The organism is Kribbella sp. NPDC056951 (assembly GCF_042674205.1).
GTDB classification, from domain to species: Bacteria; Actinomycetota; Actinomycetes; order Propionibacteriales; family Kribbellaceae; genus Kribbella; species Kribbella yunnanensis.
Window position 1 is genome coordinate 402,801 of the sequence record NZ_JBHUQZ010000005.1, and the last position, 57,189, is coordinate 459,989.

A 57,189-nucleotide genomic window follows, 5' to 3' on the forward strand; every position below is an offset into this window, starting at 1 on the left:
CGGCACAACGCGTCATGGGGTCAGCACCGGCCCTTGTTGGCCTTGCACCACGCTTGGAGCTTGGCCACGTTGGCCTGGTGCTCGGTCGAGGTGGTCGCGAAGGCGGTCTCACCGGTGTCCAGGTTGACCAGCGTGAAGTACATCCACGGGCCCTTGGCCGGGTTGATCGCGGCCCGCATCGTGTCCTTGGTCGGCGAACCGATCGGGCCCGGCGGCAGGTCCGCGTGCTTGTAGGTGTTGTACGGCGAGTCGATATCGCGCTGCTCGTCGGTCGTGAACACACCACCGGTACGGCCGACCGCGTAGTGCACGGTCGAGTCCATCTGCAGCTTCATCCCGGCCTGCAGCCGGTTGTAGATCACCCGGGCGACCTTCGCGTAGTCCTGCTTCCGGTTCGTCTCGCCCTGCACGATGCTTGCCACGATCAGCGCGCGGTACGGGTCCAGGTCCTTGGCCTGCGCGGTCTTCACGAAGTTCAGCGCGGCCGCGTTCTTCGCGTACTCCGCGGTCATCTGCTTGATCATCGAGGTCGCGGTCGCGCCCTTCGGCACGTCGTACGTGCCCGGGAACAGGAAGCCTTCGGCATTGCCATGCGCGTACGCCGGCAGTCCGAGCGTGGCCGGTTTGCCCATCGCGGCTGCCGCGGCGCCGGCCGGAAGCTTCAGCTTCGGGGCCTGCAGGATGCCGATCACCTCGGTCTTGGTCTTGCCGGCCGAGACGCTGAACCGCAGCACCTTGATCGACTCGTCCGTGTTCAGCATCAGCTCGAGCGCGGCCTTCGCGGACATGTGCTTGCGCAGCGTGTACGTCGCGGCCTGGATCTGCAGCGAGCGGCTGTCGTTGCGGGCCACCCGCTCGAACGCCTTGGCGCTCTTGACGACTTCCTTCTTCTCCAGGGTGTCCGCGATCGAGGAGTTGCTCTGGCCCTTGGTGATCTCGACCGTGACCACGCCGGTGCCTTCACCCTCGTAGTCGGGGGCGGCGAAGACCTTCTCCAGCGCGTCCTTGCCCTTGCCGAAGCCGACCACCGCGCCGCCGACCAGCGAGCCGACGACCAGCAGCGAGATGAGCACCGCGAAGCAGCCGAAACCTCTCCGGGCGCGCTGCTTGCGGCGGTTCTGGCGACGCTCGAGCCGGCTCTCCGGGCGCAGCCCCAGGTCCAGGTCGTCGTCGTCCACCGTCGGTCTCGTCACAAGGCCCTCCCCGGTGGGTTCCCGGTCTCCCGCTCGAGATCGAGCGCATGCTGCAGAATCACGACGGCCGCGGCCTGGTCGACCACGGCCCGGCGCTTGGCGCCCTTCTTCCCGCGTTCGCGCAGCACGCGTTCGGCGGTGACCGTGGTGAACCGCTCGTCCACCAGGCGCACCGCGAGCCCTGCGTTCCCCACCTGCACCAAGTCCTGCACCTGCTTCGCCGTCTCCCGGATCTTCACCGCGGCCGGTCCCTCGCCCCCGGACAGGGAGCGTGGCAGACCGATCACGATCTCGAACGCCTCCAGTTCGGCGGCGAGTGCCGCGATCCTACCCAGATCACCGGGCCCCCGGCGGATCGTCTCCACCGGGGTGGCCAGGATTCCGTGCGGATCGCTGCTGGCGACGCCGATCCGGGCGTCTCCGATATCCAGTGCGATCCGCACGCCCCGTCTCATTCGGGTGTCAGCCCGTGACCAGGTGGCCGACGGTGTGCTCGACAGCGGCCAGCGCGGCGTCGGCACCGGACGCGTCCGTGCCACCACCCTGGGCGACATCGGCCTTGCCGCCGCCCTTGCCGCCGAGCTTCTCGGCAGCGACACGAACCAGGTCACCGGCCGACAACCGCCACTCACGGGCGGTGTCGTTCAGCGCGATCACGATCCCGGGCTTGCCGTCGTTCACGCTCAGGACGGCCACGACGGCCGGCTTGTCCTCGCCCATCCGGCCACGAATGTCGAGGGCCAGCTTGCGCAGGTCCCCGCCGTTCACGCCGTCGGGAGCTCGGTGGCCGACGTACTGGACGCCGAAGACGTCCTTCGGGCTGCTCGCCAGCTCAGCCGCGGCCTGCAGGACCTGCGCAGCGCGGATCTGCTGGAGCTCCTTCTCCGCCGCCCGCAGCCGCTCGGCCAGATCGGCGACCTTCGCGGGCAGCTCCTCCGGACGGGCCTTCAGGTTCTCGCTGAGCAGCCGGACCAGTGCGCGCTCCTTGCCGAGGTAGCGCAGCGCCTCCATGCCGACGAAGGCCTCGACGCGACGCACACCGGCGCCGACCGAGGACTCGCTCGTGAGAGTCAGCGCGCCGACCTGCGACGAGTGCTTCACGTGCGTGCCACCGCAGAGCTCACGCGACCAGGGGCCGCCGATCTCCACGACCCGCACCTGCTCGTCGTACGTCTCGCCGAACAGTGCCAGCGCGCCCCACTCGCGGGCCTCCGGCAGGGTCATGTACTGCGCCGCGACCGGCAGGTCCTGTCGTACGGCGAGGTTCGCGACCTCTTCGATTTCGGAGCGAGTGGCCTGGTCCAGCGCGGACGACCACGCGAAGTCGAGTCGCAGGTAACCGGGCTTGTTGTACGAACCGCTCTGCAGCGCGTTCGGGCCGAGCACCTGGCGCAGCGCCGCGTGAACGACGTGCGTGCCGGAGTGCGCCTGGCAGGCCGAGACCCGCCACTCGTGGTCGACCTCGGCGTGCACATCGAGGCCCGGGCGCAGAACACCCTCGACAACCTCGACCTTGTGCACGATCAGGCCCTTGACCGGACGCTGGACGTCGAGCACCTTCAGCTTCACGCCGTCGGCCACAATCAGGCCCTCGTCGGCGATCTGGCCACCGGACTCGGCGTAGAACGGGGTCTTCTCCAGCACGACCTCGACGGTCTCGCCCTGCTCGGCCGCGTTAGCGACGACTCCGTCACGCAGCAGACCGCGGACCCGCGAGTCGGTGCTGAGCTCCTGGTAGCCGGTGAACTCGGTGACACCGGACTCGCGCAGCTCGCGGTACCCGGTGGTGTCCGCGTGGCCGGCCTTCTTGGCCCGTGCATCGGCCTTGGCCCGGTCGCGCTGTTCCTTCATCAGCGACCGGAAGCCCTCGGTGTCGACGTTCAGCCCCTGCTCGGCGGCCATCTCGACAGTCAGGTCGATCGGGAACCCGTAGGTGTCGTGCAGCTGGAACGCCTTCGCGCCCTCGAGCTGGTGCGCGCCACCGGCCTTGGTCTCCTTCACGGCCACGTCGAAGATCGTCGTACCGGCCGTGAGAGTGCGGCGGAACGCCTCCTCCTCGGCGTACGCGACCTGGCTGATCCGGCCGAAGTCGGCCTCCAGCTCCGGGTACGACTTCTTCATCTGCTGCAGGCTGACCGGCAGCAGCTCGACCAGGCTCGGGTCCTCGTAGCCCAGCAGGCGGACCGAGCGGATCGCGCGGCGCAGCAGCCGGCGCAGGACGTAACCACCCTGCTCGTTGCCCGGGGTGACGCCGTCGCCGATCAGCATCAGCGCGCTGCGGACGTGGTCGGCGATGACCCGGAACCGGACGTCGTCGACCTGGTCCACGCCGTACTTGCGGCCGGTCAGCTCCGAGGCCTGCTCGATGACCGGGAAGATCTCGTCGATCTCGTACATGTTGTCGACGCCCTGCAGCAGGTACGCGACGCGCTCCAGGCCGAGACCGGTGTCGATGTTCTTCTTCGGGAGCTCACCGAGGATCGGGTAGCCCTCCTTGCCGCCACCCTCACCGCGGATGTTCTGCATGAAGACCAGGTTCCAGAACTCCAGGTAGCGGTCGCCCGCCTCCCAGTCCCGGTCCGCGCCGAACTCCGGGCCGCGGTCGATCAGGATCTCCGAGCACGGGCCGCACGGGCCGGGGATGCCCATCGACCAGAAGTTGTCCTTCATCCCGAGCCGCACGATCCGGTCGTCGGGCAGGCCGGCGACCCGCTTCCAGATGTCGATCGCCTCGTCGTCCTCGTAGTACACCGAGGCGTACAGCTTGGACTCGTCGAAGCCGTAACCGCCGTCGGCCTGCGACTTGGTGACCAGCTCCCAGGCGTACTGGACCGCTTGCTCCTTGAAGTAGTCGCCGAAGGAGAAGTTGCCGTTCATCTGGAAGAACGTGCCGTGCCGGGTGGTCTTCCCGACCTCTTCGATGTCGAGCGTCCGGACGCACTTCTGGACACTGGTCGCGCGCGCGTACGGCGGCGTCTGCTGGCCGACGAAGTACGGCACGAACTGGGCCATGCCGGCCACGTTGAACAGCAGGTTCGGGTCCGGCGACGGCAACGGCGCACTCGGCACCACCGTGTGGCCGCGGTCCTCGAAGTAGCTCAGGAACCGCCGCCTGATCTCACTGGTTTCCATGGTGTTACCGGTAGTCCTCACGTTCGTCTTGTGCCGTCTCAATGCCGAGGGACTCGCGCAGCTCGGCCTCCCGCTCCGCCATGCCCTCACGGACCTGGTCACCGAAGTGCCGGACCGCGGCGGCGAGTTTGGCCGCCGACTCCTGCACAGCCTCGGGAGCGAGCACCTGCGCCCGCTTCTTCAACCGGGTCACCGCGTAGACACCCACGGCGATCCCGACGATCAGCCAGAAGATTCGCTTCACCGCTTCCGCGCCTTCCGCTCGGCCTTCATCTCGTCCTTCACCCGGCGGCTCACGTCCTTGCGCTGCTGCTCGCCGAGCGCCCGGCGCACGCCGTACGTGAACGCCGCCGCCTTCACCAGCGGCCCGCCCGCAGTCGCCGAGAACAGCGACACCAGCGCCGCCGCGTTCGTGGTCACCGTGGTCGCGTTGTCGGTGATCGTGTCCACCTTGGCCAGCTGCGCGTTCGTGGTCGCCACCGTCGTGGTCACCTCGCCGAGCAGCGGCACGCTGGAGTCGGAGACGCCCTTGACCATGATCCGGGTCTCGTCCAGCACCTTGCCCAGCTTCAGGATCGGATAGGCCAGCAGGCCCACCAGGATGAGCAGTGCGCAGGCCGCTATCAGCCCTGCGACTTCACCGACGCTCATGGAAAACGATCCACCTTCCGTTGCGACCTCGTGGACCGCACGACCCTATCGCGCGCCCCTACCGCACAACCGTCCAGGACACCATCCCCCACATAACAGTCCCCCACCAAACCGGGTCACCGTGTGGGTGACGGAGTGGTTGGAGTCGAGGTCGGGACCGGAGTGGGAGTGGGACTCGGGGAGGGAATTGGCGTGGGCGTCGTCGGTGTGGGCGTAGGGGTCGGGCTCGGCGTCGTGGGGGTCGGTGAGCTCGTTGTGGGACTCGGGGTTGGCGTCGCGGCGGTCGTGGACAGCGGTCGCGGAACGCGCTCGGGCGCGGCGGCCGTCGTACGGCGAACTGTCGGCGCCCAGGGTGGTTCCGGCGTACTGCGCGGCACCCACGGCTGAATCGGCCGGCCCACCGGGAGCGACGGCCGCACGCCCTGTCGCGACGGCGCCGACGTGCGCGCGATCGACGGCTGCCGGGCCTCCTGCCCGCTCTCCGGCTCGTTGCCCACGAACGGGACCACCAGCCAGCCACCGGTCGCAGCGACCGCCCCCGCGGCGATCACCCCCACCACCACCAGCGGCGACCGCCGCCGGTTGTGTCGTGGACCGGACTTCCGGGCATGCCGACCGAGGTTGAACACACAAAACCCTTCACCCCCAGGCCGTTTGCAGCCTAGCCAGCCCCTTCAACCCTTACCGTGGCGAGGTGGCGATCGAGTACACCTTCCAGCTCTGTACGCCGACGCCGGCCGAGGTGATCAGCCAGTTGCTGGTGCCGGAGGTCTGGCATCTGACCACGCACAAGACCGCGACCGGCCTGCGGATCACCGTGCATCCCGACAGCCGGCCAAGCTTGGTGCTCTGTGAGCCCGAGATCGGAGTCGGGTTCCGGCTCGACAAGGTCACCGATCCCGAGCCCCAGTACGCCGAGATCGCCCGGCACGTGATCGCCGTACTGACCGCGGAACCAGGCGACGCCGTACTGCAGCAGGACTTCGAACGGATCCTGCTGCTGCGTCGGGGTACTCAGTTGGTGGTCAGCGACTTGTTCTGGACGCCCGAACTGCTGCCGTGGTCGTTCGAGCGCCGGGCGTCGATGCCCTACCCGGAGGACTAGTCGAAGACGACCGTGAGCTCTTGGACGGTGTCGTCGGGTGCCCAGGTCACGTGCATGGTCCCGGTGCCGCCACCGGCCCACTGGAACTGACCGGTGTCGTTCAGCAGGGTCATGGTCTCGGCCGGCGGATTGGCGTTGTAGGCGGCGGCGATTGCGGTCCGGCCTTCGAAGGGGCCGGCCGGTACGCCGACGAACGTCATGCGGGCGTTGTCGGCGAAGCGGTCCGCGAAGGTGTCCCAGTCGCCGGTGGTGACGGCCTGGTTGAAGGCGGTGACGTGGTCTTCGAGACGGGTCATTTGCGGTTCCGGAGGATCTTGCGGATGGCCTCGACGCGGTCCGCGTACGCCGCTTCGCCGCCACGGCGGGTGGGCGTGTAGTAGTCGGTGCCGTCGATGACATCCGGTGCGTACTGCTGAGCGGAGACACCGCGCGGGTCGTTGTGCGAGTACTGGTACGACGCACCGTGGCCGATCTTCTTGGCACCGGCGTAATGCGCGTCGCGCAGATGCGACGGAACCGGACCGATCTTGCCGGCCTTCACGTCCGCGATCGCCGCGTCGACCGCGGTGATGACCGCGTTGGACTTAGGAGCCAGCGCCAGCGCCACAACCGCCTGCGCCAGGTTGATCCGCGCCTCCGGCATACCGATCAGCTGTACGGCGTCCGCCGCAGCAACCGCGACACCGAGGGCCGTCGGATCGCCCATGCCGATGTCCTCACTGGCCGAGATCACCAGCCGACGGGCGATGAACCGCGGATCCTCACCGGCCACGATCATCCGCGCCAGGTAGTGCATCGCAGCATCCACGTCCGAGCCACGAATCGACTTGATCAACGCCGAAGCCACGTCGTAGTGCTGATCCCCCGCCCGGTCATACCGCACCGCAGCCTGATCAACCGCAGTTTCCAACGTCACAAGATCGATGGTGGATGGAATGGTGGGTGGAGAGTCGTCGCCAGCAGTCGCAGCGGCCTTGGCGCGGGCCCCACCAGCCGCTGCCTCGAGGTAGGTGAGGGCGCGGCGCGCGTCTCCGCCGGCCATCCGCAGGAGGTGGTCACGGGCGTCGGGCGCCAGCGTGAACTCTCCGGCCAGGCCGCGCTCGTCGGCGAGGGCTCGGTCCAGCAGCACGGAGATGTCGTCGTCCGTGAGCGACTCGAGGGTGAGGAGGAGAGAGCGGGACAACAGGGGTGAGATGACCGAGAAGAACGGGTTCTCGGTGGTGGCGGCTACCAGGGTGACCCAGCGGTTCTCGACGCCGGGGAGCAGCGCGTCCTGCTGGGCTTTCGTGAAGCGGTGGACCTCGTCGATGAACAGCACGGTCTCGACAGCACCGCCCGGCCGCGCGAGGTCCCGCCGCGCCCCGTCGATCACCTGGCGGACGTCCTTCACACCCGCAGTCACCGCCGACAGCTCGACGAACTTCCGGTTCGTCTGGTGCGAGACGACGGCTGCGATCGTGGTCTTCCCGGTCCCAGGCGGACCCCACAGCAGCAGCGACATCGGCTGGTCGCCCTCCACCAACCGTCGCAACGGCGACCCCGGTGCCAGCAGATGCTGCTGCCCCACCAACTCGTCCAGACTCCGCGGCCGCATCCGCACAGCCAGTGGCGCCGCCGTGTGATCCACGTCGGCCAAGCTCCCGCCACCCCGAGCAGGCGCAGGAGCTCCCGGCAGATCGAACAAACCCTCACTCACAAGGTGAGAGCCTACCTACCTCTACGGACAGTTATTTCTTGCTGTCCTTCACATCGTCCTCGTCGTCCGAGTCATCCGCCTCGCGGAGCTCCTCGGGCAGGTCGGCGTCGTCGACGTCACGCAGCTCCTCCGGGAGTTCGTCCTCGTCGAACTTCTCCGGGAGGATCTCCTCGGCCTCGGCACCCGACTGGGGGCGGATGGCGTTGCGGAGGCGGCCGAGGATTCGGTCGGCTTCGGTACCGAAGGGGTTGTCGTTGACGAGGTAGGTCCAGGTGGCGGTGGGGCGCGGTACGCCGGAGGCTGCTTCGTCGAGGCCGGCGTCGGTGATGGAGGCCTCGGCGAAGGTTTCGGCGGCGTCCTTCCAGGCGTCGGCGATCAGGGTGTCGAAGGACGCGATCGCGGACTTGTTGAACTCGTCGATCGGCTTCATGTGCACGATGCCGCCGGCCAGCGAGCGCAGGTGGATACCTTCGCGGAGGTCGGCCAGGTAGGCGAGGTGGTCGGTCCAGCGGCGGTCGAGGTGGTGCAGGGCGATCCGCCGGGCGGCGTCCTTCACCTTGTCCTCGCCGTGCTCCTCGACCAGTTCGTCGTACTTCTCCTTGACCCGCTCGGACAGCTCGGTCGCGGCCAGGTCCTCGGTGAGCACCTCTTCGCGGGTGGCGAGCAGGATCGAGCGCTGCTGACCGGTGAGCCGGTGGTACTGCCACGTCGTACGGTGCAGCTCGGCATTGGCACCATCCGCGACCCGCTGAGCGTGGTCCAGCATGCCGATCGACTTGCGGTCGGTCAGCCGCCCGGCCTTGTCCGGGTGCGGGCGCAGGCCGGACGAAACGGAGTACCGGACGACGAGCTCGTCGCCGAGGCTGGCGAAGAACAGCGAGCCACCGGGGTCACCCTGGCGGCCGGCGCGACCGCGCAGCTGGTCGTCGAGGCGGCGGGAGGCGTGCAGGCCGGTGCCGATCACGTACAGGCCGCCGAGCTCGATGGCCTTGTCCTTGTCGTGCGTCTCGTCCTTGCCGCCGAGGCGGATGTCGGTACCGCGGCCGGCCATCTGGGTGGAGACCGTCACCGTGCCGGGGACACCGGCCTCGGCGATGATGGCCGCTTCCTCGGCGTCGTTCTTCGCGTTCAGGACGACGTGCGGGATCTCGGCGGCCTCGAGCCGGTCGCTGAGCTGCTCGGACTCCTCGACGCTGTGGGTGCCGATCAGGATCGGGCGGCCGGTCTCGTGCACCTCGGCGATGTGCTCGACCAGGGCGACGTTCTTCTGCTCGACGGTCAGGTACAGCCGGTCGATGTCGTCCTTGCGGACGTTCGGCTTGTTCGGCGGTACGACGGCCACCTCGACGTCGTAGAACTCCTGAAGCGACTCGCCGACCACAACCGCCGTACCGGTCATGCCGCAGAGCGACTTGTAGCCCTTGATCAGGGCCTGCACGGTGATGCTGTCCAGGATCTCGCCGGAGTCGCTGACCGGGACGGCTTCCTTCGCCTCCACGGCGGCCTGCAGACCGTCGGGCCAGCGCTGCAGCTTGGCGATCCGGCCGCGGTTGTTGTTGATCAGGCTGACCTTGCCGTCGCGGACCAGGTAGTCGACGTCCTTGCGCAGCAGCACCTCGGCGTGCAGCGCGACGTTGATCTGGGTCAGCCGGTCGAGGTTCTCGTCGTCGTACAGGTTGACGCTCGGCGGCGCAGCCTCCACCTCGACCTTGTCCTCGGCGTCCTTGTCCTCAGCGTCCGCGTCGGTCTCGTCAACGTCATCGGAGGCGTCGGCCACGTCTTCGGTGGCGTCGGCCTCCGGTACGGCGATGCGCTCGCCGAAGGCTTTCTCGACCTTGTCGGTCCCGCGGTCGGTCAGTGCGACCGTCCGGCCGTCGCCGTCGATCTCGTAGTCGACCCCGGCGCGCAGCGTGCGGACGATCTGTACGACGTCGTCGTCCAGCTCCTCGGTCCGGGTCGCACCGGCGAGCACCAGCGGCACGCGGGCCTCGTCGATCAGCACCGAGTCGGCCTCGTCGACCAGCGCCACGTCGGGCTCGGTCGTGACCCGCTCGGACACGTCGTTGACGAGCCGGTCCCGCAGTACGTCGAAGCCGACCTCGCTGACCGGCACGTAGCAAACCTCAGCCTGGTACGCCGTCCGCCGCTCCTCCGGAGTGGAGGCCTGGCCGACGTGCGACACGGTCACCCCGAGCAGCTCGTAGACCGGCGCCATCCACTCCGCGTCACGGCGGGCCAGGTAGTCGTTGACCGCGAGCACATGCACCTTGCGGCCGCCGACCGCGTACCCGGCCGCGGCGAACGCACCGGCGAGCGTCTTGCCCTCACCGGTCGCCATCTCGACGACACGGCCCTGCAGCATCGCCAGCGCGCCGACGATCTGGCCGTCGAACGCCGACTCACCCAGCGTGCGCCGAGCCGCGTCCCGGGCCAGTGCCAGGAACTCGATCTGCTCGTCCTCGTGCAGCCCGCCGGTGGTCCGGAGCTCACTGACGGACTCGGTGAGCTCCTCGTCGGTCAGCGGCTCGACAGACTCCTCCGCCTCGAGAACCAGCTGCGAGAGCCGCTCGTAAGGGCCGAGGTCGATCGATCCGGGGCGCTGCAGCAGCCGGCGAAAGCGCGAGGTGATTTTCAGAGCCATAATGACGGCAACGTACAGCCTGACCGTGTCGTTCCGAGACTCAGGTCAGCGTGTCTCGTCCCGTGCCGTAGCGAGCAGGTGCTCGGCGGAGTGCCTCGGTGTGCTGGAGACGAGGTGGCGATGCGGAGCATCGTGGGCTTGGCTCCAGTGCGGCGAGGTGCCCGCCGAGTGCCGCGCAGTAGGCACGGGGCGAGACACGCTGGCCTAAGTCAGCGTGTCTCGGGGCTCCACTCGTACGGCGTGGTGGTGGTGACGCCGTACAGGCCCAGTTTCTGCAGGATCGGGCGGGAGTCGTCGGACGCGTCAACGCGGAGGAATTCGTACCCGCGTTCCTTGGCCAGCCGCGCCCGGTGCACCAGCAGCGAGCTGTAGAGGCCCTTGCGCCGCCACTCGGGTAGCGTGCCGCCACCCCACAGGCTGGCGAAGCCCGTGCCCGGGTGGAACCGGATCCAGGCCGCCGACGCGACCGGGCCGTCAGCACCGCGCAGTGCGTCCTCGACCAGGAACACCGACAACCGCTCCGGGAACATCCGCGCCTCGGCCGCCAGCCGCTCCTCGACGCCGGTCAGGCCGTTGTGCCACAACGAGTCCATCAGTACGGCGATCCGGTGGAAGTCCTCCGGCCCGTCGGCCTCCCGCAGTACCGCCTTCGACGGCAGGGCGGACGGCCGCTCGAGGATCCGGTCGACCTCGCCCAGGATCAACGTCTCGGGATCGTCCGGAGTGAACCCCGCACTGACCAGCCGCTCACCAAGGTCGGCCGGTTCGTCGTACGCGTAGGTCTTCCACTCGAACGACAGCCCGCGCTCGCGGAAGAACGCCAGCTCGCCGGCGATGACGGCGTCCGGATCGTCGCCCAGCCCGCGCGGGGTCTCGACAAAACCCGCGCCTTCCGGACCCTCGACGTACGAGCGATGCACGAGGCCGTCGTGCTCGACCTTCCAGCCGGGAATGGTGTCCGCGTCCGGCAGCCGGATGCGGCGGTGGAACACGTCGAGCAGTTCGTCAGGCGTCATATTCGCAGTCAACCAATCCCGCCCAGCTGGCGTCCAACGAGTATGTCCTGAGAGGGGGACCATCATGAACATCAACCGCATCCCCATCAAGACGATCGTCGCCGCGCTAGCGGTAGCCGCAATCCCTGCGGTCGCCCTGGCTGCTCCCGGCTCGTCCCCCGCCCCTCAGACCTCCGCCACGACCACCGCAACCTGCCCGTCCGGCTGGGGATCGCTGCCCGAAGCGAACGCCCGGATGGTCCAGTCACCGGCAACAGGCGTCCGCACCGGACGGCATGCCTGCTTCGACCGGCTGGTCGTCGATCTCCAAGGCCGAGCTCCTGGGTACGACGTTCGCTACGTCAGCAACGTCACCCAGGACGGCTCGGGCTTCGTCGTCCCGCTACGCGGCGGCGCGAAGCTGCAGATCATCGTCCGGGCGCCGTCGGGCAAACCGTTCAAGGCCCCGGACGTCCGCGGCTACGACACGTTCCGGCAGGTCGCGTACGCCGGAAGCTTCGAAGGCCAGACGACTGTCGGGCTCGGTGTCCGCGCCCGGCTGCCTTTCCGGGTCACGACGTTGACCGGACCGGGTTCGAGCAGCCGCCTGGTGGTGGACGTCGCCCACCACTGGTGAATGTCTAGTTCTCAAGTAGTGATATAGCACTTTGGGAACTCTTCGGAGCTGACAAGATACGGGATGTGACTACACTCCGTAAGGTTCTTGTCCTGGCGGCCGTTCCCGCCGTGACTCTCTCAACGGTGCTCGCCGGACCGGCGGCGGGCACAGTGCAGCAGCAACCGGTCGACGTCGCCCTGGAGTGGTACGACGTCACGGCGGACACGATCGCCGCGGCCGGTGCGCCGACGCAGGTGACCAACAACCGCACGTGGGCGATCGGCTGGCTCGCCGCCAGTCGCGCGCTGCTGCGGCCGGCCGCACCGTCGTACCGCGAAGCTGCACTGGCCAGCGCAGTCCACGAAACCCTGGTGACGCTGGTGCCTGCACGCAAGGCCGAGCTGGACCAGGCACTGGCCACCACACTGGCCCGGGTGCCGGATGGCGCCGACGAGACCAATGGTGTTGCGGCCGGACGCCAGCAGGCTAAGGCTGTGCTGGCCTCCCGCGTCAACGACGGTCTGGACCCAGCGTCGGTCAACGCACCGTTCACACCGCCGTCTACCGATGCCGGCGTCTGGCGGCCGACACCGTCGAAGTACGCACCGGGGACGCAGTACGGGAACCGGTTGGCCAAGCCGTTCCTGCTGAAGTCAGTCAGCCAGTTCCGTCCCGGACCGCCGCCGGCACTCGGTAGCCCGCGGTACAACCGGGACCTGGCTGAAGTGCGCGCTGACGGAGCTCTCAACAGCACGACCCGGACGCAGGCTCAGACCGACACAGCGCAGTTCTGGTACGGATCGTCGTACGTGCTCTACACCGCGCCTCTACGAGTCGCGGTGGCAGAGGCGGCGCGTCGGCCGCTGGCAGAGCGGGCCAAGCTGGTTGCACTGTTCCATGTCGCCTCGGTGGACACGCAGATCGCCACCTCGGACACCAAGTACAGCTACCAGCGCTGGCGCCCGGTCACCGCGTTGCGTGCGACAGTCGACGCAGACTGGACGCCCCTGCACGAGACACCGGCACACCCGGACTACCCGAGCGGTCACGCCACCTACTCCGGTGCGGCCGAGCAGGTGCTGACCACACTGGTCGGAGCACAGACAGCCAAGCCGTACACGATCGGCAGTCCGACTGCACCAGGCGTGACTCGCACCTACTCGGGCTGGCATCAGCTCACGGCGGAGAACGTCGACGCGCGCGTCTGGTCCGGCATCCACACGCGGACCGCTGACACTGTCGGCGCGACTCTGGGCCGACAGGTCGCAGCCAACGCTCTCCACAACGCCCACAAGCTGTTCCGCTAGTTAGGGCAGCACGCGGTTCATCAGGTCGAAGAACGCGTTGGCCAGCACCAGTTCGTACCTGTCATCGAGCAGGCCGGCCAGCTCGGCAATGTCGGACGGCGTCCAGTTCCAGGCGTTGATACCGCCGGAGATGAACAACGGCTTGGCGCCGTCCCACTTAGCCACCTGAGCGTCCAGGGCGGTCTTGTACTCGCCTGCCTTGCCCGGTGCACCCCACTGGCCGGCAATCGGCAGACCGCCCTGGCGGACCGCGAGCAGGTCGCCGTCCCAGGTCTGCATGATGCCCTTCAGCGGTGTGTACTTCGCGAACCCGGCGGCGATCTCCTCCGAGAGCACGACCCACTTGTCGTTCTCACGGTGGCTGTACGAGTACACCTGATCCATGCCGGTACGGCGCAGTTGTGAGCCGGTCAGCTTGAGGAACTGGGTGAACTCGCTCGGCACCCATGAACCGGGGTAGGTATAGCCCGCACCGGACGGTCCACAGACGAGCAGGTCGTTGGCCGTCGCAGTCCGCTGGAAGTGACTGAACAGTCCCGGGCCGGTCTCCAGCAGCATCGGACTGATCGTCCAGTTCGCCGGAGCCTCGCCACGCTTCGGGTCGTCCCACAGATCGCGCATGTGGCGCTGGCAGTACTGGATGTTGTCACCCTCGCCGAAGGTCAAGGTCAGATAGACCTTGTTCTTCTGCTTGGTGATCCGCCGGACCGGACGGACCTTCTCCGAGATCGGTGCGGTGAAGCCGGCATGCACAGTCCCGTTCATGTAGAAGTCCGCCGCGATCACCGGCGTACCGCCCTTGGACGCGAGGTCGACACCGTCCCACTCACCGGCGACGTCGTTCGCGAACCAGCCCATGTACGGCGCGAGTGTCGGCCACTTGGCGAAGTGTTCGATCAGCAGCTCGCCCGTCGCACCACTCGGCGGTAGCCAGCTCACCAGGGCCTTGGTGGCCACCACGTAGTCGCGGAAGTACGCGAACGGTTCGATCCGCGTGGGCGCGGTGTCGGTGATCGACACCAGGTACTGGTTCCACATCGTCACGGTCACCACGAGGGACGTCGTACCGGCTGGTGGGTCGAAGGCGTAGATGTAGTAGCCGCCACCGTCACTGAAGCGGTTGGCCTCGCCGCCGATGCTGGAGTTCGCGCCGTCGAAGAGGTACTGCTCCTCCTCCGGAGTGTTCGGCTTGAAGTGCGCGATCTCGACGCCGTTCGCCTTCACCCAAACCTCGGAGACCGACGGCCCCCAGCCGTCATCACCGAACGAGTCCTGGAACCGGACGTACACCTTGCCCTTGCCGAGCTTGGCCGACACGTCGAGGTCGTAGTTGCCGCGGTTGGACGAGTCCCGGATCTGGCGCGTCTCGCGAGCGATCTCCTGCCACTGCACATTCTCGACCGCGACCACCCGGGTCGGCGGCAATCCGGCGAGCAGCTTGTGCGTAACCCGCGGGAACAGTTTGTCGAGCTGCCACCGGTACGTCTTCACCCGGTCGTCGTCGAACTTCCCGCGCAGGTCCTTCACGATCTTCAGCCCGTGCGCCTTGGCCTGATCGGCGTTGGCGACAACGGAATCCTCGAGGCCGGCCAGCGTGGTCGCCACGTTGAGCGAGTCCGGTACGGCGGGGTCGTAGACGATCGCACCGCGAACCCGATGCCGGTACTTCGCCACCAGGTCGAGCGGGTTCTGGTACGCCGTCGTCGGCAGGCGCATGTCGGTCAGCCACTTGGTGTCCGGCGTGCTCTGGGTGCCGGTGTCGTAGAGGAAGTACAACTCGGGCCGGGCGCGGTTGACGATGCCTTGCAACGTTGTCAGCAAGGTCTGGTCCTGACCGCTGAGTTTGCTAGCGTCGCCGTAATGCAGGTGCTGTGGGCGGTTGAAGGCCGGCAGCAGCCGGGCGGGGCTGCCGGACGTCGATGAAGCAGCCTGTGCAGTCGTGGTGAGCCCCGGGACCAGCCCGATACCCCCTGCCGTCACCGCACCGCTGCCCGCCAGGAACGTTCGTCTCGAGACCATCGTGACCACTCCCCTGTCGCTGACATCGATGTCAAATCTGGCCGGACAGTAGCAACCCCGTGAGAGCGTGTACAGACCTCGTTACAACGTTGGCCGGATGTGGTTGGAATCGTTTCCGGGAGATCGGACCTCTACCAGGCCCGACGCAGAATCTCGGTAGCCTCAGCCAAACTGATCCCCGCCTCCTTCGCGGCGCGAACCAGGGCGGTCGCCGCGGCCGCCGTCCCCGCATCATTGGTATGACTCCGAGACGCCAGCACGAACGTCCCGTTCCGCCCCCGAGTCTCGATCATCCGATCAGCCTCAAGCTCCTTATAAGCCCGAGCCACCGTGTTCACCGCCAACCCCAACTCCCCCGCCAGTTGCCGAACCGTCGGCAACCGAGTCCCCCGCGCCAACTCCCCCCGCCGAATCAGCCCGTCAATCTGTTCCCTAACCTGCTCAAACGGCGGCTGCGCCCCCGCCGGATCCACCGAAATGATCATCCGAGCAAACTACCGCCCCGCCCGCTCCCGCAGTCGCTCCTACGTCGCGCCACCGGCTACCGCCGGGGACCTGCCGGCTTCCGCCGGCGTGGTTGTTGGCGGCCGCTCGCGTCCGAACACGGACCTACCGGCCATCACAAGTGCACCTGCGGCTGACTGCCCTGCGTAGGTGTGCCAGCGATCAACAGTTGTGATGGCGTTGCGGTCCGGACCTGCACCACCCACTAACCGCTTCGCTCGCGCGGTTGTCGCGAGTAGCTGAGCGCGGCAGGCCCGCAGGAGGCGGACGGCGATGAGCCGGACGCGAGCGGCAGCGCGCGTAGCTGGCGTGACGGAGGAGCGAATGCGTAGCACGCGGGGGACTAGCCGAAGTCGGTCGGGGAGTATGCGCGTTGTTCTACCAGGACCAGCCAGTTGCCGGAGCAGTCTCGGAGGACGGCCTCTACGCCGTACGGGCGGTCGGAGGGTTCTTGGATGTGGTCTACGCCTTTGGCTTTCAGGTCGGCGAAGGTTTTGTGGCAGTTGTCGGTGGCCAAACCTACGCCGTGCATCATGCCTTTGGCCATGATGCGGCGGATGGCGTCGGCGGACTCGGGGTCCATGGGTGGGCCGGGGAGCATCAGGGCGAGTTCTAGTTCGGGGTGGTCGGGTTGGTGCACGGTGACCCAGCGGAAGTCTTCGCTGAGGGTGATGTCGTTCTTGAGGGTGAAGCCGAGGGTGTCGGTGTAGAAGGCTTTGGCCTCGTCGATGTCGTGGACGTAGACGGTGACCAGGTGCACGTTGGTGATCACGGTGTCTCCTCGTGATTGGTGGTGTCCAGACGACGGTAGGTCGCGGACGGCCCGGGTTGCTTCTCCGGAATTGCGGAGTTCAGGCCGAGCATGAAGACGTAGCAGCCGGGGATCCGCGCGCCGGACTGCGTGCGCTGGTACGTCGTCGGTGGTACGCCGACAAGTTCGCGGAACCGGCGCGAGAACGTGCCGAGGCTGGTGTACCCGACCAACGAGCAGACCTCGGTCACCGTCAGGTTCGTGGCACGCAACAGATCGGCCGCCCGTTCGATCCGGCGCCGCGTGACGTACTGCATCGGCGTTTCGCCGTACTCGGCGGCGAAACAGCGCAGGAAGTGGTACTTCGACACCCCCGCAGCCGACGCAAGTGCGGCCAGATCCAGCGGCTCGGCATAGTTGCGGTCGGCAACATCCCGGGCGCGGCGCAGGTGCGCGAGCAGCTCGATCGGTACGCCGGAACCCATCTGCTGAGCGTAGTACTTTCGGCGTCGACCGAAAGAGTGGACGGTTTGGCGAGGGTTGAAAGACTTGAAGTATGAGAGTCGGACAAGGTGGCAGCGGGCCGGGCGCACACACTCCGGACGGCAGTGCGATCGAGATGTACGAGCAGGCGGAGGCCAATGGCGAGGACGAATTCATCGACAAAGCCATCGACCCCAAGAGCAGCATCCTCGAGCTGGGCTGCGGGACCGGACGCATCACCCGACCACTGCTGGCCCGGGGGCACCAGGTGACCGCGGTGGACGAGTCGGCCGAGATGATCGCCCGAATCCCCGAGACCGAGACGATCCAGGCGACCATCGGCGAACTGCGGCTCGAGCGGCAGTTCGACGTCGTACTGATGATGTCCTACCTGATCAACGTCGCCGACGACGCCGAGCGGCTGCGGTTGCTTCAGACATGCGCGCACCACGTCCGCCCGGGCGGCTCGGTGCTGATCCAGCAGCAGCTGCCGTCGCAGCTCGCGAAGCCCATCGTGCTGGAGCGGGAGCACAGCCGGATGGAGATCTCCGACGTCGAGCATCTGCCCGGCAACAAGGTTGCCGCGACGATCACGCACACCCGCAACGGCCGGACCTGGTCGCAGCAGTTGCTGACCCAGAACCTCACCGAGGAGCACCTGACCGGTCAGCTGACCGAGGCGGGGCTACAGCTGGCGGAGTACCTCACGCCCGACACCAGCTGGGTGCGCGCCCGCCCGATCTAACCAGTGGCAACCACACTCCCGGGTGTGGACCCTGATGGGTATGACGACGATTTCGCGGCCGGTCGATCGCCCTCCGCCGGATACTGGCGACGACGACCTGTGGGACGCCCTGCGCCGCCAGGAACCGGAGGCGCTGGGCGAACTGTTCAGCCGGTACGCCGCCGCAGTCCACGCCTACGCGGTCCGGCACACCGGCTCCTACGCGTACGCCGATGACGCCGTACAGGCGACGTTTATGACCGCCTGGAAGCAGTTCGGCCGCTCGGACGTCGGACCGCTGCAGCACGGTACGGCGAAACCCTGGTTGCTGGCGATCGCCCGCAACGAGCTCCGGAACAGCGTCCGCTCCCGACGGCGGCTGGCCCAGTTCCTGCTCCGCCAACCGGCGCCGCTGCACCACCCCGACCACTCCGAGGCGGTCGCCGCGCGCGTCGACTCCGAGAAACACATCCAGGCCGTTCGGGCAGCCCTGTCTGCCCTTCCGGCCCACGAGCGCGAGACCGTCGAGCTCGTCTATTGGGCAGAGCTGACGCTCGCCGAAGCCGCGGCGGTCCTGGGGGTCGCCGAAGGCACCGTGAAGGCCCGGCTGTTCAGGGCCCGCCGCCGCCTGCCCGCCCTGCTGGAGGAGCACCGATGAACCTCACCATCCCCCCGCCGGTCGAGCAACTCGACCCCGGGTACGCCACCGACCTGAAGTACAACCTCGTCCGCAAAGCCCGCAAACGCCGGCGGACCCCGTCCTGGACCCCGATCCTCGCCGCCGCCTGCGGAATCGCGATCATCACCACCGGCGTCGTTTACCTGAGCCACACCGGCGACAGTACGGCGGATCCGGCCGGATCCACCGGCATCGTCCAGGTGCCGGCCGACGAGTCGATGCAGATTCCGCTCAACTCCATCCCCGCGCCCACCAAGACCGAGATCCGGGCGGCCGCCCGCCAGTGCATGACACCGAAGCTCAACGCCATCGGCCACCCGAATCACCTCGAGAAACCGGCCGCCGCCGACACCGCGAACTTCCGCACCGCGACCTGGCTCAGCCTCCCGGACGCGACCGGTCGCCGGGACTCCAAACGGCTGCTGCAGACCTTCACCACCCGGGATTCGAACATGTGGTACCAGTGCCTGGACGGCGAGTTGCTGCACGAGGGAAACGTCGTGGACAACACGCTCTCGCCGCAGAACCTGGTCCCCGGCACCTGGGGCTGGTCAACGACCAAGGCCGGGAGCAAGTCGGTGGCCCACGCGTCGTACTCGTTCCGTGCTCACCCGAGCGTGGTTCTGGTGGAGCTGCGGATCCGCGGCGCCAAGGGCGCATCCGGATGGTTCACGGTGATGGTCGAGGACACCTCGGGGTACGTCGAGGGAGCGCTGGAGAACGCGGTCGCCGAGCACGGCGCGGTCGAGGTCGACATCCGGGCCCTCGACAAGTCCGGCAAGCAGATCTGGTTCAAGACCTTCGGGTGAGGGACAACGAACCGGCCGGGCCCTCGGGGGGGTCCGGCCGGGTCGCGGGGTGGTTCGGGTCAGCCGCGGTTGCTGGTGCCTTCGTTGACTGCGGCTTCGAACTGGGTGCGGGTCATCGTGGAGGTGTCACCCAGGGTCTTCGCGGTGCGGCTGCAGTTGACGGCGGGGGCCGGCTGGCCGCTGAGGTAGGCGATGGCGGTGCGGAAGGTTTCGCAGCGGCGGCCGTCCTCGGCGCCGGCCGGGTAGCCGATGGCGGCGTTGACTCGGCCCATCTTGAGCTGGTCGGCGTACGGGTTGATGTTGCGCGCGACCGTCCAGTACCAGCGGGCGATCTGCGCGCTGTAACGGATGTCGCGAGCCAGCTCAGGGTTGTTGATCAGGTCGATGCCGAGCCACTGACCGGCTGGGCGGTAGTTGAAGTCGCCGGTCAGCTGGATGTAGCCGCGGCCGCCGTACGGGCGGGTGTCGCCGATCTCGCGAATGTTGTACTCCAGCCGCGACTCGTGCACGAGCGTGGCCAGGAAAGCGGCCTTGCGGTAGACGGTGTTGATCTGCGCGTCCCGCATCGCCTGGTTCAGCGAGGGCAGGCCCTCCTGGACGATCGACGGGTTCGCGATCCGGCTGCCGAACATGGCCTGTACGTCGGCCAGCGTGATGTCGCCGGTCGGCGGTTCCGGGTCGCCGCCACATTCGATGACACCGGGGAGCTTGTCCTCGGGGATCGAGATGTACACGACCGTCACGTACCCACCGAGTGCGGGGACATGTGCCCACCACTCGCTGGTGCCTTCGGAGGTGGTGACGCGGTCACCCTTCTTCTGGCAGTCGACATCGATCGAGGTCGGGCCGGGCAGCGTCGTGACGACGGCGGCGGACAGGTAGGCGTCGGCGCGGACGTTGACGCCGCTGCCGTAGGTGGAGAAGACGGCTGCGTGCGCCGGGGTCGCGGTGACCAGGCCGGCCGCCACGATGCCGAGACCGGCGAGCAGAGTAGTGAGACGGCGAAGAACCATGTGGAGCTCCTGGGGCGGAGTGAAAGGGCGGAATCTGGTGAATTGTTTCCTGCTAACCACACGTCACGGTTACTTTTCACCAGATCCCGCCGGTTCTCAACCCCTTCGATCCTGATGCACAGTGATCCTGCTGATCAGCCGACGGTGCCGGGCGCTCCGGGGACCTTGGCCAGCGCGTCGAACTGGGCGCGGGTGAGCCTGGTGGTGTCGCCCGACATCTTCGCCGTCCGGCTGCAGTTCACCGCAGGTGCCGGCTGGCCGCTCAGGTAGGCGATGGCGGTGCGGAAGGTGTCGCAGCGGCGCTGGTCCTCGGCGCCGGCCGGGTAGCCGATGGCCGCGTTGACACGGCCCATCTTGAGCTGGTCGGCGTACGGGTTGATGTTGCGCGCCACAGTCCAGTACCAGCGGGCGATCTGCGCGCTGTAGCGGATGTCCCGAGCGAGTTCGGGGTTGTTGATCAGGTCGATGCCCAGCCACTGGCCGGCCGGGCGGTAGTTGAAGTCACCCGTCAACTGGATGTACCCACGACCGCCGTACAGCCGGGTGTCGCCGATCTCGCGAATGTTGTACTCCAGCCGCGACTCGTGCACCAACGTCGTCAGGAACGCGGCCTTGCGATACACCGTGTTGATGTTCGCGTCCCGCATCGCCTGGTTGAGCGACGGCAGCCCGGTCTGGACGAGCGACGGGTTCGCGATCCGGCTGCCGAACATGGCCTGTACGTCGGCCAGTGTCACGTCACCGGTTTGCGGCGGATCCTGCGGGCAATCCGGTACGCCGGGAAGCTTCGTGCCCGGGGTGTCGATGTACGCGACCGTGGCGTAGCCGCCATGAGCGGGCAGATGCGCCCACCAGGTCGTCGTACGGGATCCGACCGTGACCGAGTCACCGGACTTCTGGCAGTCGACCTCGACCGATGTCGGCCCGGCCAGCACCTTGACCACGGCCGCGGACAGATAGGCGTCGGACCGGATGTTCAGATTGGTCGCGGTGGTCTGGAAGGGGGCGGCGTATGCCGGGACAGTGATGGCGAAACTGCCGGCGGTGATAGCGATAACAGACGCGAGAACGCGTTTGAGCATGGCAACTCCTGGGCGGTAGGAGGGGCGGGGTGCGGCGGCCGGAGCCGCCACACCGTCACCCTCGCATCGGGAGTTGCCGGTTGCTCAAGTACGCAACAGCGTCAGGCCTTCGTCTCCGCGGAGGGCTTGAAGTCGACGCCGGCTTCCTTGCGCTGGGCCGGGGTGATCGGCGCCGGGGCCGCGGTCAGCGGGTCGAACCCGCCGCCGGACTTCGGGAACGCGATCACGTCGCGGATCGACTCCGTGCCGGCCAGCAGCGCGGTGATCCGGTCCCAGCCGAACGCGATCCCGCCGTGCGGCGGCGCGCCGAACTTGAACGCGTCGAGCAGGAAGCCGAACTTCTCGGTCGCCTCCTCGTCGGTCAGGCCCATCACCTTGAAGACGCGCTTCTGGATGTCCTCGCGGTGGATACGGATCGACCCGCCGCCGATCTCGTTGCCGTTGCAGACGATGTCGTAGGCGTAGGCGAGCGCGTTGCCCGGGTCGGTGTCGAAGGTCTCCAGCGAGTCCGGCTTCGGCGAGGTGAAGGCGTGGTGCACGGCTGTCCACGCACCCGAGCCCACCGCGACATCACCGGCAGCGGTCGCGTCATCGGCCGGCTCGAACAGCGGCGCGTCGACAACCCACAGGAACGACCAGGCCGACTCGTCGATCAGGCCGCCGCGGCGGCCGATCTCCAACCGGGCCGCACCCAGCAACGCACGCGACGTCTTGATCGGGCCGGCGGCGAAGAAGATGCAGTCGCCCGGCTTCGCGCCGACGTGGTCGGCGAGACCCGCACGCTCTTCTTCGGACAGGTTCTTCGCGACCGGACCGCCGAGCTCGCCGTCCTGGCCGACCAGCACGTACGCGAGACCGCGAGCACCACGCTGCTTCGCCCACTCCTGCCACGCGTCCAGCTGCTTCCGCGGCTGGTCCGCGCCACCCGGCATGACGACAGCACCGACGTACGGCGCCTGGAAGACGCGGAACGGGGTGTCCTTGAAGTACTCGGTGCACTCGACGAGCTCGAGGCCCATCCGCAGGTCGGGCTTGTCGCTACCGAACCGCGCCATCGCCTCGGCGTACGTCATCCGCGGGATCGGGGTCTGGACGTCGTACCCGATCAGCTTCCAGAGCGCGGCCAGCACCTCTTCGGCCAGCGCGATCACGTCGTCCTGGTCGACGAAGCTCATCTCGATGTCGAGCTGGGTGAACTCCGGCTGCCGGTCGGCGCGGAAGTCCTCGTCGCGGTAGCAACGCGCGATCTGGTAGTACCGCTCCATCCCGGCCACCATCAGCAGCTGCTTGAACAGCTGCGGCGACTGGGGCAACGCGTACCACGAGCCGGGCTGCAGACGCGCCGGGACCAGGAAGTCACGAGCGCCTTCCGGCGTCGACTTGGTCAGGGTCGGCGTCTCGATCTCGACGAAGTCGTGCTGAGCCAGTACGTCGCGCGCCGCCTTGTTCACCTGGCTGCGCAGCCGAAGTGCCGCACCCGGTCCCTGGCGACGCAGGTCGAGGTAGCGGTACTTGAGCCGGACCTCTTCGTTCACCGGGGTCGCGTGGTGCTCCTCGACCGGGAACGGCAGCGGGTCGGCCGAGTTCAGCACCTCGACCTCGGCCGCGATGACCTCGATCGCACCGGTCGGGAGGTTCGGGTTGGCGTTGCCCTCGGGACGCGGGCTCACCTCGCCGACGATCTTCAGGCAGAACTCGGAGCGCAGCGGCCCCGCGACCTCCTCGTCGCGGATGACGACCTGAACCGTGCCACTGGAGTCACGCAGGTCGATGAACGCCACGCCGCCGTGATCACGCCGCCGCGCCACCCACCCGGCCAGCGTGACGGTCTGCCCGGCGTGCTCGGCACGCAACGAGCCTGCGGAATGGGTACGGATCACGAGTTCTCCTGAATGGTCTCGATACTGGGTCGTACGTCGTCCGCCGGCGGCGCCCAGGTGGCCGGGTCGACCGCCACCTGCTCACCGCTGCGAATGTCCTTCATCTCGGGACCGTTCTCGGTGCTGAACAGCACGAACGGGATCCCTCGCCGGTCCGCGAACTTGATCTGCTTCCCGAACTTCGCCGCCGCCGGCGCCACCTCGACCGGAATCCCCCGGCCCCGCAGCACCGCCGCCGTACGCATCGCCTCGGCGCGCTCGTCCTCGGTGGTCAAGGCGATCAGGACCGCGGTCGGCGTACTGCGGGAGCCCTTGACCAGGCCCTGGCTGATCAACCGGGTGATCAGCCGGGACACGCCGATCGAGATCCCGACACCCGGGTACGTCGTCTTGCCGTCGCTGGCGAGCGAGTCGTAGCGACCGCCGGAGCAGATCGAACCGTACGACTCGTGGCCGATCAGCTGGGTCTCGTAGACGGTGCCGGTGTAGTAGTCCAGGCCGCGCGCGATCTTCAGATCGGCGACCAGCAGACCGGGGGCGTGCTCGTTGGCGGCGGTCATGATCGCTGCCAGCCGCTCCAGGCCCTCGTCGAGGCTCTCGTGCTGGACACCGAGCGCCCGCACCTGCTCGACGAACGACGCGTCGGCGCTGGAGATCTCGGCCAGCCGGAGCACCTGCTTGGCCGTCTCGGCGGACAGCGCCGGGCCGCCCTCGGCGGTGAGCAGCTGCGTGACCTTGTCCGCGCCGATCTTGTCGAGCTTGTCGACGATCCGCAGCACCGACGCCACGTCCTCGATCCCGAGGCCGCGGTAGAAGCCCTCCGGGATCTGCCGGTTGTTCACCTGGATCCGGAACGGCGGGATCGGCAGCTTGCTGAACGCGTCGGCGATGACGAGCGGCAACTCGACCTCGTAGTGGAACGGCAGCGTGCCGTCGCCGACGATGTCGATATCGGCCTGGGTGAACTCGCGGTACCGGCCCTCCTGCGGTCGCTCACCACGCCACACCTTCTGGATCTGGTAGCGGCGGAACGGGAACGCCAGCTTGCCGGAGTTCTCCAGCACGTACCGCGCGAACGGCACGGTCAGATCGAAGTGCAGACCGAGGTCCGACTTCTCGTCCGCGGCCGCGCCCAGCCGCCGTACGCCGTAGATCTCCTTGTCGGCGTCTTCGCCCTGGTTGGACAGCCGCTCGACCGGCTCCACCGCGCGGGTCTCGATCGACGCGAAGCCGTGCAGCTCGAACGTCTCCCGGATGGTGTCGAGGAACTCCAGCTCGACGATCCGGTCGGACGGAAGGAATTCGGGGAACCCACTGAGAGGGGTCACCTTGCTCATAAGTTCGGTATCTCCAGGTCCTGCAAGTAGGGGTTGGTCGCCTTTTCCCGGCCGATCGTGGTCTGGCCACCATGACCCGGCAGGACGACGATCTCGTCGCTCATCGGCAGGATCTTGGTGGCCAACGTATGCAGCATCGCCGGATGGTCGCCGCCAGGCAGATCCGTCCGGCCGATCGACCCGGCGAACAACACGTCACCGGAGAACAGCACCGCGGGCACGTCTTCCGGACCCAGGTACGGCGTGGTGAAGGTGACCGACCCGCGGGTGTGACCCGGGGTGTGGTCGACGGTGAAGTTCAGCCCGGCCAGCTCGAGACCTAGACCGTCCTTGAGCTCGGCGACGTCGTCCGGCTCGGCGAACTCGTGCTTACCGCCGAGCAGCATCGCCGCCGTCTCCCGGCTGATGCCGGCCATCGGGTCGGCCAGCAGGTGCCGGTCGTCGGGGTGGATCCAGGCCGTCGCGTCGTACGTGCCACAGACCGGCAGCACCGAGAACATGTGGTCGATGTGACCGTGCGTGAGCAGCACGGCGACCGGCTTCAGTTTGTTCTCCCGGACCACCTGCTCGACCCCGGCGGTCGCGTCCTGCCCCGGGTCGATCACGATGCACTCCGCGCCCTGGCCGGTGGCGACGACGTAGCAGTTCGTACCCCACGATCCCGCGGGGAACCCGGCGATGAGCACGACAGACCTTCCTCAAATCACAGCTGGACCACCCAAGGCTACCGGTGCCCGGATACCGACTTCGAACCGGATTGTTAGGCAACAGCATTGCGTGACGGCCGAAGGTTTGTGATTGTTCAGGGATAAGCGCCGGGATCAGGTCCCGACGCGCCCGGACGGGCCCTGTCCACGCGGTTGAACCAGGGGCCGACCAGAATGGGCACGAGCGCAGTACATACCGCCGGAAGGGGCGAGTTGTGGCCGGAGAGAGCTGGGGCCGGGTAGCCGAGGACGGGACCGTCTTCGTGAAGACGAAAGACGGGGAACGGGCGGTCGGCCAGTGGCCGGACGCGAAGCCGGAGGAGGCACTCGCCTTCTACACCCGCCGGTACGACGCCTTGGCGTTCGAGGTGGAGCTGCTGGAGCAGCGCGTCCAGGCGGGCACCGTGTCCCCGGACGACGCCCGGGCGGCGGTGAAGAAGGTCAACAGCTCGCTCGAGGACGCCCAGGCGGTCGGTGACCTGGACGGGCTGAAGGCCCGGCTCGAGGCGCTCACCCCGTTGCTCGCCGTCCAGCGCGAGAAGCGCAAGGCCGAACGCGCCGCGAAGGTCGAGGAGGCCCGCTCCGCCAAGACCAAGATCGCCACCGAGGCCGAGACGATCGCCGCCGGTACCGACTGGCGGCACGGCGTCACGCGCCTGCGCGAACTGCTCGACGAGTGGAAGGCCCTGCCCCGGCTCGACAAGGCCAGCGACGACGAGCTGTGGCACCGCTTCTCGTCGGCACGGACGACGTACACGCGGCATCGCAAGCAGCACTTCGCCGAGCTGTCCTCCAAGCGCGAGGAGGCCGCGACCGTGAAGGAGCGCCTCGCCGCCGAGGCCGAGACCCTGTCGGCGAACACCGACTGGGGCCCGACCTCCGGCCGCTTCCGCGAGCTGATGCGTCAGTGGAAAGCAGCAGGCCCCGCGCCACGCGAGGTCGACGACAAGCTCTGGGCCCGCTTCCGCGCCGCCCAGGACACCTTCTTCGGCGCCCGCGACGCGATCCAGGCCGAGGAGAACGCCGAGCAGATCCAGAACCAGCAGGCCAAGGAGGCCCTGCTGGTCGAGATCGAGGACATCCTCCCGGTCAACGACGCCAAGACCGCCCGCGACCAGCTCCGCGACCTGCTCGACCGCTGGGACGCGATCGGCAAGGTCCCGCGTGACTCCATGCGCGCCATCGACGCTCGCCTGCGGGCCGTCGAGCAGGCCGTGAAGTCCGCCGAGGACGAGGTCTGGAACAAGAGCAACCCGGAGGCCCGCGCCCGCGCCGAAGCCACCGTCAAGCAGCTGCAGTCGCTGATCGCCGACCTCGAGAAGCAGGCCGCCAAGCACGAGGCCCAGGGCAACACCCGCAAGGCCAACGAGGCCCGCGAAGCCATCGAGGCCCGCCGCGAATGGCTCACCCAGGCCCAGAACGCCCTGACCGAGTTCAGCTGACCCCGCGGGACCGCAGCATCCGGCGCAACCGGTCGGTGCGGTCCAGCAGGTTCGTCCGGACCACCGGGCCGGATTGCGCCGCCAGCGCTTCGGCCCGGTCGACGTACGCACGGCCGACGCCGTACAGCGGGAAGAGTGCCCTGGTGTAGGCCGTCGCGGCCACCCCACCGCCCTCGTGGAAGGTCGGGACGAGCTCCAGGTACCGCTCGGCGTACGGCTTGAGCAGATCGTCCTGACCCGCACTCCAGAACGGCGTCGCGACCTGATACGCGGAAGCGAGCGGTACGGCGCGTTCGGTCACGATGCGGTGCCAGGCTGCGGCCTTTTCCGCGGCGTCGGGAGTCGCCGCCTGGACCTGAAGCCGGCTGACCCATGCCTCGGGGTCCGGATCCTTGGCCAGCAACGCATCCGCCTCGGCAGCGACCGGTACGCCGAGCTGCGCCTTGCGGACGAGCGCGCGCCATTGCAGATCCACGTCCTCGCCGGCTTCGCTCTGCAACCACTCGACCTGCTCGACATCGGCCGCCGTACGGGCGAAGCTGCGGAGCGCCGGCTTGCGGTACTCGGGGCCTAGCGCACGGCAGGTCGCGGCGACTCGCTTTGATAGGGAAGTCTGCTCGTCGGGTCTGCTCCACAGGGTCGCGGCCTCGACTGCGAGGTTGAGGAACGGTTCGACGACCGATGCAGACGTCTCCACCGCTAGTACGCCGGTCAGACAGTCCACGACCTCGGTCGCCGAGGCCTCGCCGTTCAGCAGCATGTCCCAGGCCGTGCTGACCGCGACGCCGCGCGACAGCGGCGTCGGGAGGCGGGCCGCATCGGCGAAGAACGTGTCGCGGGCAGACTTGTCGGGTCTGGTCGAGGCGAAGGTCAGTTCGTCGTCGTTCACCAGGTAGAAGTCGGCGGCGGGCAGGTCGAGCTGGGTACGCTCGCCGTTGGTCTCGACCTCGACCAGCTGGATTCGTTCGAGGGTTTCGCCTTGCCTGGAATAGGCGCCGATGCCGAGGACATGCGGCCGCGGCAGGCCGGTCGCCACCAACACATCGCTTTCCAGCGTGAGGCGATCGGTGCCGGCCGTCTCCAGCCAGCCGTCACACCAGCGATCCAGGTCCCGGCCACTCGCCGCCGCCAGCGCGTCCATCAGGTCCTGCAACGTGCTGTTTCCCCAGGCATGCTTGGCGAAATAGCTCGTCAACCCCTCGGCGAACGCGGACTCCCCGACATACGTCATCAACTGCTGCAGCGCCGCTGCCCCCTTGGGATACGTGATCGCGTCGAAGATCGCCTCGGCCGCAGCCACGTCCGGTACCGGTTGCCGGATCGGATGGGTGGTCGGCCCTTGGTCGACGTAGTACGCCTTGAGCCGTTCGGTGACCAGGTGTGTCGTCCAGGCATCCTGGTACGACGTCGCCCGGACCGCCGCCCAGTTGCTGGCGAACTCCGCGAACGCCTCGTTCAGCCAGAGGTCGTCCCACCAGCGCATCGTCACCACGTTGCCGAACCACATGTGCGCGAGCTCGTGCAGGAGGTAGCGGCTGAACTGATCCCATTCCGCGCGGGTCGGCGTACTGCGGCGCAGGAACCAGTCCATCCAGGTGACACAGCCGAAGTTCTCCATCGCACCGGGGAACTCGGGCGTGAAGACCTGGTCGTACTTGTGCTGCGGGAACGGCATCCCGAACTGCTCGGCGAAGAACTCGAGCCCCTGCGTGGTCAGCGTGAACAGCTCGTCCGCGTCGCGCTCGAGAATGTCCTTCAGCGACTGCCGCGCGAACAGACCGAGGTCGTGCCCGCCGCCTTCCCGGCGGATCTCGTAGTACGGCCCAGCGTTGATCACGGTGTTGTACGCCGACAGCGGCGGCGTCGCGGGGAACGTCCAGCGCTCGCCGTCCTGCTCGCTCTTGCTGTTGCTCAGCACCATCCAGCCGGCCGGTGCGGTCACCGTGAACGCCCAAGGAGCCTTGAGGTCCGGCTGGTCGAAGCAGGCCCAGGCATAGCGAGCGTAGTCCGGCTCGAAGTCCGTATAGGCATACACCGAGCCGTCAGCCGGATCCACCGCCCGGCTGAATCCCTGCGCCGCGTCCGTACTCGCCCGCGCCACCACCGTCAGCACATTGTCCGCCAGCAACCCCGGAAGCTCGATCCGCCCATCCACCGCCGCCCCCAACGGCACCCCGTTCAGTACGGCGCTCTCCACCTCAGCCACACAGTCCACGAAACTCACCGCACCCGGCCGCCGACACGTGAACCTCACCGTCGACTCGGTCCGCACGCTGGTCCCATCCAGCAACTCGGTCAGATCCACAGCCACGTCGTACCGCTCAACAGTCAACAACCCCGACCGCGCAGCAGCCTCGTCCTGCGTCAAACTCCGCATCATCGCTCCCCTGTGGATAACTCAAAGCACGCCAAGGCCATCCTCGTCCATGCTGGTGGGATGTTTCCGTACGACCTCCCCCATGTGTTCGCAGGTCTGCCCTTCACGCCGCGCCAGATGCCCCGCAAGCTCCAGTGGCTGCAGTCTCACGGGCAGATCCGGCAACTGGTGAAGGGTGTGTACGTCGACGTTCGCGTGCCCGACACTCCTGAGCTCCGTGCGGAGGCCCTGCAGCTCGTGGTGCCCCCGGACGCCACCGTCTGCGGGGCGACGGCCGCCTGGCTACACGGCATCGAGTTGACGACGCTGGGTCCGGAGCCGCTGCTCGAGCCGCACTGGACGTTCCAGCCTCGGCCAACGGTCGAGCTGCATGGTGTCCGAGTGACATCGCCGGCGGCCACGGCGATCGAGCTCGCTCAGCAGTTGCCACGCACCTTCGCGCTTTCCGCGCTCGACGCTCTCCTCCATCACCAGGTGGTCAGCCTCGACGAGCTCCACGAGAGCTCAAGCGCCTACTTTGCGAACGACAGCAAGTCCCCGGCCGCACTGCTACTGCGGCTGGCGGATGGGCGGGCGGCTTCGCCGGGTGAGTCGTGGTTGCGGCTTCGGCTGTTTGATGCGGGGTTTCCGCGGCCTGAGCTGCAGGTGCCGGTCGACCGTTATCGGCTTGACCTCGGCTACCCCGACCACCCGGTCGACGGGCGGTGGCTGGGGCTCGAGTACGACAGCGACGCCTGGCACTCGTCGAACCGCCAGGAGATTCGGGACGCCACCCGCCGTACCGATCTCGCACGCATCGGCTGGCACATCATCCCCGTCCGCCGAAGCGACCTCTGGGGCTCCTACCCCGCGCTCGAACTAACCGTCGGCGCCTTCCTCTGCCAGAACCCCAAACTCCCCCGCCGCTGGTAGCTCAATCCAATACCTCCGCACAGGACCCCGGACCTCCTCCAGCACCCCACCGTTGCGCTCGATGGTCCGCGCCGAAGCCTCGTTGTCGTCAACACAGACAAGCAGCACCCGCGCCATCCCACGAGCCCGCGCCTCGTTCAGAATCTCCCCGAGCGCCCACGTCGCCAGTCCGCGCCCGCGCGCCGACGGCCTGATCCCGTACCCGATATGCCCGGTGCGCTCGTTCAGCTCATGCCGCAAGGCGATTCCGCCCAGCACTCGCCCGTCCTCAACAATCCACCGGCAGGTCCCACTGGATGTCTGCAACCGCGAGACCCACGCGACGAACCCGTCAGGCGAGTCGACATCGTCCGTCGCCGCCACCCCGAACCCGTCCTCGTGAAGCCCCGGGCCCCATTCCTCATGGGCTTCCCACCAAGCGTCGTACAGGTCAACACTCGGTTCCACCAACGCCAGCGCCACCCTGGAATGCTACCCCCATGCCCGTTTCCTCTTGCCTGCAAGGGGAATTTGATCCGTTACCGTTTCGTGACTACAATAGAACACATGTTCGAGGAGGAGCTGTCCACGCTTTCGACGGCCGACTTGCTGGAGTCGGCCGCCGAGGAGCGCGCGACCGAGTACCGGTCGGCTGCGCGGTCCCTCGTTCATGCGGTCGTGTACGCCGATCGTTTCCATCCGGATGTATGCGCGGATCGCCCGGGGCGCCGTGCGAGTGACGGGCGCGAGCGTGCAGTAGTGCTGGGTGGTGAGGGCTGTCCGCCGGTCATGGAGTTCTGCATCTCTGAGTACGGCGCGGTGCTGGGGGTGTCTCCGGGAGTGGCACGGGACTATCTCGCGAACTCGCTGGCCTTGCGGCACCGTTTCCCGTTCGTCTGGGCCCGGGTGCTGGGTGAGGAGGTCGCGGCCTGGAAGGCACGCAACCTCGCCCGCGACTGCGAGAAGCTGTCCCTGGAAGCCGCGCTGTACGTCGACCAGCGCGTCGCGCATCTGCTGGACACGATCTCGCCGACCCGGCTGGCCAAGATCATCAAGGCGGCCAAGATGCACGCCGACCCCGCCCAGGCGAAAGCCGAAGCCGACGAGAAGACCCGCGAGCGCGGTGTCTGGGTCGGCCAGTCCGACGAGCACGGCACCAAGACCTGCGTGATCAAGGCCGCCTCAGCGGCGGTCCGGCGGCACAAGGCAAAGATCGACGAAATCGCCGACGCCCTACTGGCCCAAGGCGACAAGCGCAGCATCCAAGCCCGCCGCGCAGAAGCAGTAGGCATCATGCCCGACACCGCCTACACCAACGAACTCATCGCCCAAGCCCAACAACACCAGCACAACACCCCCACCCCGAACCCCACTCCCACGACCGCGCCGCATCCGACTTCTGCGCCGGACCACACTCCCGCGCCGCCGTCTGCCCCGGCGCCTGCTGCCACGCCTAACGCTGCAGTGGCGCTCCGTAACGTTGCTACAGGCAACGACGTGTCAACTGGCCGGGCAAGCGGTGTGAGCCCGGATCCCGGTCGCCACGTCACCTCCGGCCGGGACATCGAGCCCGGCCCGGACATCGAGCCCGGCCCCGATGACGAGGCCGATCGTGAAGCGCCCCATCCAGGCGAGAGCGATCTCCCTGATCCTCTCGATCACTGTGACGACCGGACAACGGAGCCGTTCGACGCAGCCAGCGGCGGCGTGTCCGACGCGGGCGAGTCAATGACCCCAGACGAGTTGCATGCTCTCGCAGCACGGCTGGCCCAGATCAAGCGCGACGCCCACGCCCGCCCGCCAGGTGACCGGCCCACCCCGGCACGCCCAGGCAAGACCGAAATCTACGTACACCTCACCGACCACACCCTCGCCACCGGCACCGGAGTCCTGCGCGCAGAAGACATCGGGCCACTACTGGCCACCCAGCTCACCGACCTCGTCGGCCACGGCCCATACCTCGTCAAACCAGTCATCGACCTCAACAAAGCAATCAGCTCCGACGCCTACGAAACCACCAACCAGATCCGCGAACACGTCAAACTCACCCACCCCACCGAACTGTTCCCCTACGGCACCCGCGAAACCACCAACAACATCGACCTCGACCACATCCAGCCCTACAACCCCCTCGGCCCACCAGGCCAAACCAACACCCAGAACCTCATACCGCTGAGCCGCTACGGACACCGGGTAAAGACCCACGCCCCCGGATGGAAGGTACGCCGAATCGACCCCCAGACGATCGAGTGGACAACACCCCACGGCTTCGCACTCCACGTCAACCCCACCGGCACCCACCGCGTTCCCACGGAGGACAGTTGAACGTGCTGCAGTGGATCGGCGAACCGATCACCGACCGCGGTGTCACCGAGCGACGGTTCAACCTCGTACGGGAATCGGGCATCGTCCCGGGCATCTTGTGGCTGCCGGCGGGCCTTTCCTATCCGCATCCACTCGTGCTCCTGGGGCACGGCGGCAGCGGGCACAAGCGTGGCGCGCGGCAACTGGAGCTCGGGCGGTGGTTCGCCGGCGAGTGGTCCATGGCGGTTGCTTCCATCGACGGCCCGTTCCACGGCGATCGCCGGCACGAGGACCAGGGACATGGACACGGACACGCGACGATGGCGGGAGTCGACGCGGTCACCGACGGCTTGGTGGACGACTGGAGCGCGACCGTGGACACACTCAGCACGCTGGATGTGATCGACGGCAGCCGGGTCGCCTATCTTGGGCTGTCGATGGGGACTCGTCTAGGACTGCCCTACGTAGCGAATGCAGGTCAGCGGCTGCGTTGTGCAGTGCTCGGCAAGTACGGACTACGACAGTCGCCCCTCACCTCCGCCCCGGTCGACGCGGCTGCGCGAGTCGCCCGGGACGCTCCCCGGATCGACATACCAGTCCTGTTCCACGTGCAGTGGGACGACGAACTCTTCCCTCGTGCCGGACAGTTCGAGTTATTCGACCGCCTGGGGTCCTCGGACAAGCAACTGATCGCCTTTCCTGGGACGCACCGGACCACGACCCCGGTAGCGACCAGATCCTGGTGCGAGTTCGTCATCGATCAGCTGAACGAGTGATCTCTTTCGCGCGCTCGGGCGGCGACGCCTTCGTCGGTGCAGAAGCCGGTGTGGTCGCGTTTGAGGCAGAGCAATCCCAGCAGCCGGCCACTGGAGTCCACGACCGCCAAGCGTCGTTGACCCAATCTGGCAAGGCGTTCCTGGGCTGTGGTGATGGATTCGTGCGGCGCGATAGTGCGGTCGGTGAGAGTCGCCAGCGACAAGGCAGGGGTGCCGGCAGTAGCGGTAGCGACGTCGGCGCGGAGGAGGGTGCCGTGCAGGATGCCGTCGGCAACCAAGAGGAGCAGGTGAACGTGACTGTCCTCGAAGGCTGCGTGCACGGCTTCGACGGTGGTGTCGAGCGGCAGGGTCTTCGGGATGGTGATCATGCACTCGGCAACGGTTGGCATGTCAGTCCAGGATCGCCAGTAGTTCGACGAGGACCTCGTCGAGTGGGTCGGCACTGCGCCTGGCTTGGCACAGGATGACTGCACCTTCGATCGCTGCAACGCTCAGCGTGGCCAGCCGTTGGGCGCGCGCCGGTTCATAGCCGTGCTGTTCGAGCAGCCGGACACTCGCGTCGTGCCATCGGGCAAAGACCTCCGCCACAGTGACACCGGCTCCCGGTACGTCGTCATGCCCGTCCACCGTGAGTGCGACGACCGGACAGCCCGCCGTGAAGTCCGAGTCCACCAGCGCCTGTTTCCAGAACTGTGCGAACAGTTCCAGCCCGCCCCGGATGTCACCGCTGTCCGCGACCGCGTCGAACACCGACCCGATGAAGTCGCCTGCCTGCCGGACGGCGGTCGTCACCAGCTCTGCCCGCCCGCCTGGGAAGTGGTGGTACACCGACCCACGCGGAGCCCCGCTGTGCGCCAGTACGGCGTCGATGCTCGTCCCGCGTGCCCCGCGCTCACGCAGCAGCGTGACCGTGCTCATCAGCATCCGCTGCCTGGTCTCACCTGGCTTGCTCATCCCAGCGCCCTCCTTGACTGAGCAGTATGTCAGACACCATAGTTACCCGAAAGTAGCCACGACCTCGGGAGTGCGCACGATGACCGCAGAATGGGCAAGGACCGCCTGCATCCTGTGCGAGAGCAACTGCGGGCTGGAGGTGCAGGTGGCGGATCGGCAGCTGGTGAAGATCCGCGGTGACAAGGATCATCCCGCCTCGGCCGGCTACACCTGCGAGAAGCCGCTGCGGCTCGACAAGTACCAGAGCGACCCGCATCGCCTCGACATGCCCCTGCGTCGGCGTCCGGACGGCAGCTACGAAGAGATCAGCTGGGACACGGCGCTGGACGAGATCGCCGCGCGGCTGGCCGCCGTACGGGACACGTATGGCGGCGCCAAGTTCTTCTACTACGGCGGAGGCGGGCAGGGGAATCACCTCGGTGGGGCGTACGGCCGCGCGCTCTTCCACGCGGTCGGCGGCGAGTACATGTCCAACGCGCTGGCGCAGGAGAAGATCGGCGAGGGCTGGGTCGACCGGCAGCTCTACGGCAACCACACCTCAGGCGACTTCGAGAACACCGAGGTCGCGATCTTCATCGGCAAGAACCCGTGGCAGTCCCACGGCTTGGTCAGGACCCGACCGGTCCTCAAGGAGCTGGCCCGCGACCCGAACCGCGCGCTCATCGTCATCGACCCGCGCGTCAGCGAGACCGCGGCACTCGCCGACATCCACCTGCAGACGAAGCCCGGTACTGACGCCTGGTGCGTCTCCGCACTCGCCGCGACGCTCGTCCAGGAGGACCTCACCGCGAAGGCCTGGCTCGCCGAACACACCGTCGGCGTCGACGAGGTCCTCGACGCGCTGCGCGGGATCGACATCGCCGACTATGCCCGGCGCTGCGGCGTACCCGAAGACCTCATCCGCACGGCGGCTCGCCGGATCGCCGCCGCGGATAGCGCCGCGACGTACGAGGATCTCGGCATTCAGCAGGCGCCGAACAGCACTCTGGTCTCCTATCTGAACAAGATGCTGTGGATCCTCACCGGCAACTTCGCCAAACCCGGCGGCATGCACATCCACTCCTGGGTCTTCCCGATCGCCGGTCGCTGGCATCCAGTCCCCCGCGCCGACGGTCCGCCGCGCGCACTCCGAGTACGGCGAGCAATCGGCCGTACGGCGATGCGCCGGGGGGCGAAGCCGTTGCGCCGTACCTTCGCCAAGGCGCCGCGGGCGGTCACCGGACTCATCGCCGAGGCGGCGCTCCAAGCCTTCTTCGAAGCGGTCGCCGTACCGTCTGCCCGTCGGGTCGCCGACAAGCTCGGCCGCCCGGACGCTAACGGCACCACGCCAGTCACCGGCACGAACATCGTTGCTGGGTTGGTCCCCTGCAACGCGATCGCCGACGAGATCCTCACCGACCACCCCGACCGGCTGCGCGCGATGTGGATCGACGCGTCCAACCCGGCGCACTCACTGGCCGATTCGGAGCGCTTCCGCGAAGCGATGCGGAAGCTGGACTTGTCCGTCGTGGTCGAGGTCGGGATGACCGAGACCGCTCGGTGTGCCGACTATGTGCTGCCCGCGGCCAGCCAGTTCGAGAAGTACGAAGCGTCGCTGTTCACACTGCACTTCCCGCACAACACCTTCCAGGTCCGCGCACCGCTGATGGACCCGCTGCCTGGTACCCGGCCGGAGCCCGAGATCTACGCCGACGTCATCGACCGGCTCGGCGTCGTCGACCGCACCCTGATCGCCGACCTCACCGCCGCGGCTCGCGTCAGCCGGAAGGCCTTCGGTCTCGCCTTCTTCGCAGCGATCGAGAACGATCCCGAGCTCGCCGGTCTGGTCCCCTACATCCTCTACCGCACGCTCGGCGAAACCCTGCCGCCCGGCGAGAAGCCGATGGCGCTGATCTGGGGCCTGGCGCACCTCTGCGCGATCGCCCAGCCCGACGCCGTCGCCAAAGCCGGCTTCACCGCCCGCGGCTTCGACCTCGGCGAGGAACTGTTCGAGGCGTTCCGCACCGAACGCAGCGGCGTACTGTTCGCCGACGACGAGTACGACGACGCCTGGAACTACCTGCAGCATCCGGACCGCAAGATCCATGCCGCGATCCCGATCCTGCTCGACGAACTGGCCGCCATCAACGACATCGAGCCGAACTACACCAGCCCGGATTTCCCGTTCATCCTGTCCGCCGGCGAACGTCGTTCCTTCACCGCCAACGTGATCATCCGCAACCCCGACTGGCGCCGCCGGGACCAGCAAGGCGCCCTCCGGCTCTGCCCCACCGACGCGACCGCCCTCGGGATCGCGACCGGAGACGTCGTACGGATCATCACTGAGACCGGTTCGGCCCGGACACCGGTGGAGGTGAACGACATCATGCAGCCCGGCCACATCTCGCTGCCCAACGGCATGGGACTCGCGTACGACGGCAGCACCGTCGGCGTACCGCTGAACACCTTGACCTCGAACACCCGCCGGGACAAGTTCTTCGCCAGTCCCTGGCACAAGACTGTCCCGGCGCGTATCGAGCGAGTGGAGAGTTAGGCGGTACGGCGACGCCGGATCACGAACGCGGTTGCCACCAGGAGGGCGATGCCTGCTGCGGTGGCTGGGACGGCGAGGTTGTGGTTCGTGGTGCTGACGGCGGCTGTGGTGTCGTAGCCGCCGGCGGTGCCGTTGTCGGAGTAGGCGCTGCCGGGGAGTTTGTCGGCGTACCGGGTGGCGACCAGCTCCTGGTAGGCGGCGACCGTGATGGGCGCGGTGCCGATGGACTGGGTGGCGGACTGGTTGAGCGGGCGGATCCGGTCGCCGGTGAGGGCGTACCAGGCACCGATCTGCGGTTCGGTGAAGACGAGGCCACCGCGGGCTGCGGTGAACATGCGGGCCTCGGTGTCACCGGTTGCCACGTTGACCGCTTGCCACGTGCCCTTGGCATCGGGAGCCGTGTAGACCGTCAGGCGCTCGGTACCGCGGGTCGCGGTCGTGGCGGCGTACCAGAAGGTTGCGACCGGCGCGGAGGCGTCGCGGACGAAGGCCGGGTTGAGGGCGTAGACGGGCCGGGTGTCGGCGAGCTTTGTCGCTGCCTTCGCCGCCGGTGCGGCCTTGGAGAGCAGGCCGAGGGCGGTCGGCGAACCAGCCGCGCTGGTTGCCTTGGACAACTCGCTCGCGGGCACCGGCTGCGGCCCGGCGGCGTGCGCGACGGCGGCGGTGGTCAGCGTGAGACCGAGACCGGCAGTCAGTACGGCGGCCGAGCGGAACAGGAACTGCTTGAAGCCGCCCATCTCAGGCTCCGATCCGGTAGAGCGAGTGCGTCCAGGTGAACTGCGAGTTGGACCGGTACCAGTTGTACGTCGAGTAGTTGTACCGCGGGTCGTCCGGCCACGGGTTGTAGTACTTGATGGTCGAGTCGGACGAGTCGTACCCGATGATGTCCATCATGTGCCCGCCACCCGAGGTCCAGCCGATCCGCGTCATCACCGGCCGGCCGGCGGCGATCTCGGTGACGAGGGTGCTGAAGCTGAGGGTCTGCGAGACGTAACTGCCGGAGCTGATCCCGATCGCGCGGAAGGCGCGCTGGTCGTTGCCCAGCGTGGCCTGGTTGTTCGGGCAGGTGACATTCGGGCTGTTGCCGAACGCGTAGTTGCAGAACTGGTTCTGCGAGTAGTTCTTGCCGTAGAAGGCCGCGATGCTGTTACCGGTCGCTGCCCAGCACCAGTTGGTCTTCTGCTGGGACTGGCCGTTCACACTGAGGTAGTAGCTACCGGGCGCGGCAGTGGCGGCCGGCGCGAGCGGGACCAGGGTGGCCAGACCCAACATGGTTGCCAGCAGCAATGACCAGGAGCGGCGGGGGCGGAGCCTGCTCATGAACCCTCCTTAATGGGGTGTGGTGGCGTCAATGGTCAGGACCCGCCGCAGCGGCGGCAAGGAGTAACTCGCGCCCCGAAAACCGCTGTGAATACCAAGGCGGCGTGAACAGCGCGTGACTGGGCAATATCGCGCTGTGCTGTGAACGTTTACACTTCGGTGCATGACCGGTTCGGTCCCCGCCGTCACCCCGGACACGTCGTTCGCCGCGGCGTTGCGCCAGGCGATCGCCCATCGCGGCCTCGCCCTGAACCGCATCCGCACCCACCTGGCCGACCGCGGCCTGCACGTCGGCATCGCCACCCTCAGCACCTGGCAGAGCGGCCGCCGAGTCCCCCGCGACGACTCACTGGCCGTCATCACCGCGCTCGAAGAACTCCTCCACGTCCCACCCGGCTGGCTGACCGTCCGCATCCAGCCGGCCCGATCCGACCTCGTCGCATCCCACCGCCCGTACGCCGTCGTCGAGTACGCCGAGGCTCTCGGCCGCCTGCTCGATCGCCTCCGCCGCGACGCCCACGGGCGGCTCCGCAACGTCACCGTGTTCGAAGAGGTTCAGCACGGCCCGGATCGAGCCGTCCAATATCGTCGCGTCACCCAGTGCGTGGTCGCGGTCCAGCCCGTCGACCGCATCATCATCGCGCACCAGGGCGAGCCCGGCTGCGACATCGCACAGTTCAACATCCACGGCCTCAGCGGCTGCCGCACCGGCCGAATCGCCCGCGCCCCCGAAGCCGGCGCCCTCCTCGCCGAACTACTCCTCGACCGCGTCCTAGCAACCGGCGAGACCGCCGTCGTCCACTACGAGATCGAGGACCTCACCGGCCTCCCGTCCTCGAACTACTACCGCTTCGACGAGTGGGGCGGCACGCACTACGTGCTCGAGGTCCAATTCGACCGAGCCGCTCTCCCAGTCCGCATCAACGAGTTCCGCCATCGCCACGCCGACGGCGCCGACGTACTGCGGCAAGACCTCATGCTCACCCCCGACGGCCGAGCCCACCTGATCGAGCCCTCGACCGAACCCGGCCTGCTCGGCATCTCTTGGGAGTGGGACTAGACGCGGAAGCCTGCGTGGATGTGGTCGTGGTGGGTTTGGTCGGAGAAGAAGGCGGCGCCGGAGAGGACGACGGGACCGCCGACGTTGTAGGAACCCACGCGTTCCGATGCCTTCATGTACGTCGAGATCAGGCTGCGGGACGTGGTTGGTGAGACGACGGCGTGGCCGTTGATCTGCCAGGTGTCGAAGGCGCGACCGCGGGGGTGGTCGCTCGGCCGGTCGGTGCCGAACACGTTGATGGGGTGGCCGGAGCGGATCACGCTGACGCCGATGCGGTAGGTCTTCGCCAGTTCTAGCATCGCGGTCAGCACGGTGTCGTGGACCTGCCCGGATTTGACGTCCGCGATCGATGCCGGCGGCAACAGAATCTGCTTGCTGGCCAGCACCTGGCGGGCCACCGCCGAGAGATTCGCCGCGGCCGGTCCTGGATTCGCCGGGTGCAGCGACGTGACTCGCCAGTTGTCGCCGGACCGGGTGAGGCGGACATCGACGGTCGTGCCACCGGTCACGACTCGGCCGTCGGTGATCGAATACACCCGGCACGGCACCAGGACACTCGCGGTGCTGCTCAGGATGCCGCCGTACTGGGCGTCGATCACCTCGACGACCGCCTGATCCCGCTGCAGCTCGTCGACCACCGCGGCCACGGCCACCCGCTTCGCCTCCGGCGCTACTTCACTCGGCCCCGGCACCCACGCGCGCACGGAAGGCAGTGCTGGCGTACCTGAAGGCTTCGGCGTGCTGGAGGGCAGTGGAGTGCTGGAAGGCGGCGTGCTGGAGGCAGGTGGTGGTGGGCTGGTCGGCGGGGCGCCCGCCTTCGACGAACTGCAGCCGACCAGCAACCCCGCTCCCGCAATCAGCAGCCCCCGCCGCCCGACCACACCCGAGAAACCCATACCAAGCAGTCTGCCGGGTGCCCCAAACGGAGCGGGAACTACTGCGTCACCCGGTAGACGTCGAAGACGCCCTCGACCGATCGCACTGCCTTCAGGACGTGACCGAGGTGGGTCGGGTCGCCCATCTCGAAGGTGAAGCGGGACTTCGCGATCCGGTCGCGGGTCGTGGTGAGCGCCGCGGACAGGATGTTGACGTGGTAGTCCGACAGCACGCGGGTGATGTCCGACAGCAGGCGGGCCCGGTCGAGTGCCTCGACCTGGATGGCGACCAGGAACAGCGACTGGGCCGTCGGGGCCCACTCGACCTCGACGATCCGCTCCGGCTGGGTGGACAGGTTCTCCACGTTCGCGCAGTCGGCCCGGTGCACCGAGACGCCCGCGCCACGGGTGATCCAGCCGATGATCTCGTCACCGGGGACCGGCGTACAGCACCGGGCCAGCTTCGACAGCACGTCGGTCGCACCCTTGACGATGACACCGGCATCGCCCCGAGCAGTCCGCTTCCGGCGCTCACGGGTCGCCGGCAACCGCAGGCCCTCGGCCAGATCCTCGGCCGCGCCCTCCTCACCGCCGTACGTCTCGATCAGCCGCCGTACGACGGCCTGTGCGCTCACGTGGCTCTCGCCGACCGCGGCGTACAGACCGGTGACGTCGGGGTACCGCAGCGAGTTGGCGACCGCGGTCAGGGTCTCGTGCGACAGCAGGCGCTGGAGCGGCAAGCCCTCCTTGCGAAGCTGCTTGGCGATCGCGTCCTTACCGTGCTCGATCGCCTCGTCGCGGCGCTCCTTGGAGAACCAGTGCTTGATCTTGTTCCGCGCGCGCGGGCTCTTGACGAAGGCCAGCCAGTCCCGCGAGGGGCCGGCGCCTTGGGCCTTCGAGGTGAAGACCTCGACGACGTCGCCGTTCTCGAGGGTGCTCTCCAGCGGGACGAGTCGGCCGTTGACCCGGGCGCCGATACAGCGGTGCCCGACCTCGGTGTGGATCGCGTACGCGAAGTCGACCGGCGACGAACCCGTCGGCAGCGACATCACGTCGCCGCGCGGGGTGAAGACGTAGACCTCGGAGTTGTTGATCTCGAACCGCAGCGAGTCGAGGAACTCCGACGGGTCGGAGGTCTCACGCTGCCAGTCGACGAGCTGCCGGACCCAGGGCATCTCGTTCGGTCCGCCGATCTCGGTGGTCGGCGGGCCGGCCACCTCCGGGGACGGCGCGTTCGGGTCTTCCTTGTACTTCCAGTGCGCGGCGATACCGTACTCGGCGCGGCGGTGCATCGAGAAGGACCGGATCTGCAGCTCCACCGGCTTGCCCTGCGGGCCGATCACGGTGGTGTGCAGCGACTGGTACATGTTGAACTTCGGCATCGCGATGTAGTCCTTGAACCGGCCCGGGACCGGGTTCCACCGCGCGTGCAGGATGCCGAGGGCCGCATAACAGTCGCGGACCGACTCGACCAGGACCCGGATGCCGACCAGGTCGTAGATGTCGCCGAACTCGCGGCCGCGGACGATCATCTTCTGGTAGATCGAGTAGTAGTGCTTGGGCCGGCCGGTGACGGTCGCCTTCACCTTGGCGGCGCGCAGGTCCTCGTGCACCTGGTCGATCACCGACGCCAGGTACTCGTCGCGGGACGGAGCTCGCTCGGCCACCAGCCGGACGATCTCGTCGTACACCTTCGGGTGCAGGGTCGAGAACGACAGGTCCTCGAGCTCCCACTTGATGGTGTTCATACCGAGCCGGTGCGCCAGCGGGGCGTAGATCTCCAGCGTCTCGCGGGCGATCCGCTCCTGCTTCTCCTGGCGCAGGAAGCCCAGCGTGCGCATGTTGTGCAGCCGGTCGGCGAGCTTGATCACCAGCACCCGGATGTCCTTGGCCATCGCGACGACCATCTTGCGGATCGTCTCGGCCTGCGCGGACTCGCCGTACTTGACCTTGTCCAGCTTGGTGACGCCGTCGACGAGCATGGCGATCTCTTCGCCGAAGTCCTTGGTCAGCTCGGCCACCGTGTACGGCGTGTCCTCGACCGTGTCATGGAGTAGCGCGGCGCAGAGCGTCGGAGCCGTCATACCGAGCTCGGCGAGGATGGTGGCCACGGCGAGCGGGTGCGTGATGTAGGCGTCGCCGCTCTTGCGCAGCTGGCCGGTGTGGTACTTCTCCGCCGTCCGGTAGGCGCGCTCGATCATCGCCAGGTCGGCCTTGGGGTGCGTCGCCCGCACCACCCGGAACAGCGGCTCGAGCATTGGCGCCCGGTTCGGGTGCCGGGTCCCACCGAGACGGGCGAGCCGGGCGCGGACGCGAGCCGGGGCGATCCGCGGCGGCTGGGCGGCCGGCGGCGGTGACACGGGAGCCGGGCGCACCGGTGCCGGGGCGCGCGGAGGCTCCTGCGGTACTACGTTCGGTACCGCTGACGTCATCGCCGGGTCTTCGCCCACGTTGTGTCCCTCCGCCGACAGAGCACCAGTCTAGGGGTCACCGGCCAACGACAGAGAAACACCCTGTGGACAACACGCCGGGTCATTGACCCGTCACGGAGAGTTTATCCGAATTCAGACCGATAGCAGCGAAGTGATGCGCTCGGAGGCCAACCGCTCGCGCCACGGGAGGAACGACAGCTCCAGCAGCACCGCCGTACCGACGACCTCGGCCTCACAGCGCCGGATCAGCCGCAGACAGGCCTCCACGGTCCCACCGGTGGCCAGTACGTCGTCGATGACCAGCACGCGGTCCCCCGGGGCGAACGCATCCTGGTGGACCTCGATCGTCGCCTCGCCGTACTCGAGCGCGTAGGACTCCTCGTACGTCGCGGCCGGCAGCTTGCCCTTCTTGCGGACCGGGACGAACCCGGCGCCGAGGGCGAGCGCGACCGGGGCGGCGAGGATGAACCCGCGCGCCTCGATCCCGACCACCTTGTCGACCACCGGGTTACCGTCGTCGTCCTGCCCCGCGGCCGCCAGCGCCTGGACCACCTGGCCGAAACCGGTGTGGTCGGCCAGCAGCGGGGTGATGTCCTTGAACACCACCCCTTCCTGCGGGTAGTCCGGGATGTCGCGGATGCCGTCGGCCAGAACCTGCTCCAACGTCCGCGACATCACTTACCGCGCTTCGACCGCGGCTTGCGGCTCGGCTGCGGCCGCCCGGCGCCACCGGCGTTCATCGGACGCGCCGCCGGGGCCGGCACCGAGCCGGTCGCCCGCGGGGTGTCCTGAACCGGCGAGGCGCCCGGTGCCGCCGGCACCAGCTCGCTCTCGGCCGACTTCGCCTTCGACTTGGTCGCGCCGTCCTTGCTCTGCGCCTTCTTCGCGGTGACGCGGCGGTTCAGCGCCTGCATCCCCGGCTCGCGCTCCTTGAAGGTCGCGAGCAGCGCCGGAGCGATGAAGATCGACGAGTACGCACCGACCGCGATACCGACGAACAGCGCCAGCGAGAGGTCCTTCAGCGGACCGCTGCCGAGCACCCAGGTGCCGACGACGAGGATCGACCCGACCGGCAGCAGCGCGATCAGCGTGGTGTTGATCGACCGCACGATGGTCTGGTTGACCGCGAGGTTGGTGGCGTCGGAGTACGTGTAGCGGTTCGAGCCGGTGATGCCGCGGGTGTTCTCGCGGATCTTGTCGAACACCACGACGGTGTCGTACAGCGAGTACCCGAGGATCGTCAGGACGCCGATCACCGTGGCCGGCGTGACGTCGAACCCGATCAGCGCGTAGACGCCGACCGTGATCAGCACGTCGTGGACCAGGGCGATGATCGCGGCCGCGGAGGCCTTGGGTTCCCGGAAGTACGCCCAGATCACGAAGAAGACCAGCAGGATGAACACACCCAGCGCCCAGATCGCCTTGTTGGCGATCTGGTTGCCCCAGGAGGCGCCGATCTGGTTCGAGGTCACCTGGTCCGGGCTGATCCCGGCTTCCTTGGCGATCACCGACCGGATCTTCGGTACGTCGTCCTGGGTCAGCGGCTTGGTCTGGACCCGCACCCGGTCGTTGTTGATGGTGGTGACGACCGGGTCGCCGAGACCCTCGATGTTGGTCGCCTTCACCGCGTCGGTGAACTTCTGGACGGTGTCGCTGGTGATCTGCGTCTTGGCCTCGTACTCCACGCCGCCGCGGAACTCGATGCCGAGCTCCAGGCCGCGGGCGAACAGGCCGACCAGTGAGATCGCCACCAGGGCGATCGAGACGACGAACCAGATCTTGCGCTTGCCGATGAAGTCGTAGGAGACCTCACCGCGGTGCAGCTTGTTCCCGAGCTGTCCGAGCTTCGACATCAGACCTCCCCTCCGACCGGCTTGCGCGTGGCCGGCGTCTTCTTCCGCGGGGCGGGCCCCGCGCTGTGGCCCGGCAGCCGTTCGACGCCGAGGTGTTCAGGATCCAGACCGGACAGCTTGTGGCCGTGACCGAAGAAGTTCGTCTTGGCCAGCAGCGTGACCAGCGGCTTGGTGAAGATGAAGACCACGACCAGGTCGATCAGGGTGGTCAGGCCGAGGGTGAACGCGAAGCCGCGGACGCTGCCGACGGCCAGGATGTAGAGCACCAGCGCGGCCAGCAGCGAGATCGAGTCGGCCGCGATGATCGTGTGCTTGGCGCGCGCCCAGCCGGTCTCCACCGACGACCGCAGACTGCGGCCTTCGCGCACTTCGTCGCGTAGTCGTTCGAAGTAGATGACGAACGAGTCGGCGGTGATACCGATGGCCACGATCAGACCGGCGATACCGGCCAGCGTCAGGGTGAACCCGATCGCCTTGCCGAGCAGCACGACCAGCGCGAAGGTCAGCACCGCGGCGACCGCCAGCGAGGCCACCACCACCAGGCCGAGACCGCGGTAGTACAGGAAGGAGAAGAGCACGACCAGGCCGAGACCGGCCAGACCGGCGTAGATGCCCGCGCTCAACTGCTCGCCACCGAGCTGCGGCGAGACCGTCGCGACCGACGAGGTGTCGAACGCGACCGGCAGGGCACCGTACTTGAGCACGTTGGCCAGGTCGCGGGCCTCGGTCTCGGTGAAGGTTCCGGTGATCTGCGCCGAACCACCCGGGATCGGCTGCGAGACGCTCGGGGTCGAGATCGCGACGCCGTCCAGCACGATCGCGAACAGGTTCTGGCCCTCGCCGCGCGCGGAGATGTTCTGCGTGGCCTTGAGGAACTTGTCGCCACCCTCACCGGTGAAGTTCAGGTTGACCTGCCACTGGAAGCCGCCCTGCGGGATCCCGGCCGAGGCGTCCGACAGGTCGGTGCCCTTCAGGATCGCGGGGCCGAGCAGGTACTTGTAGGTCCTGCCCTTGTCACAGGAGAACTGCGGCTTGGCCGGGTCGTCGTCCTGCTTGTCACCGCACTTGTACGCCGCGAAGGCAGCCTGCGCGGCCGGATCGGGGACGTAGGTCAGCGGGTCACCCTTGTGCGCGCCCGGGGCGGCCGGCGGAGTGCTCGGCGTACTGGGCTTCGGGGTGCTCGGCTTCGGCGTGGGCGTCGGCGTGGCCTGGCCGAGCGCACTGCTCCAGGCCCGGCCGTTCGGCTTCGCGGTCGGCGTCCCACTGGGCTTGATCGACGTACTCGGCTTCGGCGTCGTGGACGGCTTGCCACTCGGCTTCCCGCTCGGGGTCGGCGTCGTCGACGGCTGCGGCATCGGGTTCGCCGGCTGCGCGTCGTACACGATCCGGAAGAACAGCAGAGCGGTCTGGCCGACCTGGGCCACCAAGGAGTCCCGCGTCGCGCCGGGCACGGCCACAGTGATGTGGTTCCGGCCGGAGGTAGTGATGTCGGCCTCTGCGACACCCGCACCGTTCACGCGCTGGGAAATGATGTTCTTGGCCTCGTTGAGCTGCTCGGCGGTCACCTCACCGCCGCCCGCCAGATTCTTGGCGGTCAGCGTGATGGTCGTGCCACCGCGCAGGTCGAGACCGAGTTTGGGCTTCCAGGTCTTGGTGAGCGCCATGATCCCGAACAGCAGGACCACGATGACTCCCAGGGCAATCAGGAGCCGACCGGGGCGGGATGTCGTCGTCGTTGCCACGTCAGATTCAACCTTTGTGCTTCTGGGCGCGCCCCGGTGTCTCGTGGACGCGGGGCGCGCCGCAGGCCGTCAGTGAGGGGTCAGTTCTCGGTGTGCGTCGGCGGCGTCTTCGGCGCGTCCTGCGCCTTGACGTCGGCCTTGTCACGGCCCGCATCCGGCACGTCGACCGGGTCCTTGTCCGCAGCCGGCTCCTCGACGACGTCGGCCACCTCCTCGGTGGACTCGACCGCCTCGTCGGCGGTCGCGTCCTCCTCCGGGATGACCCGGCCGATGGCGGCCTTGACGACCTGGATCAGCACGCCGTCGGAGATCTCCAGCGTCACGTACTCGTCGTCGGTCTCCTCGACGATGCCGACCATGCCGCTGGTGGTGATCACCTTGGTGCCCGGGCTCAGCGAGGCGACGGTCTGGGCCTGGCGCTCACGCTGCTTACGCTGCGTGCGGCTCATGAACCAGATCATTCCGACGATCAGGATCAGCGGGATGAGCAGCGTGATACCGCCACCCCCGGAAGAGGCCATCGGTACGGCGAGGAGTTGCATCGGGTCTCAGAGTCCTTCGTCGATCGGGGAAAACGGGCTACCGGCACGCTCTGCAGAAGCGCGCAGGTCGCAGCGGAATGACCTCAGGTCAGGCCAACGGGGAGTCTAACCCTGAGCGTCAACAAGTGCGTCACAACACCGGGTCACGTTTACGTTACTCGGTCTCGTCGAACAGTGTGTCCGCGAAAGTTGCACCTTTTGGCACCTTCAGCCCGATGTGCCGCCACGCTGCGGGAGTCGCCACCCGGCCCCGCGGCGTACGCGCTAAGTAACCGGAGCGCACCAGGAACGGCTCGGCCACCTCCTCGACCGTCTCGCGCTCCTCACCGACCGCGACGGCCAGTGTGGACAGGCCGACCGGCCCGCCGCCGAACCGGCGGCACAACGCGTCCAGCACCGAGCGGTCCAGCCGGTCCAGCCCCATCTTGTCGACCTCGTAGAGCTCGAGGGCCGCCTTCGAGAGCGCCAGCGTGATGATCCCGTCCGCCCGGACCTCAGCGAAGTCGCGCACCCGGCGGAGCAGCCGGTTCGCGATCCGGGGTGTGCCCCGGGACCGGGACGCGATCTCGGCCGCGCCCTCCGGGGTGATGTCGACCTCGAGCAGGTCGGCCGACCGGTTGACGATCTTCTCCAGCTCGGAGGCGTCGTAGAACTCCAGGTGACCGGTGAAACCGAACCGGTCCCGCAGCGGCCCCGGCAGCAGCCCGGCCCGGGTAGTCGCCCCGACCAGCGTGAACGGCGGGATCTCGAGCGGGATCGCGGTCGCGCCCGGTCCCTTGCCGACGATCACGTCGACCCGGAAGTCCTCCATCGCCATGTAGAGCAGCTCTTCGGCCGGCCGCGACATCCGGTGGATCTCGTCGAGGAACAGCACTTCGCCCTCGTTGAGTCCGGACAGGATCGCGGCCAGGTCACCGGCGTGCTGGATCGCCGGGCCACTGGTCACCCGCAGCGGGGCCGACATCTCACTGGCGATGATCATCGCCAGTGTCGTCTTCCCCAGGCCGGGCGGACCGGACAGCAGCACGTGGTCCGGCGTCCGGTTCCGGCCGCGGGCGGCGTGCAGGACCAGCTCGAGCTGCTCACTGACCCGGCGCTGGCCACCGAACTCAGCCAGCGTGCGCGGCCGCAGCGCCGACTCGATCTTGCGCTCCTCGAGGTCCACCGCATCCGCGGAGACCAGGGGGCGAACGTTGTCTTCCATCGCCTAGGCCTTCGACAGTGCGCGCAACGCAGCGCGGAGCAGGTCGGGGACCGACGGATTCGGGTTGTCGGCGGCCAGCGGCGACACCGCGGTGACCGCGTCCTCGGCGTCGCGTGCGGACCAGCCGAGACCGACCAGACCGGCGTGCACCTGCGCCCGCCAGGCCTCCTGGGTCTGCAGCGGCCGCCCGGTCACCGTCCGCGACGGTGCACCGATCTTGTCCTTGAGCTCCAGCACGATCCGCTGGGCGCCCTTCTTCCCGATCCCCGGCACCTTCACCAGTACGGCGAGGTCCTCGGTGGCCACCGCGTGGCGCAACTGATCGGGTTCGAGCACCGCGAGCGCGGCCTGCGCCAGCTTCGGGCCGACCCCGGTCGCGGTCAGCAGCAACTCGAACAGGCTCTTCGCGTCGTCGTCGGCGAAACCGTAGAGCGTGAGCGAGTCCTCGCGCACGATCATCGAGGTCGCGATCCGCGCCTCCTGGCCGGGCCGCAACCCGGCCAGCGTGCCGGGATCACACTGGATCTGCAGGCCCACTCCCCCGACCTCGACCACGGCACTGTCCACTCCGATGGCCGCCACCGGCCCCCGCACGAACGCGATCACCGCGCACCTCCACTACTCATGGCACTCATCGCTTGCCCTCCTGCGCCGCCACGGCGGCCCGCAGCCGGGCCACCTGCAGGCGGGACTGTGCCTGTGCCGCGGCCTCGAGATTCGACCGCGAGGCGGCCGCCTGCTGCAGTTTGCTCGCCACACCCCCACGCCAGATGTGACAGATCGCCAGCGCCAGCGCATCGGCGGCGTCGGCGGGTGTCGGCCGCTCGGGCAGCTGCAGGATCCGGGTGACCATCGTGGTCACCTGCTCCTTGCCGGCCCGCCCGGATCCGGTGACCGCAGCCTTGACCTCACTCGGGGTGTGCAACGCGACCGGCAGCCCGCTGCGCGCGGCCACCACCATCGCCACGCCGGAAGCCTGGGCCGTGCCCATCACCGTCCGCACGTTGTGCTGCGCGAAGACCCGCTCCACCGCGACCGCCTCCGGCCGGTACTCGGTGATCCACTCGAGCAGCTCGGCCTCGATCCGCACCAGGCGCTGGGAGACGTCCAGGTCGGGCGGGGTCCGGATCACGCCGACGGCGACCATCGTGGGTGGTCTGCCCGGTGTGCCCTCGACGACGCCGAGACCGCACCGGGTCAACCCAGGGTCGACGCCGAGCACCCGCATGAACAACCTCCGAACGTTTGTTCGACAACCCTAACGGCCACTCCGGACAGCCGGGAAATCGACGCGCCGCCCGCTCAGAAGTAGTCGATCATGTACGCCGTCGACCCGCCGAACGCGGTGTCGAGCGCAGCATCGGCCGCCGCCGATCCACCCGACAACAGTCCGGCTCCACGGAGCGCAGCGACCGGCGTACCGGCATAGAGGGCAGCAAGCCCACGGGCACCCAGCCGGACCGCGTCCTCAGCCGGCTCGGCGGCGACCAGCGAACCGATGCCATCCGCAACCGACAGCCGCCAATCCCCAGTATTTGCTGGCAGATCGGCATCCTCGATGCGCACCGAAAGATCCAGTACGGCGCCCGCCGCGTACCCGCGCTGTGCGATCGCTGCCGGGGCATCGATGAGCCGCAGCATCCACCGCTGAACTCGTGCCTGCGCTTCGGCCTCGTGCTCGGCGAGCAGGTGCACGGGATCGGTCGGCGCAGTGTGGACGTACACACTGCGCGCAATCGACGCACCGGACCCGACAGTCGCCCAGAGCGCCCGAGCGGTCTCCTCGGAGCCGGCCACCATCTCGTCGACGGACAGGTTCCCGTCGGACCAGTTGTAGACGACGAACCCGTCGTCGGCGACGTACGCGAAGTTGTCGTCGTCACCCAGCCAGGACTCGACCTCACTGAGCGGCCAGATCAGCGGACCGTTAGACCGCTCAGCCGCATGCAGCTTCGACGCCAGCTCGATGAACAGCTGCGCATCCGCCTTACCAGCCTTGCGCACCTGCACCCCACGACCACCCAGCGTCCGCAGATCAGCCGCCGGAAAGGTGAACTGGTACCGCCCGCCACCAAACTCGTACCCCAGATGCCGGTACAGCACGGTCGTCGCCGGGTAGAGCGCCGACAGCGGATACCCCTTCTCCACACTGCGCTTCAGCACCGCACGCATCAGCAGGCTGGCAACCCCACGCCCGCGATACTCCGGCGCCACCACAACCCCAGCCACACCAGCCATAGGTATCCGCCGACCACCCCACCACTGCTCGAACGGCCAGATCCGCGCAGCCGCCACCAGTTCGTCCCCGTCGAGCACTCCGAGGTACCGGCCGTCCTGCGCGAACTCCAGCGCAGTCTTCCGCCACTCGTCCTTGTCCCCACCAGGCCCGAACGACCTCTGCCGTACCTGCCACGCCGAGTCCACATGCTCCTCGGCAACATCCACGACCCGCAGCGCATCCGTCACCCCGCCGAGGTTACGTGAGCCGCCGTACCGCCCGCTGGCTATTTGCGGTCGGTGACCCAGAGGTGGATGGTGCCCTCGACGACTACGGTGCCGTCGTCGCGCGTTGCCTTGACGCGGACCGGTACGTCGGGGCCGGTGGTCCAGTCGTCGGGGTCGGTCTCGGCTGAGCAGGTCAGGTCTGAGGTGGACTTGGCCAGGTAGCTGACCTCCATGCCTTTCGGCAGCCAGCGCTTGCCGGTTGGAATGGTCGCCTCGGCCAGCGCGCCCATGGCTGCCTCCAGTCCGTTGCACACTGCGATTGCGTGCACCGTGCCGATGTGGTTCTGCACCGCCCGCCGCTTCGGCAGCACGAGTGACGCGTAGTTGGGGCCGACCTGGACGAACCGCGGGCGGATCGACCGGAAGTACGGCGCCTTCCACGTGAAGGCTCGCGAGAACACGCGATCCCCGCCCGGAACCGCCTTGAGCCGGCCCCACATCTCCATCACCTGAGTCGCCATACCGGTCATGTTACCCACGGGTATGGCGATTGGTCACCCCTGGGTGAGGCTCTTCGGGCGCAGGTCCGTCCAGTGCGTCTCGATGTGGTCCAGGCACTCCTGCCGACCGGCCGGGCCGTGGGCGACCGTCCAGCCCGCCGGAGTCGCGGCGAACTCCGGCCACAGGCTGTACTGGCCCTCCTCGTTGATCAGCACCAGGTAGACGCCGTCGGCGTTCTCGAAGGGGTTACTCACTGTCCTTGCCTTTCAGTTGCCAGCTGCACTACTGCTTCCAATGCGCGGAACCACGTGTCGGCCAGGTCCCGTACTGCGTTTTCGGTGAGGAGCTCGGAGGCGTAGGCCCACAGCGCGATCAGCTCGGGGCCGTCAGGACGGTCCGCGGTCAGAGCGTTCAGAGTGAGCGCATGCGACAGCGGCATCTCCGGATCCGCGTCCAGCTCCGCAGCGCTGTCCTCGGCCGCGGGCGACCAGTCGGCCGCTTCCGGTAGGTCGAACCGACCCATGTAGTTGAACTCGATCTGCGGTTCGTCGAGCTCGGCCAGCACAGGTGCGGTCTTCGGGTTGAGGTGGCGCAGGAGCCCGTGGCCGATACCAGCCGTGGGCAGTGCGGCCAGGTGTTCCCGGACGCGGCCCAGTGCCGCCTCTAGGTCCTGCCCGGCCGGGTCGAGACGCACCGGTACGACGCTGGTGAACCAGCCGACCGTCCGCGACAGATCGGCGTCTCCCGCGAGTTCCGCCTCGCGCCCGTGCCCTTCGAGATCGACCAGCACGGGCGCGTCGGCCGCCGTACCGAAGTGGCGCGCGCGCCACTCCCCCACGGCCAGTGCGAACGCGGTCAACAGCACGTCGTTCACACCAGCGCCGAAAGCGGCCGGTGCCTGGCTGAGCAGCGGACCGGTGACGGCCGCGGGCAGCGTCAGCGACAGGGAACTGGTGGTGCGGACGGTGTCCCGTACTGAGTCGAGTGGGCGGGCCAGCGGTAGACCCGCGCCCTCGGCGAGGATCGAGGTCCACAGCGGTAGCTCGTTCTCAGCCGCCGGCTCCACGGACCGTTCGGCGAGCCGACGGGACCAGCGGCCGAACGACAGCTCCACCGGCGCCAGCTCCGGCGTACGGCCGTCTTGTACAGCGGACCAGGCCGCCGCGAAGTCGGGGAGTAGCACGCGCCAGGACACCCCGTCGGTCACCAGGTGGTGCGCGAGGATCAGCAGCCGGCCTGGCGTCTCGGGGCCGGCATCGAACCACACTGCGCGGACCATGGCGCCGCCATCGGGATCAAGCCCGGCCCGCGCAGTCAGTGCGTGCTGAGAGATCGCCGTACGCAACGCTTCCTCGTCGGCATCGCGCACGTCGGCTCGGGTGAGCCACGTGCTCACGTCTGCATGCGTCGGCACGGACAGCACGGGCTCCGGCTCGCGAATCAAGCGGGCGCGCAGCATGTCGTGCCGGTCGGCCACAGCTTGCAGAACAGCCCGCAGGCTCTCCTGAGTGAGCTCTGCCGGAGTGCGGAGCAGGGCGGCCTGGTGGTAGCCCGCGATCGGATCACCGCGCTCCAACATGGCACGCATGATCGGCGTGAGCGGGACCGTACCCGCACCGTCGTCGTGGACCACCACGTGGTCGGCAGACACAGCCACTGCGGCCAGTGCGATCACTGTGCGGTGCTGGAACAGCTGCCGCGGAGTGAATCGCAGCCCCCGGGCGCGGGCCCGGGCGACGAGCTGCATGGCGATGATGCTGTCGCCGCCGAACGCGAAGAAGTCGTCCTCGGTTCCCACGGCCTCGGCCGGCAACCCCAGTGCTTCGCCGTACAGCTCTCGCAGCACGTGCTCGGTCTCATTCTCCGGAGTCCGCCCACCACCCGCCAGGGTGAAGTCAGGCGCAGGCAAGGCCGCCCGGTCGAGCTTGCCGTTCGACAGCACCGGCAGCCGATCCAGTACGACGACCGCCGCCGGAACCATGTAGTCGGGCAACGCTGCCGCGGTGTGCGCGCGCAACTCGGCCGGGTCCGCATCAGAGACCACGTAGGCGACGAGTTGCCGCTGATCGCGAACGATGACGACGCTCTGGCTGACTGAAGGGTGGCTGTCGAGCACAGCCTCGATCTCGGCCAGCTCGATCCGGTAGCCGCGGATCTTGACCTGATGGTCGGTCCGTCCACCGAACTCCAGCAGTCCGTCCTTCGTCCAGCGAGCGAGGTCACCTGTGCGGTACATGCGGGCGCCCGGCGCCCCGAACGGGTCAGCGACGAACCGCTCGGCGGTCAGCTCCGGCCGACCCAGGTAGCCACGTGCGAGACCCGGGCCGGACAGGTACAGCTCGCCGGTGACACCCGGCGGAACCGGAGTCAGTGCTGTGTCGAGCACGTAGGCGCGAGAGCCGTGGACCGGCCGCCCGACGACCGGACGTGCGCTGTCGCTGACCCGGCCGACCAGTGCGTCCACGGTCGCTTCGGTCGGCCCGTACAGGTTGAAGCCCTCGGTGTTCGGCAGTGCGGCCAGCCGGCTCCACAGCGACTCCGGAACCGCCTCGCCACCGAAGCCCACCACTGCGAGCGGGCACTCGCCGTCCGGACCGATCAGCCCGCTGTCGGCTAGCTGAGTCAGCAGCGACGGCGTGACCTCGATGAAGTCGATGCCGCGGTCGCGGATGAATGCCGTGAGCAGATCAGGATCGCGGCGCGTCTCGTCGTCCGCGATGTGCAGCGCGTGCCCGTCCAGCAGCCACAACTGCGGCTGCCACGATGCGTCGAACGAGAACGACCAAGCGTGTGCCACCCGCAGGTGCTTGCGACCGGTCCGCTCCTTCGCCAGCTCGTGCAGGTCGTGGCGATGGCTGTGGAAGAGGTTCGCGACACCGCGCTGGGTGACGACAACACCCTTGGGCCGACCAGTCGATCCGGACGTGTAGATGACGTACGCCGGGTGGTCCGGGCCGGGCGCGATCGGCGTCGCTTCCGGGAGCCCGGCCATCGCGTCGAGACGCAGTACGGAGATGTCCGTGGCGGGCAGGGCGGTGTCCGTGGTGGACAGGACCAGGACCGGGTCAGCATCCGTGAGCATGCTGGTCAGGCGTGACTCGGGCAGGTCGGGATCCAGCGGCAGGTAGCCGGCACCCGCCTTCATCACCGCGAGGATCGCGGCGATGTAGTCGGCTGTGCGCGGCAGCGCCAGTGCGACGAGCCGCTCCGGCCCTGCGCCCTGGCCGGCGAGCACCCGGGCCAGGTGCTCGGTGCGGGCATCCAACTCGGCGAAGGTCCACGTGTTGTGGTCGTCGGTGACGGCGGTCGCGTCTGGACTTGCTGCGACCTGTGCGGCGAACAGAGCGGGCACAGTCTCGAGCCGCTCGGCCGGCGAGAGCGCAGTGTCGTTCCAGGTCTCCAGAACAGCCTGCCGCTCGGCAGCGCTGAGGACGTCGAGAGAACTGACCCTGCCTGCGGGGTCGGCGACGACCTGTTCCAGCAGGGACTCCAGCCGACGGCCGAGGAGTTCTGCGGTCGACTGGTCGAACAGGTCGGCGCTGTATTCGATCCACCCCTGGATACCGTCGCCCTCAGGCTGCTCGACGAAGTCGAAGCTGAGGTCGAACTTGGAGGTCTCCTGGCCGACCGACTCGCGCCGTACGGACAGTCCGGGGATCTGCGGGCCGCCGGACTGGTTGGCGATGTGGGCGACCATGACCTGGAACAGCGGGTGCCGGGCGAGCGAGCGTTCCGGCTTGATCGCCTTCACGAGCCGCTCGAACGGCAGGTCCTGGTGCTCGAACGCCGTCAGGTCGGTCTCGCGGACCCGCATCAGCAGCTCGGTGAAGGTCGGGTCGCCGGACAGGTCCGTTCGCAGGACGAGCGAGTTCACGAAGAAGCCGACGAGGTCTTCGAGCGCCTTGTCGCCACGGCCCGACACCGGCGCGCCGAGAGGGATGTCCGTCCCGGCACCGAGTCGGTGCAACAGCGCCGCGACGGCAGCGTGAGCCACCATGAACATGCTGACGCCGTTCTCCCGTGCCAGAGCGCGCAGCGCGCGCTCCACAGCCGGTGCGACAGCGAAGCCGACCGTGCCACCCCGCCCGCCCGACTCCGCTGGACGCGGACGATCGACGGGCAGGTTCAGCTCGACCGGCAGCTCGGCGAGCGTCCGGCGCCAGTGCTCGACCAAGCCGGTCTCGGTCGCCGCCAGCAGGTCCTGCTGCCACAAGGCGTAGCCGGCGTAGCTCACGGGGAGTGGCGCCCACTCCGGGCTGCGGCCCTCGACGCGCGCCGCGTAGGCGCTGGACAGGTCGTCGAGCAACGGGCGGTCCGACCACTCGTCGGTGGCGATGTGGTGCAGCAGAAGCAACAGCACGTGCTCGTCCGGTCCCACCTCGCACAGGACTGCCCGCACCGGGATCTCCTGACCCAGGTCGAACGCGTACGCCGCCTCGGTCGCCAGGTCCGCGTAGTCCGCCACAGTGAGGGGAAGCTCGGCGTGGTCGAGGACCTGTTGGAACGGCACGCCGTCAACGGCAGGGAACACGGTGCGCAGCGGTGCGTGCCGTGCGACGACGTCGTTCAGTGCAGCCTCGAGTGCGGCTCGATCGAGTCGACCGGTGAGCCGCCAGACCGACGGGAGGTTGTACGTCGGGTTGGGCCCCTCCACCTGGTGCAGCAGCCACAGCCCCTGTTGCGAGGACGACAGCGGCAACCGCTCCGGTACCGACCGCGCCGCGTCGAGCGCAGGCCGTACGACGCTCTGGGCCACCTCAAGGTGTCTGGCGAGCTTGGCCGGTGTGGGTGCGTCGAAGATCGTGCGCAGCGACGCCCTGTCCCCGACACTCGCCCGAAGCCGGCTAACCAGTCGCATCGCACTCAGCGAGTGCCCACCCAACGCGAAGAAGTCATCATCGACCCCCACCCGCTCGAGGCCGAGCACCTCCGCCACCAACGCGCACAGCGTCTCCTCCAGCGGAGTACGCGGTCGCGCGTCGCCCACCTCGGCCGCGAAGTCCGGCGCCGGCAGCGCCCGCCGATCCAGCTTCCCGTTCGGAGTCAACGGCAGGCCGTCGAGCGCAACCACCGCAGCCGGAACCATGTGCTCCGGCAACGAGACCGCCACGTGCGCCCGCAACTCCGCAGATCCCACCGGGTCTGCCAACACCACGTACGCAACCAACTGTTCGTCCCGGAGGATCACAGTCGCCTGTGTCACCGCGGGGTGGGCACTCAGCGCGGCCTCGATCTCACCGAGCTCGATGCGGAAACCACGCAGCTTCACCTGATCGTCCACACGACCCAGGTACTCGAGTTCACCGTCCTGCCGCCACCGCGCGAGGTCGCCGGTCCGGTACATCCGCTCACCGACTGCGAACGGGTTCGCGACAAACCGCTCAGCCGTCAGTGCAGGGCGGCCGAGATAGCCCCGCGCCAACTGGACGCCCGCGAGGTACAGCTCACCGGCCACGCCCGGGGGCACCGGGTTCAGTGCCGCATCGAGCACATAGGTCTGCGTGTTCCACACCGGCCGTCCGATCGGGACGGTGGTCGGGTCGGCGGCTACCTCGTGGGACGTGACGTCGACTGCGGCCTCGGTGGGGCCGTAGAGGTTGTGCAACTTGCTGCTGGGCAGCACTTCGGCGAACCGCGCCGCCAACGGCGCAGGCAACGCCTCACCGCTGGCCATGACCTGTCGCAACGAGGTGCACGCCGCAGCGGCCGGCTCATCCACGAACGCCCGAAGCATCGACGGGACGAAGTGGGTCGTGGTGATCTGCTCCTGCTGGATCAGCTCAGCCAGGTAGACCGGGTCCCGATGTCCTTCCGGACGCGCGACCACCAGAGCAGCACCTGTGATCAGCGGCCAGAAGAACTCCCACACCGACACGTCGAACCCGGCAGGTGTCTTCTGCAGCACCCGGTCGGTGGACTCGAGCCGGTAGGTGTCCTGCATCCACAGCAGGCGGTTGACGATCGCCCGGTGCGGAACAGACACACCCTTCGGCCGACCAGTCGAGCCGGACGTGTAGATGACGTACGCAGCCTGCAGTGGGTTGTAGGAATGCGGCAGCGGCGCGTCGGCCGGCTGCTCAGGCGTTCCGTCGAGCGCGACCAGGACCGTGGCGATGTCAGTGTCAGTGTCGGTAACCACACAGACCGGCTCGGCGTCTCCGAGCATGTAGGCCAGCCGATCAGCCGGGTAGCTGGTGTCCAGCGGCAGATAGGCAGCACCAGCACGCTGTACGGCGAGCAGGGTGATCACCAGCGCCAGTGAGCGTGGCAACGCGACAGCGACCGTGGTGTCAGCTTGTGCACCGTTGGCGGCGAGCGTGCGAGCCAGCGTCTCCACTCGCGCATCGAGCTCGGCGTACGTCAGCTGCTCGCCCTCAAAGACGAGAGCAGTCGCCTCTGGCGTACGAGCCACCTGCGCGCGGAACAACTCCGGCAGTGTCGTGTCGACGACCGCATGCTCGGTGTCGTTGAAGCCTTGGAGGACAAGGGCGCGCTCGTCGTCGTAGAGCACGTCCAACGTGCCGACCCGACGGCTGGGGTCAGCAACGACCTGTTCGAGCAGAGACTCCATCCGGCGGCACAGGAGCTCTGCAGTCGCCGCACCGGTCAGG

51 protein-coding genes (2 of these 51 running past the window's edge) are annotated in these 57,189 nt (G+C 68.2%); 13 read left to right on the top strand and 38 right to left on the bottom strand.

Going from position 1 to position 57,189, the window contains the following annotated elements; translation table 11 throughout:
- The 6 genes in view from ACFTSF_RS22575 to ACFTSF_RS22600 are tightly spaced (at most 19 nt apart) and all read right to left on the bottom strand, a layout consistent with a single transcriptional unit that may run on beyond the window.
- Window positions 1-16, bottom strand: partial view of a shikimate dehydrogenase gene (locus tag ACFTSF_RS22575; protein WP_344146384.1) — the start only. The gene continues 809 nt to the left of window position 1, outside the view; only the first 16 of its 825 coding nucleotides appear in the window; it begins with the start codon at window positions 14-16; its stop codon lies beyond the left edge, outside the window.
- Window positions 17-20: 4 nt separating this feature from the next.
- A complete protein-coding gene (gene mltG / locus ACFTSF_RS22580) occupies window positions 21-1,193 on the bottom strand; it encodes an endolytic transglycosylase MltG (protein WP_344146387.1) in 1,173 nt (390 codons plus the stop codon).
- Window positions 1,190-1,636: a Holliday junction resolvase RuvX gene (ruvX, locus tag ACFTSF_RS22585; protein WP_344146390.1), complete on the bottom strand. Its 447-nt coding sequence runs from the start codon at window positions 1,634-1,636 to the stop codon at window positions 1,190-1,192. The genes mltG and ruvX overlap by 4 nt, the downstream gene beginning before the upstream one ends.
- Before the next feature lie 19 nt (window positions 1,637-1,655).
- Complete coding sequence (gene alaS, locus ACFTSF_RS22590) at window positions 1,656-4,325, bottom strand: alanine--tRNA ligase (RefSeq protein WP_380155660.1); 2,670 nt, start codon at window positions 4,323-4,325, stop codon at window positions 1,656-1,658.
- 4 nt (window positions 4,326-4,329) lie between these two features.
- The gene (locus tag ACFTSF_RS22595) at window positions 4,330-4,569 is read right to left on the bottom strand and encodes a DUF6167 family protein (protein WP_344146396.1); all 240 of its coding nucleotides are present in this window, start codon (window positions 4,567-4,569) and stop codon (window positions 4,330-4,332) included.
- Entirely contained in the window at window positions 4,566-4,976 is a 411-nt protein-coding gene (locus ACFTSF_RS22600; protein ID WP_132402025.1) for a DUF948 domain-containing protein, read from the bottom strand. The genes ACFTSF_RS22595 and ACFTSF_RS22600 overlap by 4 nt, the downstream gene beginning before the upstream one ends.
- A gap of 192 nt (window positions 4,977-5,168) precedes the next feature.
- Between ACFTSF_RS22600 and ACFTSF_RS22605 the strand changes: the two genes are divergently transcribed.
- Together ACFTSF_RS22605 and ACFTSF_RS22610 are read left to right on the top strand one after the other, a co-directional pair.
- Entirely contained in the window at window positions 5,169-5,363 is a 195-nt protein-coding gene (locus ACFTSF_RS22605; RefSeq protein ID WP_380155661.1) for a hypothetical protein, read from the top strand.
- Window positions 5,364-5,670: 307 nt separating this feature from the next.
- Window positions 5,671-6,081: a SitI3 family protein gene (locus ACFTSF_RS22610; protein ID WP_380155662.1), complete on the top strand. Its 411-nt coding sequence runs from the start codon at window positions 5,671-5,673 to the stop codon at window positions 6,079-6,081.
- Here ACFTSF_RS22610 and ACFTSF_RS22615 read toward each other — a convergent pair.
- The 4 genes from ACFTSF_RS22615 to ACFTSF_RS22630 form a co-directional block, all read right to left on the bottom strand.
- The gene (locus ACFTSF_RS22615; protein WP_380155663.1) at window positions 6,078-6,377 is read right to left on the bottom strand and encodes a nuclear transport factor 2 family protein; all 300 of its coding nucleotides are present in this window, start codon (window positions 6,375-6,377) and stop codon (window positions 6,078-6,080) included. The two genes, ACFTSF_RS22610 and ACFTSF_RS22615, sit on opposite strands and share 4 nt — an antisense overlap.
- Complete coding sequence (locus tag ACFTSF_RS22620; RefSeq protein ID WP_380155664.1) at window positions 6,374-7,777, bottom strand: replication-associated recombination protein A; 1,404 nt, start codon at window positions 7,775-7,777, stop codon at window positions 6,374-6,376. The genes ACFTSF_RS22615 and ACFTSF_RS22620 overlap by 4 nt, the downstream gene beginning before the upstream one ends.
- Window positions 7,778-7,808: 31 nt before the next feature.
- On the bottom strand, window positions 7,809-10,418 hold the full coding sequence (locus ACFTSF_RS22625; RefSeq protein WP_380155665.1) for an accessory Sec system translocase SecA2: 2,610 nt from the start codon (window positions 10,416-10,418) through the stop codon (window positions 7,809-7,811).
- 209 nt (window positions 10,419-10,627) lie between these two features.
- Window positions 10,628-11,434 carry a GNAT family N-acetyltransferase gene (locus tag ACFTSF_RS22630; RefSeq protein ID WP_344146413.1) on the bottom strand — a complete coding sequence of 269 codons (807 nt, stop codon included), beginning with the start codon at window positions 11,432-11,434 and terminating at the stop codon, window positions 10,628-10,630.
- A 64-nt stretch (window positions 11,435-11,498) separates the two neighbouring features.
- On the opposite strand from ACFTSF_RS22630, the gene ACFTSF_RS22635 reads away from it, so the two are divergent.
- On the top strand, window positions 11,499-12,050 hold the full coding sequence (locus ACFTSF_RS22635; protein WP_380155666.1) for a hypothetical protein: 552 nt from the start codon (window positions 11,499-11,501) through the stop codon (window positions 12,048-12,050).
- A 65-nt stretch (window positions 12,051-12,115) separates the two neighbouring features.
- Window positions 12,116-13,339: a vanadium-dependent haloperoxidase gene (locus tag ACFTSF_RS22640; RefSeq protein ID WP_380155667.1), complete on the top strand. Its 1,224-nt coding sequence runs from the start codon at window positions 12,116-12,118 to the stop codon at window positions 13,337-13,339.
- Here ACFTSF_RS22640 and ACFTSF_RS22645 read toward each other — a convergent pair whose 3' ends face one another.
- The 4 genes from ACFTSF_RS22645 to ACFTSF_RS22660 form a co-directional block, all read right to left on the bottom strand.
- Window positions 13,340-15,358 (bottom strand): GxGYxYP domain-containing protein, encoded by a 2,019-nt coding sequence (locus ACFTSF_RS22645; RefSeq protein ID WP_380155668.1) that lies wholly within the window; start codon window positions 15,356-15,358, stop codon window positions 13,340-13,342.
- Between the two features lie 131 nt (window positions 15,359-15,489).
- Window positions 15,490-15,843, bottom strand: coding sequence for a GntR family transcriptional regulator (locus ACFTSF_RS22650; protein WP_380155669.1), 354 nt, complete (start codon window positions 15,841-15,843; stop codon window positions 15,490-15,492).
- Between the two features lie 362 nt (window positions 15,844-16,205).
- The gene (locus tag ACFTSF_RS22655) at window positions 16,206-16,634 is read right to left on the bottom strand and encodes a VOC family protein (protein WP_380155670.1); all 429 of its coding nucleotides are present in this window, start codon (window positions 16,632-16,634) and stop codon (window positions 16,206-16,208) included.
- Window positions 16,631-17,098 carry a helix-turn-helix transcriptional regulator gene (locus ACFTSF_RS22660; RefSeq protein ID WP_344146432.1) on the bottom strand — a complete coding sequence of 156 codons (468 nt, stop codon included), beginning with the start codon at window positions 17,096-17,098 and terminating at the stop codon, window positions 16,631-16,633. The genes ACFTSF_RS22655 and ACFTSF_RS22660 overlap by 4 nt, the downstream gene beginning before the upstream one ends.
- A 71-nt stretch (window positions 17,099-17,169) precedes the next feature.
- Here ACFTSF_RS22660 and ACFTSF_RS22665 point away from each other — a divergent pair, with 71 nt between their 5' ends.
- From ACFTSF_RS22665 to ACFTSF_RS22675, 3 genes are read left to right on the top strand one after another with little or no spacing between them, the layout of a single operon-like run.
- Entirely contained in the window at window positions 17,170-17,841 is a 672-nt protein-coding gene (locus tag ACFTSF_RS22665) for a class I SAM-dependent methyltransferase (RefSeq protein WP_380155671.1), read from the top strand.
- A 40-nt stretch (window positions 17,842-17,881) separates the two neighbouring features.
- A complete protein-coding gene (locus ACFTSF_RS22670; protein WP_380155672.1) occupies window positions 17,882-18,478 on the top strand; it encodes an RNA polymerase sigma factor in 597 nt (198 codons plus the stop codon).
- A complete protein-coding gene (locus tag ACFTSF_RS22675) occupies window positions 18,475-19,308 on the top strand; it encodes a hypothetical protein (RefSeq protein WP_380155673.1) in 834 nt (277 codons plus the stop codon). The genes ACFTSF_RS22670 and ACFTSF_RS22675 overlap by 4 nt, the downstream gene beginning before the upstream one ends.
- 59 nt (window positions 19,309-19,367) lie before the next feature.
- Here the strand turns inward: ACFTSF_RS22675 and ACFTSF_RS22680 are convergent, their stop codons facing one another.
- The 5 genes from ACFTSF_RS22680 to ACFTSF_RS22700 all read right to left on the bottom strand — a co-directional run bounded on the left by ACFTSF_RS22680 (window position 19,368) and on the right by ACFTSF_RS22700 (window position 25,306).
- Window positions 19,368-20,321 carry a glycoside hydrolase family 19 protein gene (locus ACFTSF_RS22680; RefSeq protein WP_380155674.1) on the bottom strand — a complete coding sequence of 318 codons (954 nt, stop codon included), beginning with the start codon at window positions 20,319-20,321 and terminating at the stop codon, window positions 19,368-19,370.
- A 134-nt stretch (window positions 20,322-20,455) separates the two neighbouring features.
- Window positions 20,456-21,403, bottom strand: coding sequence for a glycoside hydrolase family 19 protein (locus ACFTSF_RS22685; protein WP_344146442.1), 948 nt, complete (start codon window positions 21,401-21,403; stop codon window positions 20,456-20,458).
- Window positions 21,404-21,504: 101 nt separating this feature from the next.
- The gene (gene aspS / locus ACFTSF_RS22690; protein ID WP_380155675.1) at window positions 21,505-23,283 is read right to left on the bottom strand and encodes an aspartate--tRNA ligase; all 1,779 of its coding nucleotides are present in this window, start codon (window positions 23,281-23,283) and stop codon (window positions 21,505-21,507) included.
- Complete coding sequence (hisS, locus tag ACFTSF_RS22695; RefSeq protein WP_380155676.1) at window positions 23,280-24,620, bottom strand: histidine--tRNA ligase; 1,341 nt, start codon at window positions 24,618-24,620, stop codon at window positions 23,280-23,282. The genes aspS and hisS overlap by 4 nt, the downstream gene beginning before the upstream one ends.
- Window positions 24,617-25,306, bottom strand: a complete 690-nt coding sequence (locus ACFTSF_RS22700; RefSeq protein WP_380155677.1) for an MBL fold metallo-hydrolase — start codon at window positions 25,304-25,306, stop codon at window positions 24,617-24,619. The genes hisS and ACFTSF_RS22700 overlap by 4 nt, the downstream gene beginning before the upstream one ends.
- 236 nt (window positions 25,307-25,542) lie before the next feature.
- Here ACFTSF_RS22700 and ACFTSF_RS22705 point away from each other — a divergent pair, with 236 nt between their 5' ends.
- A complete protein-coding gene (locus ACFTSF_RS22705; RefSeq protein ID WP_380155678.1) occupies window positions 25,543-26,769 on the top strand; it encodes a DUF349 domain-containing protein in 1,227 nt (408 codons plus the stop codon).
- Here ACFTSF_RS22705 and pepN read toward each other — a convergent pair.
- Window positions 26,762-29,146 (bottom strand): aminopeptidase N, encoded by a 2,385-nt coding sequence (gene pepN / locus ACFTSF_RS22710; RefSeq protein WP_380155679.1) that lies wholly within the window; start codon window positions 29,144-29,146, stop codon window positions 26,762-26,764. The two genes, ACFTSF_RS22705 and pepN, sit on opposite strands and share 8 nt — an antisense overlap.
- 60 nt (window positions 29,147-29,206) lie before the next feature.
- On the opposite strand from pepN, the gene ACFTSF_RS22715 reads away from it, so the two are divergent.
- Window positions 29,207-30,058 carry a hypothetical protein gene (locus ACFTSF_RS22715; RefSeq protein WP_380155680.1) on the top strand — a complete coding sequence of 284 codons (852 nt, stop codon included), beginning with the start codon at window positions 29,207-29,209 and terminating at the stop codon, window positions 30,056-30,058.
- Here the strand turns inward: ACFTSF_RS22715 and ACFTSF_RS22720 are convergent.
- The gene (locus ACFTSF_RS22720; protein ID WP_380155681.1) at window positions 30,005-30,520 is read right to left on the bottom strand and encodes a GNAT family N-acetyltransferase; all 516 of its coding nucleotides are present in this window, start codon (window positions 30,518-30,520) and stop codon (window positions 30,005-30,007) included. The genes ACFTSF_RS22715 and ACFTSF_RS22720 overlap by 54 nt on opposite strands.
- A gap of 84 nt (window positions 30,521-30,604) precedes the next feature.
- On the opposite strand from ACFTSF_RS22720, the gene ACFTSF_RS22725 reads away from it, so the two are divergent.
- Together ACFTSF_RS22725 and ACFTSF_RS22730 are read left to right on the top strand one after the other, a co-directional pair.
- A complete protein-coding gene (locus tag ACFTSF_RS22725; protein ID WP_380155682.1) occupies window positions 30,605-32,362 on the top strand; it encodes a hypothetical protein in 1,758 nt (585 codons plus the stop codon).
- Window positions 32,359-33,117, top strand: coding sequence for a dienelactone hydrolase family protein (locus tag ACFTSF_RS22730; RefSeq protein ID WP_380155683.1), 759 nt, complete (start codon window positions 32,359-32,361; stop codon window positions 33,115-33,117). Before ACFTSF_RS22725 ends, ACFTSF_RS22730 begins: the two co-directional genes overlap by 4 nt.
- Here ACFTSF_RS22730 and ACFTSF_RS22735 read toward each other — a convergent pair.
- Together ACFTSF_RS22735 and ACFTSF_RS22740 are read right to left on the bottom strand one after the other, a co-directional pair.
- Complete coding sequence (locus tag ACFTSF_RS22735; protein ID WP_380155684.1) at window positions 33,102-33,506, bottom strand: CBS domain-containing protein; 405 nt, start codon at window positions 33,504-33,506, stop codon at window positions 33,102-33,104. The two genes, ACFTSF_RS22730 and ACFTSF_RS22735, sit on opposite strands and share 16 nt — an antisense overlap.
- Window position 33,507: 1 nt before the next feature.
- Window positions 33,508-34,071, bottom strand: a complete 564-nt coding sequence (locus tag ACFTSF_RS22740; RefSeq protein WP_344146474.1) for a TetR/AcrR family transcriptional regulator — start codon at window positions 34,069-34,071, stop codon at window positions 33,508-33,510.
- 79 nt (window positions 34,072-34,150) lie between these two features.
- Here ACFTSF_RS22740 and ACFTSF_RS22745 point away from each other — a divergent pair, with 79 nt between their 5' ends.
- Window positions 34,151-36,604 carry a molybdopterin-dependent oxidoreductase gene (locus tag ACFTSF_RS22745; RefSeq protein WP_380155685.1) on the top strand — a complete coding sequence of 818 codons (2,454 nt, stop codon included), beginning with the start codon at window positions 34,151-34,153 and terminating at the stop codon, window positions 36,602-36,604.
- Here ACFTSF_RS22745 and ACFTSF_RS22750 read toward each other — a convergent pair.
- Window positions 36,601-37,341, bottom strand: a complete 741-nt coding sequence (locus ACFTSF_RS22750; protein ID WP_380155686.1) for a hypothetical protein — start codon at window positions 37,339-37,341, stop codon at window positions 36,601-36,603. The genes ACFTSF_RS22745 and ACFTSF_RS22750 overlap by 4 nt on opposite strands.
- Before the next feature lies 1 nt (window position 37,342).
- Window positions 37,343-37,924 (bottom strand): papain-like cysteine protease family protein, encoded by a 582-nt coding sequence (locus ACFTSF_RS22755; protein WP_380155687.1) that lies wholly within the window; start codon window positions 37,922-37,924, stop codon window positions 37,343-37,345.
- Between the two features lie 163 nt (window positions 37,925-38,087).
- Between ACFTSF_RS22755 and ACFTSF_RS22760 the strand changes: the two genes are divergently transcribed.
- A complete protein-coding gene (locus ACFTSF_RS22760; protein ID WP_380155688.1) occupies window positions 38,088-38,984 on the top strand; it encodes a hypothetical protein in 897 nt (298 codons plus the stop codon).
- On the opposite strand, the gene ACFTSF_RS22765 is transcribed toward ACFTSF_RS22760, so the two are convergent.
- From ACFTSF_RS22765 to ACFTSF_RS22825, 13 genes are all read right to left on the bottom strand, one after another.
- Window positions 38,981-39,880 (bottom strand): hypothetical protein, encoded by a 900-nt coding sequence (locus tag ACFTSF_RS22765; protein WP_380155689.1) that lies wholly within the window; start codon window positions 39,878-39,880, stop codon window positions 38,981-38,983. The two genes, ACFTSF_RS22760 and ACFTSF_RS22765, sit on opposite strands and share 4 nt — an antisense overlap.
- Before the next feature lie 38 nt (window positions 39,881-39,918).
- Window positions 39,919-42,291 carry a RelA/SpoT family protein gene (locus ACFTSF_RS22770; protein WP_380155690.1) on the bottom strand — a complete coding sequence of 791 codons (2,373 nt, stop codon included), beginning with the start codon at window positions 42,289-42,291 and terminating at the stop codon, window positions 39,919-39,921.
- A gap of 132 nt (window positions 42,292-42,423) precedes the next feature.
- Window positions 42,424-42,966, bottom strand: a complete 543-nt coding sequence (locus ACFTSF_RS22775; RefSeq protein ID WP_344146488.1) for an adenine phosphoribosyltransferase — start codon at window positions 42,964-42,966, stop codon at window positions 42,424-42,426.
- Window positions 42,966-44,144, bottom strand: a complete 1,179-nt coding sequence (gene secF, locus ACFTSF_RS22780) for a protein translocase subunit SecF (protein ID WP_344146491.1) — start codon at window positions 44,142-44,144, stop codon at window positions 42,966-42,968. Before secF ends, ACFTSF_RS22775 begins: the two co-directional genes overlap by 1 nt.
- A complete protein-coding gene (gene secD / locus ACFTSF_RS22785; RefSeq protein ID WP_380155691.1) occupies window positions 44,144-45,886 on the bottom strand; it encodes a protein translocase subunit SecD in 1,743 nt (580 codons plus the stop codon). The genes secF and secD overlap by 1 nt, the downstream gene beginning before the upstream one ends.
- 80 nt (window positions 45,887-45,966) lie before the next feature.
- Window positions 45,967-46,428 (bottom strand): preprotein translocase subunit YajC, encoded by a 462-nt coding sequence (gene yajC / locus ACFTSF_RS22790; protein WP_380155692.1) that lies wholly within the window; start codon window positions 46,426-46,428, stop codon window positions 45,967-45,969.
- 154 nt (window positions 46,429-46,582) lie between these two features.
- On the bottom strand, window positions 46,583-47,632 hold the full coding sequence (gene ruvB, locus ACFTSF_RS22795) for a Holliday junction branch migration DNA helicase RuvB (RefSeq protein ID WP_380155693.1): 1,050 nt from the start codon (window positions 47,630-47,632) through the stop codon (window positions 46,583-46,585).
- A gap of 3 nt (window positions 47,633-47,635) precedes the next feature.
- Window positions 47,636-48,238, bottom strand: coding sequence for a Holliday junction branch migration protein RuvA (ruvA, locus tag ACFTSF_RS22800; RefSeq protein WP_344146503.1), 603 nt, complete (start codon window positions 48,236-48,238; stop codon window positions 47,636-47,638).
- Window positions 48,239-48,263: 25 nt separating this feature from the next.
- Window positions 48,264-48,860 carry a crossover junction endodeoxyribonuclease RuvC gene (ruvC, locus tag ACFTSF_RS22805; protein ID WP_344146506.1) on the bottom strand — a complete coding sequence of 199 codons (597 nt, stop codon included), beginning with the start codon at window positions 48,858-48,860 and terminating at the stop codon, window positions 48,264-48,266.
- Window positions 48,861-48,934: 74 nt separating this feature from the next.
- Complete coding sequence (eis, locus tag ACFTSF_RS22810; protein WP_380155694.1) at window positions 48,935-50,098, bottom strand: enhanced intracellular survival protein Eis; 1,164 nt, start codon at window positions 50,096-50,098, stop codon at window positions 48,935-48,937.
- Window positions 50,099-50,136: 38 nt separating this feature from the next.
- Window positions 50,137-50,598 carry a hotdog fold domain-containing protein gene (locus tag ACFTSF_RS22815; RefSeq protein WP_380155695.1) on the bottom strand — a complete coding sequence of 154 codons (462 nt, stop codon included), beginning with the start codon at window positions 50,596-50,598 and terminating at the stop codon, window positions 50,137-50,139.
- A 33-nt stretch (window positions 50,599-50,631) separates the two neighbouring features.
- The gene (locus tag ACFTSF_RS22820; RefSeq protein ID WP_380155696.1) at window positions 50,632-50,832 is read right to left on the bottom strand and encodes an MbtH family protein; all 201 of its coding nucleotides are present in this window, start codon (window positions 50,830-50,832) and stop codon (window positions 50,632-50,634) included.
- A protein-coding gene (locus tag ACFTSF_RS22825) for an amino acid adenylation domain-containing protein (protein ID WP_380155697.1) crosses the window boundary here: on the bottom strand, window positions 50,829-57,189 show its end. 12,104 nt of this gene lie beyond the right edge of the window; only the last 6,361 of its 18,465 coding nucleotides appear in the window; its start codon lies off the right edge, out of view — the gene reads right to left on this strand; it ends in the stop codon at window positions 50,829-50,831. Before ACFTSF_RS22825 ends, ACFTSF_RS22820 begins: the two co-directional genes overlap by 4 nt.

What these genes read in the sequence shown, in the direction of transcription:
- alaS (WP_380155660.1), bottom strand. Translation starts at nt 4,325, where the DNA reads ATGGAAACCAGTGAGATCAGGCGGCGGTTCCTGAGCTACTTCGAGGAC.
- ACFTSF_RS22600 (WP_132402025.1), bottom strand. Translation starts at nt 4,976, where the DNA reads ATGAGCGTCGGTGAAGTCGCAGGGCTGATAGCGGCCTGCGCACTGCTC.
- ACFTSF_RS22615 (WP_380155663.1), bottom strand. Translation starts at nt 6,377, where the DNA reads ATGACCCGTCTCGAAGACCACGTCACCGCCTTCAACCAGGCCGTCACC.
- ACFTSF_RS22625 (WP_380155665.1), bottom strand. Translation starts at nt 10,418, where the DNA reads ATGGCTCTGAAAATCACCTCGCGCTTTCGCCGGCTGCTGCAGCGCCCC.
- ACFTSF_RS22630 (WP_344146413.1), bottom strand. Translation starts at nt 11,434, where the DNA reads ATGACGCCTGACGAACTGCTCGACGTGTTCCACCGCCGCATCCGGCTG.
- ACFTSF_RS22635 (WP_380155666.1), top strand. Translation starts at nt 11,499, where the DNA reads ATGAACATCAACCGCATCCCCATCAAGACGATCGTCGCCGCGCTAGCG.
- ACFTSF_RS22645 (WP_380155668.1), bottom strand. Translation starts at nt 15,358, where the DNA reads ATGGTCTCGAGACGAACGTTCCTGGCGGGCAGCGGTGCGGTGACGGCA.
- ACFTSF_RS22650 (WP_380155669.1), bottom strand. Translation starts at nt 15,843, where the DNA reads ATGATCATTTCGGTGGATCCGGCGGGGGCGCAGCCGCCGTTTGAGCAG.
- ACFTSF_RS22660 (WP_344146432.1), bottom strand. Translation starts at nt 17,098, where the DNA reads ATGGGTTCCGGCGTACCGATCGAGCTGCTCGCGCACCTGCGCCGCGCC.
- ACFTSF_RS22665 (WP_380155671.1), top strand. Translation starts at nt 17,170, where the DNA reads ATGAGAGTCGGACAAGGTGGCAGCGGGCCGGGCGCACACACTCCGGAC.
- ACFTSF_RS22670 (WP_380155672.1), top strand. Translation starts at nt 17,882, where the DNA reads ATGACGACGATTTCGCGGCCGGTCGATCGCCCTCCGCCGGATACTGGC.
- ACFTSF_RS22675 (WP_380155673.1), top strand. Translation starts at nt 18,475, where the DNA reads ATGAACCTCACCATCCCCCCGCCGGTCGAGCAACTCGACCCCGGGTAC.
- ACFTSF_RS22680 (WP_380155674.1), bottom strand. Translation starts at nt 20,321, where the DNA reads ATGGTTCTTCGCCGTCTCACTACTCTGCTCGCCGGTCTCGGCATCGTG.
- ACFTSF_RS22685 (WP_344146442.1), bottom strand. Translation starts at nt 21,403, where the DNA reads ATGCTCAAACGCGTTCTCGCGTCTGTTATCGCTATCACCGCCGGCAGT.
- hisS (WP_380155676.1), bottom strand. Translation starts at nt 24,620, where the DNA reads ATGAGCAAGGTGACCCCTCTCAGTGGGTTCCCCGAATTCCTTCCGTCC.
- pepN (WP_380155679.1), bottom strand. Translation starts at nt 29,146, where the DNA reads ATGCGGAGTTTGACGCAGGACGAGGCTGCTGCGCGGTCGGGGTTGTTG.
- ACFTSF_RS22715 (WP_380155680.1), top strand. Translation starts at nt 29,207, where the DNA reads ATGTTTCCGTACGACCTCCCCCATGTGTTCGCAGGTCTGCCCTTCACG.
- ACFTSF_RS22725 (WP_380155682.1), top strand. Translation starts at nt 30,605, where the DNA reads ATGTTCGAGGAGGAGCTGTCCACGCTTTCGACGGCCGACTTGCTGGAG.
- ACFTSF_RS22735 (WP_380155684.1), bottom strand. Translation starts at nt 33,506, where the DNA reads ATGCCAACCGTTGCCGAGTGCATGATCACCATCCCGAAGACCCTGCCG.
- ACFTSF_RS22740 (WP_344146474.1), bottom strand. Translation starts at nt 34,071, where the DNA reads ATGAGCAAGCCAGGTGAGACCAGGCAGCGGATGCTGATGAGCACGGTC.
- ACFTSF_RS22745 (WP_380155685.1), top strand. Translation starts at nt 34,151, where the DNA reads ATGACCGCAGAATGGGCAAGGACCGCCTGCATCCTGTGCGAGAGCAAC.
- ACFTSF_RS22750 (WP_380155686.1), bottom strand. Translation starts at nt 37,341, where the DNA reads ATGGGCGGCTTCAAGCAGTTCCTGTTCCGCTCGGCCGCCGTACTGACT.
- ACFTSF_RS22755 (WP_380155687.1), bottom strand. Translation starts at nt 37,924, where the DNA reads ATGAGCAGGCTCCGCCCCCGCCGCTCCTGGTCATTGCTGCTGGCAACC.
- ACFTSF_RS22760 (WP_380155688.1), top strand. Translation starts at nt 38,088, where the DNA reads ATGACCGGTTCGGTCCCCGCCGTCACCCCGGACACGTCGTTCGCCGCG.
- ACFTSF_RS22765 (WP_380155689.1), bottom strand. Translation starts at nt 39,880, where the DNA reads ATGGGTTTCTCGGGTGTGGTCGGGCGGCGGGGGCTGCTGATTGCGGGA.
- ACFTSF_RS22770 (WP_380155690.1), bottom strand. Translation starts at nt 42,291, where the DNA reads ATGACGTCAGCGGTACCGAACGTAGTACCGCAGGAGCCTCCGCGCGCC.
- ACFTSF_RS22775 (WP_344146488.1), bottom strand. Translation starts at nt 42,966, where the DNA reads ATGTCGCGGACGTTGGAGCAGGTTCTGGCCGACGGCATCCGCGACATC.
- secF (WP_344146491.1), bottom strand. Translation starts at nt 44,144, where the DNA reads ATGTCGAAGCTCGGACAGCTCGGGAACAAGCTGCACCGCGGTGAGGTC.
- yajC (WP_380155692.1), bottom strand. Translation starts at nt 46,428, where the DNA reads ATGCAACTCCTCGCCGTACCGATGGCCTCTTCCGGGGGTGGCGGTATC.
- ruvB (WP_380155693.1), bottom strand. Translation starts at nt 47,632, where the DNA reads ATGGAAGACAACGTTCGCCCCCTGGTCTCCGCGGATGCGGTGGACCTC.
- ruvC (WP_344146506.1), bottom strand. Translation starts at nt 48,860, where the DNA reads ATGCGGGTGCTCGGCGTCGACCCTGGGTTGACCCGGTGCGGTCTCGGC.
- ACFTSF_RS22815 (WP_380155695.1), bottom strand. Translation starts at nt 50,598, where the DNA reads ATGGCGACTCAGGTGATGGAGATGTGGGGCCGGCTCAAGGCGGTTCCG.